The organism is Cyclobacterium roseum, assembly GCF_010119225.1.
In the GTDB taxonomy this organism is placed as follows: domain Bacteria; phylum Bacteroidota; class Bacteroidia; order Cytophagales; family Cyclobacteriaceae; genus Cyclobacterium; species Cyclobacterium roseum.
Genome location: NZ_WNKF01000010.1, coordinates 1 through 57,671, shown reverse-complemented (window position 1 = coordinate 57,671; position 57,671 = coordinate 1). Strand labels below are relative to the sequence as shown.

Below are 57,671 nucleotides of genomic sequence, written 5' to 3'. Positions count from 1 at the left end.
TTAAGAAAATCAAAGACAAAATTCCGCAGTTGGGAGAGGGTTGTTGGACGGCTGAAAATGCCACCTTGATTGGTGATGTGATTCTGGGCCGGGATTGCACGGTTTGGTTTAACGCCGTAGTGCGGGGAGATGTGCATTCGATACGTGTGGGAGACCGAACCAATATTCAGGACGGAGCGGTCATTCATTGTACCTACCAACAATGTCCCGTGCTGATTGGATCGGATGTTTCTATCGCTCACAAGGCCATCGTTCATGGATGTACCATTGAGGATCGTGTATTAGTGGGAATGGGGGCAATCATCATGGACAGGGCCTGGGTGCAGGAGGGAGCTGTGATCGCTGCCGGAGCAGTGGTATTGGAAGGTACTGTAGTGGAGAAAAACAGCATCTATGCCGGCATTCCTGCCAGGAAAATCAAAGAAACCGGGGCGGAAATGCAGGCCACCATACGCAGAATAGCTTCCAACTATCCCAAATACGCGTCTTGGTACGAAGAATAGGATCAGATTTTCTCTTCGGAACGAAAGCGCATGCTTTCCGGATAAGGATAGGCATGGATGAGTTCTCCTTTAGTGAGCTTCGTTTGTATTTCTTTCCAGTATTCAGGATCAAATAGCTGTGGGTTGGATGCGATAAAAAAGTCTCTGACATCGCTTCTACCTATCATAAACCGCTTGAAATCCTCCGGAAACACGTCATTTTCTCCTATATCATACCAGGGTGTGGAGGAATAAATCTGTTCATAGGTTTCCGGTTTGGGCTTGGCTCTAAAATTCATCTGTACCAGAAATTCAATTTCATCGTAGTCGTAGAAAATAACCCGGTTTTGGCGGGTGACCCCAAAGTTTTTGGTCATCATGTCACCAGGGAATATGTTCGCCTGAGCCATTTGAAGGATGGCTTTGGCATAATCGTTTACCACCACCCGGGCAAGTTCCAGACTGCAGTTTTCTAGAAATATATTCAGCGGAGTAAGGCGCCTTTCGATATATAAATGCCTGATAATTAACGTGTCTCCTTCGATTTTCAATAGGGAGTTAACCGTTTTCTTTAATTCCCGCATTAGATCCGGGTGGATGCGATGAAGCGGAAGTTTGAAATTTTCGAACTCATGCGTATCGGCCATCCGACCGACCCGATCATGTAATCCTACCAATTTGTATTTTTCCCGGACCTGTTGGCGGGTCATGTTTTTTGGCGGGTCAAAATGATCCTTGATCAGTTTGAACACAATATTGTAAGAGGGAAGGGTGAAGACGGTCATTACCATTCCTTTTATTCCCTGAGCGAGCACGAAATCGTCCTTGCTGTGCCGTAAATGGTTGGTAAAATCCCGATAAAAGGAAGTTTTGCCATGTTTGTTGAAGCCGATGGCATTGTACAGTTCGTAGGGACGTTTGTGCTGAATGACCGAATTAAGAAAGGCGACGGTTTGAGAGGGCGTTTGAATGGGTGCCATAAAATAGGAGCGGGTATAGCTAAAAATGCCACTCATAATATTGGGATCAAAGATAAGGGTATCGGCAAACACCCCTTTTTCATTATGAACAAAGGGGATGATGAAAGGCATCCACTTTTTTCCCAGAAAGGTTCTCCCGATCAGGTAGGCGGCCTTGTTTCGGTAAAAAATATCCCGCAACACTTGAGTTATGGTTTCAGAAGTGGCTGGGTACCGGCTAAAAATGACTTGTCGTACCTCCTTCTCCAAAAACGTAATATCCCCTTCTAAATCATAATAGGGGGCACCAAAATCAAAATCATTCAGTATTTTCCTGAAAATAGTTTGAATGTTATCACTGGCAGGATAGCTAAAAAACAGGCTTGTGTCTATCTTAGCTGGCAACTCATCAAAGGGAGCCTCCACAAACATCAATGCTTCCTGTATGCTGTTTCCCGGATAGGTTTTCCTGAATACAGAATTGAAAAAAGTAGCTGCCAGTTCTTTATCTGTTCTGGCTTTTATTTTCTCCAGGTATACGGATTTAAGAACTTTCCAGGAATCCGCATGGGCTATTTTTTCTCCAAGTTGATCCCGGCATTGAGGCACGATGTTTTTCAGGTGATCTTTATAGAGTCGAAGTCTTTTTTTATGATTTTCCTGAAGGGCTTTCCAGTCCCTATGGACGAAATTGGCCGGTATTTCCCGGGTGACCTGGTTAAAGTTGAAAATGTATTGGTCGTACCCATTTAAAATGGTCAGGGCCGTTTGGTAAAGGTCGTCTTTTGTCATGCGATATATTAGGAAGAAAATACGGAATTTCAGGTTGGATAATAGGGTATTATTTTTACCTGTCAAAATTTATTGCCTTTGGAATTGTAGATTTATTCATTAAATTTCGATGAGTTTGTTCATTTTATATGAATAAAACCCAATAGGTTTAATAGGTTTGATAAGTGAAAAAGGCCTGAATGGTATTCAGGCCTTTTTTCAGCTACCAAGTAAGGAAATACATGTATGGAATTGAGACACCTGGTTCGCGTTCTGGAGGATCTATTGAAAGAACCATTACCCGGCCGAATGGGGCAGCAGGCCATGGCACCCGTACCCTTGGAGGAAGAACGGTTTGATAGCCGAAGGATGGAAAGGGCCAGAAAAGGGGCCGTATTAATGTTGATTTGTCCGTTTGAAAACGGAATACGGATACCCTTTATCAAGAGGGCTGTTTACGAAGGCGTGCACAGTGGTCAAATAGCGTTTCCTGGTGGGAAAATGGATCCGGGCGATAAAAATCTGGAAGAAACGGCCCTTCGGGAAACGGAGGAAGAGATAGGGGTTGCCCGTGAAAAAATACAGCTTCTGGGAGTCTTGTCCGATTTGTACATTCCTCCCAGTAATTTTTCTGTCAGGCCGTTTGTGGGATTTACGCCTCATCCGCCAATCTTCAGCCCCGACCCCAGGGAGGTAGCGCGATTAATTTCCTGTGATTTTGACTGGCTACTGGATGAGAATAATAAAAAGGAGAAAGATTTTCCCCTTCCATCCGGTCAAACGATCCAGGCTCCCTATTTTGATATAGACCAGGAGGTCATTTGGGGAGCCACAGCCATGATATTAAGTGAATTTTTAACGATTTGGAAAAATAAATAAAATGGGGGATAGTGCGCTGATTCAAGACGATGCCGTGGTTTTTGGGCTATTGATGGCCGTATTGGGGCTGGTTTTTTACACCTCGGCAAGTGATCATCCCATTTTCAAAGTCATTTATCGATTTGTGCCAGTGGTATTGCTATGCTACTTTATTCCGGCCCTATTCAACACATTCGGCTTAGTCTCTGGTGCTGATTCCGGTTTGTATTATGTCGCCTCCAGGTATTTACTGCCCACCTCCCTGGTGTTACTGACCCTGAGTATTGACTTGAAGAGCATTTTGAAATTGGGGCCAAAAGCGTTGATCATGTTTTTGACGGGAACTTTTGGAATTATTTTAGGTGGGCCGGTTGCCTTGGTGCTGGTATCATCTTTATTTCCAGAGGTTTTGGGAGGCTTGGGTGCCGACGAGACCTGGAGAGGCTTAGCCACGATTGCTGGTAGTTGGATTGGAGGCAGTGCCAATCAAACCGCCATGCTGGAAGTGTTTGGTGCCAGCCCGACATTATTCAGCCAAATGATAGCGGTAGATGTCATTGTTGCGAATTTATGGATGGCTTTTCTACTTTACTGGGCAGCGAAACCGGCCCTACCTGACAGGTTATTGAAAGCGGACACGACTGCCATCACTCAATTAAAAGAAAAGGTTGAAAATTATCAAAATAGCATCCTCCGAATTCCACGGCTTTCAGACACCATGGCTATTCTTGGATTGGGGTTTGCGGTGACCGGTATTTCTCATTTTCTCGGAGGAAATATGGCGGCTTTTATTTCTGAAAATTATCCTTCGCTTAAACAGTACTCGTTGGATTCGCCCTTTTTCTGGTTGGTAATCCTGGCAACTACCGGAGGTTTGCTACTGTCTTTTACCCGATGGAGAAAGCTCGAAGGGGTAGGGGCATCAAGGATGGGTAGTGTCTTGTTGTACGTTTTGGTAGCCACCATAGGCTTACAAATGGACCTACGTGCCGTGTTGGATAATCCACTTTTCTTTCTTATTGGGCTTATTTGGATGGCTTTCCACATCTTTTTCATGCTACTGGTGGCATTTCTGATACGGGCTCCCTTTTTCTATGTGGCCATAGGCTCACAAGCGAATGTGGGAGGAGCTGCCTCTGCCCCGATTGTAGCCTCTGCATTTCACCCTGCCCTTGCTCCGGTGGGTGTATTGCTCGCCGTGTTGGGTTATGCATTGGGTACCTATGGGGCCTACATTTGCGGGCTGCTACTGCAGTTAGCTTTTGGGAACTAATTTATTGATAGCCGATGAAGAAAAGAAGAACATTTATCTTTGCCTGTACTGGATCGGATTGCAAGTCAAACGGAGGCAAAGCCTTTGCGGAAGCTATAAAAGAGACCATTAACGAGAAACCTTTTCGCGGAAAATTTAAATTGGTGAAGACAAAATGCATGGACTGTTGCAAATCCGGTCCCGTAGTAGTTATAAAAAATGAACTCATTAAAAAAGGCGATCTGGAACAATTGGTAAAAGAATTGGCGCAGGAATAGTAACTCGGTTTGCCCTATTTGTTTTCCTGTATAGGAGTGAAACTACGTTATGCCTATATTATTAGGATAAATTTGTGATGAAATTGATTTTTGTTAGTAACTTGAGGGATTGATAGTGAGAAGCAAAACCCGTGGCGTATCAGACTGATTTTCCTGCGGTTAAGAATAAATTACCCAGTTTTTAAAATGGAAAAAGGATTTGAGCAAAATCTATTTCAACGCTCTAAAAATGGAAGCGAACTATTTTTGGTTTTTAATGGAAATCAACTTCTTTTATCGGAAGGTGACTGGTCTCCCTATAAGAAGAACGGGACCGATTGGAAGGCCTATCTCGCGGGTTTTGATGGTCTGATCCCGGAAATTCAATCGTATTTCGAAAGTGAGCAGGAAAAGGGGTTGATGTTTGAGTATCTTTTTGATGGGGAAGAAAATAAGCCGCAATTAAAATTAAAAATTACAGGAAAACAGGCAGATGGTATAGGGAAAATCTGCCTGCTGACCGGGTTCAGGGAAGAAGGTACTGCAGGATCAAAGAACGGTATTGAAAGAGAGGCCTCGAACCCCTCGCAAAATGCAGAGCACTTGCTCCATCGCAAGGTAGAATTTGAGCGGATGATCAATTGGGTTTCCACGCGGTTTTTAAATGCTACCGATGATGAATGGGATCAGGTTTTCCTCAAGGCCCTGTCAATGATCGCCAACGCACAGGGTGCCGATCGGGCTAATTTTTTTCTGGTTTATCAGGAAATAGAAGTACTGGAATGTGTCTTTGAATGGGAAAAAGACACGGTCCATCCTTCAATAAAAATAGAGAAATCGCTCTCTTTTTCCGGGCAGGCCAGTTTTATGAAAAAACTGAAGGATTCCAGGTTTCGTGCCATCAATGATTTACAGGAGTTTCCAGACCTACATCCTTTTGAGGCAATGATGGCCGAAAGGTTTGGTATACGGGCCTTTATACTCGTCCCCATTTTTGCAGAAAATAAGTTATTGGGCCTCTATACCTTGAGCAGTTCTTCCCGGCAAAAGCATTGGGTACAAAACCACCGGGATGAATACATTCTCAAGCAATTGGGAGATGTGTTCGGGGCGGCATTCATTAACCGATCTACCAAATCCAGGCTTTTTAGAAACGAAAAACTACTTAGCTCTACGGAGATACTCGCCAAATCCGGTTCCTGGCGTTTCAACAATTCCGATCGAAAAATTTATTTTTCAAAAGGGATCAATCGGATCTTTGAAATGGACCCGGATACCGATGGCACCAGCATCCGAAATTTCTTGAACCTGATACGACTGAAAGATAAAGAAAGGGTGAAATCGATGGTTCAGAAGGCCATTAACCAGAGGAAGTCTGTTTCGGGCGAATTTATTTTCACCACGATCAATGGTAAGGAAAAATACATTGCTTACGGAGTTCAGGTAAATCAGTTAACATCTCAGGGGAACCTGGAGGTGTTCGGCTATTGCAATGACATCACCGAGAAGAAGACGGTAGAGCGAAAGCTGCTTTTTGAATCGCAAATCCTCGCTCAGGTCAACGAACCCATCTACGTTACCGATCTGAACCTGAAAGTGATTTATATGAATCAGGCAGCAATATTTGAAGGGGAACCTCAACCCAATGGACAAGGTAAAATAAGTGACTTTTTTAAGATTACCAATCCGCCATCCAAATCTTTTCAGAGCCTGGTTCGAAAAGCGGAGGACCTGGGAATCTGGGTGGAAGAATTACAGATCCTGGATAATTCCGGTCAGGTTCAGCCCTACGAGGTTTCGGTCAAGCCCATCAAGAATATAGAAATAGAAAAGATCGGTTATTCGTTTCTGATTCGGAATATCACCTCCAAAATTCAACGGGAGGAAATGGCGAAAAAGGCGAAGTTAATCGTTGAAAATAGTCCTGCCATTTTATTTGAGGTGGCGCCCAACCAGGGCTTTAAGCTTTCATTTATCACCGAAAACATCAATCAATTTGGTTATCAGGCCGAGCAGTTGATCGAACAAGCTGCCAGTTTGTTGGATTTCATCCATCCGGAAGATTTGGGTGTTTTTGAGAAAGAATTAAACCACCCGGAAAAAACCCAATATAACCGGGAATACCGGTTGCTTTCAGGGGATGGGACTTACCGCTGGGTGGAAGATAAAATACGACCGGTCTTCGACCAGCAGGGGAACGTCCTGCTTTATGAAGGGCTGCTACACGATGTCACCGAACGGAAAAACGACCGCCTGGAAATCGAAAAAATAAAAAACAGGTACCGGGTCCTGGCATCAAATATCCCTCATACCAATGTTTTTCTTATAGATAGACACCTGAAATACCTGGTGGCAGAAGGGTCAAATTTTAAATATTGGGGGCTGGACAAGACCTATTTCGAAGGTAAATCCATTCAGGAAGTCCATACCACCACCCTGGATGAAGTAGAGCCTTTGTTTAAAGATGCCTTGGAGAAAAAGAATACCGTCAGCAAAGTGATCCCCTACATGAGTCGGTTTTATGAGTTGACTGCCAAGCCCATTTATTATGGAGGACAATTGGAATATTACCTGGCAATCGTTCGTGATATTTCAGAGGAATACAAGGCGAAAAAAGAACTGAAAAAAAGCGAAATTAAATACCGAAATCTGGTGGAAGAGTCCACCGAGATTATTTTTTCGATCACGGCCCAGATGGAGCTGAGCTACGTTTCTCCCAATATCAAGCAATTTCTGGGCTACGAGACCTATGAATTTACGAGTGGGGATTTTACGGATTTTCTACATCCTGAAGACGCACAGGTTTTTTTGGACGGGGAAGCCAGTCCCATCAGTTATTTTCAGGAAAACCCGGAATTTGAATTCAGACTTCGGCATAAGAAAGGACACTTCAGGGTTTTTAGTTCCAGCGGAAAGGTGATCAAAGATGAAAAAGGAGAGGTCCGCTATTACACCGGAATTGCCAGGGACATTACCAAACTCAAAGAAACCCAAAAAGAACTTCGCAAAGCCAAGGATAAGGCAGAATCCGCACTCAATGCAAAGAGTCAATTTCTGTCTGTTATGAGTCATGAGATCCGAACCCCCATGAATGCGGTAATTGGGCTTTCGCACCTGCTCTTGGAGGATAACCCCAGGGAGGATCAGTTGGAGAATCTCCGAACCCTGCAATTTTCGGCTGAAAACCTTCTGGGCCTAATTAACGACATCCTGGATTTCAATAAAATTGATTCCGGAAAACTCATCCTGGAGAAAGTACCCTTTGAGCCAAAAAACCTGATAAACAGAATCATTCATTCCTATTCGTATCAAATTCGGGATAAATCGCTGGAGATTATTTATGAGCCTGATTTTGAACTTCCTAAATTGCTGATAGGCGATCCGGTCCGTATTGCCCAAATACTCAACAATCTGGTGAGTAATGCGATTAAATTCACAGACAGGGGTTACATAAAAATTACACTGGAACAGGTGAAACAAAAAGAGAACTGGGTGACGGTCCGTTTTGCTGTAAAAGACACGGGAATAGGGATCGCCAGAAGTAAGATTAATTCCATTTTTGATGCCTTTACCCAAGCCAGCTCCGATACCACCAGAAAATATGGAGGTACCGGACTGGGGCTTGCCATTGTGAAGAAGCTTACCAAACTTTTTGGGACCGACATTCACCTGGAATCCAAATTGGGGGAGGGATCTACCTTTTGGTTTGAAGTAGATTTTGAGATTCAGGATGAAGTGCAGGAATTGAAGGCAACGCACACCATTCATGAAAATGGGAAATTGGGAGAAAAGAAAATTTTGGTGGCAGAGGACAATCAAGTCAATCAGGTGCTTCTGAAAAAATACCTTTCCAAATGGGGAGTGGGAGAAATCAGCTTTGCCGCAAATGGAAAAATTGCCCTGGATTATTTTTTCAAAGATGATTTTGACCTGGTGCTTCTGGATTTGCAAATGCCCGAAATGGATGGGTTTGAAGTAGCTAAGATTATTCGTAAACTCGACCTGCTATCCAAGAGAAATGTCCCCATAATAGCCTTAACGGCTTCTTCCCTGATCGAAGTAAAAGACCAGCTGGAGGCATCGGGAATGGACGACTACATATCGAAACCGTTTACTCCGGAAAACCTCTATGGTAAAATCATCAAATACCTTTGATCCAGGCAGGATGAAATAGGTGAGTGGTATGGTTTTTCCCCGGTTTAAGTTCTACCTTTGCATCTTTAAACGGCATTATGAGAGGAATTTTATTTGTTTTGCTGCTCTTTCTAGGCCTGACTGGAAGTCTGCAGGCTCAGGAGAACCTATCCGAGCGGTCGACCCTTTATTTTCTTTTGGGAAGCTCCGGATCCAACATTCGGGAGTTTAATGACATGTTGGCCGAGAAGGGGATTTCCCCCCTTAGGGGAGGTTATAGAACATTTGGTCTGGGGTACCAGTATCGCCTGACAGATTTCATCTTGGGTTTTGAGCTTTTTCAGAATAACGGCACCAATTCTTATTTCCGGGATTACACCCTGGATCATCGTACCACCCGTTTTTATCTGAATATTGGGTATTCACTCACCGAGGAGGGCCGCTTTCACTTGATCCACTACATGTCTCTTGGAGCAGGGTACCTTAATTTTCAAATGCTCACCGATGACCGAAAGGTGACGGATTTGGGAAGTTTTCTGGATCAGCCGGCCCAGGGGTTTCTTATTCGTCAGCATGACATTCAGAGAGGCAGCTCCAATTTGGGTGGGTTTCTGACGGAAATTGGCTTTCAGTTTGGGTACGATATACCCCTACCCCTTTTCGAAGAGAATTTGGGGATTTTAGGAAAATTCGGGTATTCCTTCAGTCCTTTCGAAGGAGCCTGGAAATTGAACGACATTACCTTCGATAACCTGCAAAGTGGGGCCTTTTTTCGATTGGGAGCGGCACTCTCCATGCCAGATCAAAACTTGTTTTTTCCCGACGCAGGAATTGGAGTACATTTCTTTTATGGAAAAACCTTCCGGAACCCCGAGCGGTTAAATGCTTACTTGCAGGAAAATGGATGGAATCCATTGGGAAGCACTCCTTCTAACCTGGGGATGAAAATTCTGGGAGAAAACAGAAGGTGGATTTACGGAGTAGATGTAGTAAACGTCGCCAATAGCGGGCAAGCAAGTGAAGATTACCAACAGACGCTAAATAGTGTGCGGGTGTATGGAAATTATGGCTATCAGCTGTACAAGCGCCGCAATCTGGAAATGGGTGTCATCGGTGGAATTGGCTACGGTAATATCCGCTACACGCTTGAAAGTAAGAATAAACCCGATTTCCCCTTGTTGTTTGAAGAACCTGATTTTGACGGGTACCTGCGAAACAGTGGGATCATGAGTAAATCAGAACTTTTGATATCCTATTCCATGCCGCTTTCAAAAAACACCTTTCGGTTTGTTTATTCTCTTCATGCGGGATACGAAGTTCCGTTGAGTCGGTATCGTCTTGGTGAACTCTCCATGGCAAGGTATCTTTCCGGTCCCTATTTCCAGATAGGCCTGGGTCTTCGCCCCTAAGCAGGGTGGATCTCCATTTTTCTAATTCTCATTTTACCTTTCCAAAGCAAAGTTTTTTAAAAAAAGGGATTTTTTTTGCTGAATTCCTGTTACTTTTGGCATTGCTTATCGAGAAAGACGGAGGGTAGGGCCCTATGATGTCTTAGCAACCTGATGTGACAAGGTGCTAATTCCCGTTCCGGAAATGCCGGATAAAGATGAGCCGAAAAAGTTAGATAAACCTTTCTAGTTTTACGCCGGTTCATGCTCGTATAAGTTTTTTATAAATTACGACAACATGCCAAACAGAACCGAATTATTACTGCAGCAGTTACAGAAAAAAATCTTGATTTTGGACGGAGCCATGGGTACCATGATTCAGCGGTATGCCCTGCAGGAGGAGGATTTTAGAAATGAGGCCTTGTATGGTGTTAAAAAATCACTTAGAGGAAATAATGACCTGCTTTCCCTTACCCGGCCTGAAATAATCAAGGATATCCATAAAGCGTATTTTGATGCCGGTGCGGATATTGTTGAAACCAATACCTTCAGCAGTACCTCCATCGCCCAGGAAGATTATGGATTGGCCGACCTGGCTTACCAGCTCAATTTTGAATCGGCAAAACTGGCCAGGGAAGTGGCCGATGCCTGTACGGCATCCAATCCGAAAAAGCCCCGATTTGTCGCCGGAGCTATCGGTCCTACCAATCGAACTGCTTCCCTTTCACCCGATGTGAACGACCCCGGATTCCGGGCCATTAACTTTGATCAGCTAGTAGAGGCTTACAGTGAGCAGGTAGAAGGACTGCTCGATGGGGAGGTAGACATACTACTTGTAGAAACGGTTTTCGATACGCTTAACGCCAAGGCGGCACTGTATGCTATACAGGAGGTTTTTGAGAAGCGGAGCATTCCGTTGGATCCGCATGAGGGGGGGATTCCCATCATGGTTTCCGGAACCATTACGGATGCCTCTGGCAGGACCCTCTCGGGACAGACGACGGAGGCCTTCTTGATTTCGCTTTCTCATGTTCCCTTGTTGAGCATCGGTCTTAATTGTGCCTTGGGAGCAAAAGAACTCCGGCCGTACCTGAAAGTATTGGCAGAAAATGCCCCTTTTTACGTCAGTGTCTATCCCAATGCGGGTTTACCTAATGAATTTGGTAAATACGATCAGGGACCCGGAGAGATGAACGAACAGCTCGAAGCTTTTCTTGAGGAAGGTTGGGTCAACGTCGTGGGTGGATGTTGCGGTACCACTCCCGAACACATAGCAGCCATTTCCAACACAGCATCCAAATTTTCGCCGCGGCAATTAAAGGCATCTATTCCAGAAAAATAATTTCATGAGCGAAACGAACAACAAACCCACATTGAAACTTTCCGGATTGGAACCCTTGGTTTTTGGTCCGGCGATCAATTTTGTAAATATCGGGGAAAGAACCAATGTAACCGGTTCCAAAAAATTTGCCAGGCTGATCCTGAATGGCAATTATGACGAAGCACTGGAAGTAGCCCTGGACCAGGTGCGGGGAGGTGCTCAGATTCTGGACGTGTGCATGGATGAAGCCATGCTCGATGGCGAAGCCGCCATGGTAAAATTCCTGAATTTGATTGCTTCCGAACCCGAGATCTGCCGGATCCCGGTGATGGTAGATAGCTCCAAGTGGAAAATTATTCTTGCTGGCCTTAAATGCATACAGGGCAAAGGCATCGTCAATTCCATCAGTTTGAAAAATGGCGAGGAGGAATTCATCCAGCAGGCCAAAACCATCAAAAAATTTGGGGCCGCTGTCGTCGTCATGGCCTTCGACGAAAAGGGGCAGGCCGATAGCTATGAACGAAGGATACAAATTTGTCAGCGGAGTTACGACATTCTTACCCGGGAGGTAAGGTTTAATCCGCAGGATATTATTTTCGACCCCAATATTTTTCCCGTAGCCACAGGAATGGATGAGCATAGGACCAATGCGATCGATTTTTTCAGAGCAACCCGATGGATCAAGGATCACCTTCCGGGTGCAAAAGTCAGTGGAGGCGTAAGTAATGTGTCCTTTTCCTTTCGAGGAAATAACCCGGTCAGAGAGGCCATGCATGCGGTGTTTTTATACCATGCCATCAAAAACGGCATGGATATGGGAATCGTCAATCCAAGCATGTTGGAGATTTATGATGACATCCCGAAGGACCTATTGCAACACGTGGAGGATGTGATCTGGAACCGGCGGGAGGATGCCACCGAGCGTCTCCTGGATTTTGCAGAAACGGTAAAATCCCAGGGTAAGAAAAGTAAGACCGATGAAGCCTGGAGAAGTCAACCCGTAGAAAAGCGCATACAACATGCCCTGGTGAAAGGTATTCTGGACCATATTGTGGAAGATACCGAAGAAGCCCGGCTGTCTCTAAACGACCCTCTAAAAGTAATCGAAGGCCCCCTGATGGATGGAATGAATGTGGTTGGCGACCTTTTTGGAGAAGGGAAGATGTTTTTACCGCAGGTGGTGAAAAGCGCCCGGGTGATGAAAAAGGCGGTAGCCTACCTGGAGCCCTTCATGCCGCTCCCGGAAGAAAATGAAGCTGACGATGCAAAATCTGATAACATTAACCGGATCCTACTGGCCACGGTGAAAGGCGACGTTCACGATATAGGAAAGAATATTGTGGGAGTGGTTTTGGCCTGTAATAGTTACAAAATCATCGATTTGGGGGTCATGGTGGAAACGGAAAAGATCATTGACGAAGCGGTGGCCCAGCAAGTGGATATCATTGGTTTGAGTGGATTGATCACGCCATCGCTTGACGAAATGGTGAATGTGGCCTCAGAGATGGAAAGAAGAGGGCTTAAAATTCCCTTATTGATAGGTGGTGCCACCACTTCCCGAATTCATACGGCCGTTAAAATTGACCCGGTATACAGTGGTACCGTGGTGCATGTAGCAGATGCTTCGAAATCCGTACCGGTAGCAGGAGAGGCGATCAGCAAAGATACCAAGGAAAAATACCGACTCGAAATGAAGGCATTGTACAGCAAGTTGCGCGATGAACATGAGGCCAAGCAGCAGGTAAAGCAGTTGGTGACCTATAAGGAAGCCAAAACGAATCCGGTTCAATTGGACTGGTCTGCTTATCAGCCGCTTATCCCCAAAAAGCTGGGCGTACAAGTACTGGAACATCTGGACCTGGGCATTATTCGAAAATACATTGATTGGACCCCCTTTTTTAGTACCTGGATGTTGGCAGGTAAATTTCCTAAAATATTAAAGGATCCGGTAGTCGGTAAGGAGGCGTTGAAACTTTATAATGATGCCAACAACATGCTGGATCGGATTGTGAATGAAAGGTGGTTGAAAGCCAAAGCCGTCCTGGGGCTGTTTCCCGTTCACCGCTCGGGAGATGACTTATTGGTTGATCCGGAGTTTACTTCCAGCAAGCAGTTTGTGTTCCATTTTCTACGACAACAGGGACGAAAGGGCAAAGGGGTTCCCAACCGTAGCCTGGCGGACTACATCCATCCAAAGAAAAAGGATTATTTCGGGGGATTTGCCGTCACGGCTGGCCTTGGAATTGAAGCTAAAATTAAAGCCTTTCAGGAAGAAGGGGACGATTACAACGATATCATGCTGAAGGCCATGGCAGATAGACTTGCCGAAGCAGCAGCAGAGTACCTGCACGAACAGGTAAGGAAAGTGTATTGGGGCTACGATCCGGATGAATTGCTGGACAATGAGGGGCTGATAAGGGAATCCTATACGGGAATACGTCCGGCTCCCGGGTACCCTGCCTGTCCGGAACACTCGGAGAAACGCACCTTATTTGATTTGTTGGAGGTGGAAAAAAATATTGGAATGACCCTTACCGATAGTTTTGCGATGTATCCTACCTCATCGGTTAGTGGCTATTATTTCGGGCATCCGGAAAGCAAATACTTCGGGCTGGGAAAAATCGGGGAAGACCAGGTGGAAGATTATGCCCGGCGTAAAGGGGTCTCCAAGACCCAGGCAGAAAGGTGGCTTTCGCCGAACTTATCCTATTCCCCTCAGTTGTCCCACGAAGGTTAATGCCTGAGCATATCAAAAAAACGAAATGAAAGTAACAGAGTACATAAAAGCTGCAGAGAAAACATTATTTTCCTTTGAAATTCTGCCCCCATTGAAAGGGCAAAGCCTTAGTAACCTTCTGGAGGGGATCGCTCCTCTGATGGAGTTCCAGCCTCCTTTTATTGATGTCACCTATCACCGTGAAGAATACATTTATAAAAAACATGCCAATGGCTTGCTGGAAAAAGTGAGCACACGGAAGCGTCCGGGAACGGTGGGGATATGCGCCGCCATCATGAACCGGTTTAAGGTTGACGCTGTGCCGCACTTGTTGTGTGGTGGCTTTTCAAAAGAGGAAACCGAAAATGCCCTGATTGACTTGTATTTTATCGGCGTGGAAAATGTACTGGCCCTGCGTGGGGATGCCCCCAAGACGGAAGCGAACTTTGTACCCCACAAGGACGGGCACCGGTACGCCTCCGATTTGGTTGGCCAAATTGTCGGCATGAATCATGGCCGCTACCTAAATGACGAAACAGAAGTTGGCTTTCGAACCGATTTCTGTGTGGGCGTAGCTGGTTATCCCGAAAAGCATTTTGAAGCTCCCAGCCTGAATTTTGACTTGAAAAAACTACAGGCAAAGGTGGATGCCGGAGCCAGCTACATCGTTACCCAAATGTTTTTTGATAATAAAAAATTCTTTGCCTTCGTAGAAAAAGTGCGGGAGATGGGCATAGACATCCCCATCATTCCGGGATTGAAACCCATTACGACCCTTTCACAAATCGTCAACCTTCCCAAAATTTTCTACCTGGACCTACCCGATGACCTGTTGGCAGGACTGGAAAAGTGCAAGACCAATTCGGATGTAAAGGAATTGGGCATCGAATGGGCTATTCAGCAAAGCAAGGAGTTGGTCGCATATGGGGTACCCACCCTCCATTATTACACCATGAGCCGGGCCGATGCTACCTATCGGGTAGCTAAAGAGGTTTTTTAGTGGTTTTCTCACCTGCATTTCCTTTTCTAACCATTACATAATAAATCAATCCAGTGGACTACCGGGCGGCAAAAAACCAGTTCAAAGAAACAGAATCACTTACTTTTAAATATCCAAAAGGGAAGTGCTTTCGATGGGTAAAGGCTGGATCCTGGCAGCCCACAGGCAAGGGCGTATTTTTGATCCATGAGACCTACCAATTGCAAGCTTTGGTGGGGTCGTTTTCAGAGGTGGCGTTGGACCTGGTGGAATTTTCTCCGGATACGGTGATGTTTCATAGCCCCCCGAAAGGCTTTTTGGGGACTGAGATGATTTCCGAAGGATTGATTACATTTGCATTGATCAAATCACCTTATTGGCACCGGCTCCTGTTTGAATTGCGGGAAATCGTGTACATGGAGTGGATTCCGGAGTTGGTAACCCCTGACCTGATCGGCTCCGACCAGGCATTTCCGCTTGCGGAAAAGGGAGCCAGATCCATTGAACTTCATGCCGACGGAAAGGTGAAAATACATAACGCATGAATCTAGAAAAATCGTTAGATAAAATACCCATTTTTCGCCAGGTGGGGGCAGTAGCTGACCAATTGGAAATGGAAATCTACCTGGTAGGCGGTTATGTCCGGGATTTGCTATTGGACCGGCCGAGTAAGGACATTGATTTTGTGTGTATAGGAGATGGCATTCGCCTGGCCAGAGCGGTAGCCGAGTCATTGGAAGAGAAAACTTCCGTCAGTGTTTTCAAAAATTTCGGTACTGCCATGATAAAGGTAGGGGATTGGGAGGTGGAATTTGTCGGAGCGCGAAAGGAATCCTACCAAACCGATTCCAGAAAGCCCAAGGTGGAGGCCGGCACCTTGCAGGAGGACCAGGAACGTAGAGACTTTACGATCAATACCCTGGGAATTGCGGTCAATAGGCGAAATTTTGGGGAATTGGTGGATCCTTTTGACGGTGTCAGGGATCTGAAGCGAAAAATCATTCGCACGCCATCCGACCCGGACATCACCTTTTCTGACGACCCCCTTCGGATGATGCGGGCCATTCGGTTTGCATCCCAGCTAAAGTTTGACATTGCCCCGGATACCTTTGACGGCATCATTACGAATGCTAGCCGGCTTTCCATTATTTCTGGTGAGCGGATCATAGATGAGTTGAACAAGATCATCATGACCGACAAGCCCTCCTATGGGTTTAAGTTGCTATTTGTTAGCGGATTGCTGGCAGAATTTTTTCCGGAGATGGTGGCCTTACAGGGAGTGGATTCGGTCGGGGATAAATCACACAAGGACAATTTTTACCATACCTTGCAGGTGCTGGACAATGTGGCAGCCCGAACGGATTCCCTTTGGCTGCGTTGGGCGGCGATTATGCACGATATTGCCAAGCCCGCCACCAAGCGGTTTAATCAAAAAGTAGGCTGGACTTTCCACGGGCACGAGGACAAGGGAGCCCGTATGACTCCTGGGATTTTTCGAAGATTGAAACTTCCGATGGACGAAAGAATGAAATACGTTCAAAAGTTGGTAAAATTGCACCTGCGACCGATTGCGCTGGTAAACGACAAGGTAACGGACGCAGCGCTTCGTAGGTTACTGTTTGAAGCCGGAGACGATATTGAAGACCTGATGCAGCTATGTCGGGCAGATGTAACGTCAAAAAATGACCACAAAGTCAAACGTTTTTTGGCGAATTTCGATAAAGTAGACAAGAAATTACAAGAGGTAGAAGCCAAAGATCAATTAAGAAATTTTCAACCTCCTGTATCCGGAGATGAAATCATGGCTATATTTGATCTCAAACCTTCCCGGGTGGTAGGGGATCTGAAAGAGGAAATCAAAGAAGCTATCCTGGAGGGACAAATTCAAAACAATAAATCTGAAGCTTTGGAGTTAATGTACCGATTAGCCGCAAAAAAAGGAATTGAGAAAAAAACAAACTATTGATGATGAATATGAAATATGCTGTATTGATTATGTTGCTGTGTTTCAGTACACTTGGGGTATTGAGGGCGCAGGAAGATGCCAGACCCGACTCCACCATCGCTGCCGCTTCCGGCAGCAAGCAGGCTCAAAATGAGGTAGATAACCGGATTTACTCCCTGGCCATGAGGTATAACGACGTATCCGTGGCCAAAATAAAGCTTTATGAGCTCATGGAGCGAAATCCCCGGAATCTTTCCTATGCCGAAACTCTGGCTTCCCTGTATTTTGAGATGGAACAGTATGGTTCAGCGGCGCTGGTTTCGTTGGATATTCTGGAAAGAAACGATGAAAGCCTTACCGGTCTTAGAGTAGCCGCTTTTTCCCTGGAGCAACTTGGTGCCTTGGAACGCGCCTTGCCGCATTTTGAATCCTTACATTTACTTTCGGGAGATCTTTTTAGCTTGTACAAAACCGGATACCTACAATACACCCTGAAAAAATACGATGAAGCCCTGAATTCAGTTAACATGCTGATTAAGGATAAAAAGGCAGCCGAGCAAAATTTAAACTTTCCTATGGGTGATAACAACACGCAGGAAGTCAGCATGGTGGCAGCGGCTCAGAACCTGAAGGGATTGATATATAAAGACCAGGGAAGTGCTGAGGAAGCCAGAGCAGCTTTCGAAGAAGCGCTTGCGCTCAGTCCTGAATTTCAATTGGCAAAGGAAAATCTGGGAGAGTTGTAATTTTTCCAATAATTCTCAGTACGCAGCGGCCTGTCCCATAATTGTAGGGGCAGGCCATTGTTTTTTTAGGTCCTTACTTTTGGGTTTTATTCTCCTCTTCGTTTTCATTAAAAAGCGCTTTCATGTCCTTTTTTTAAGTGATGAAACAGTAGGCCGGCTACAATCATCCACATGCCTGGACCGATGTTTTCCAAATGACGCATAAGATCCATATGGGGATCTTTAACAAAAATGATCAAATGCAGGGCAAAATAGACACCGGCACAGCTCAGAAAAACGTATTTCATCAGGTTCAGTAGATTTTTCATGGTTTCTTTTTGTTCAAGCTTTATTTTCATCCGATTAGTCGATGAGGCAAAGGTATCCGCATTTTATGGCCAGTGAATTGACCTATGTTAAGGAATTACTTACCTTGAGGAGAAACTAATGGGTAAAAAATATTCTCGCAGGTATGTCATTACCACAACCGTCTCTTTCTGCTGAGGAATACAAGCAGCACCTCCAAACTGCCAGGGAGTTATTACATGCCTATTTACCGATGAGTGAGGAGCAATGGGAAGTATTTAAGCAGGGATTTAAAATCAGAAAATACAAAAAGGACGATTTCATTTTAAATGAGGGCGATACCGAAAAGTACCTCTCGATCGTACTTATTGGCAGCACCCGACATTATTTGATGGTTAAAGGGGAAGAAAGGTCCTTTGATTTTTCTTTTCAACATGAGTTCAGCTGTTCTTATTCCAGTTTTATTCAACAAGAACCATCGCAGTTTTGCATACAAGCCATGGAGGAAAGTGTGTTAGCTTCTTTACCTTACCGGTTTTTAGAGCATTTGTACGAGCAATATCCCGAAAGCAATTATTTTGGTAGGACAGCAGTAGAGCAATATTACCTTTGGAGGGAAAAAAGGGAAATTTCCCTGATGGTAGATTCTGCCCGGGAAAGGTATGTTAGACTGCTTGAAAAATACCCCATCTACCTGGAACAAGTGCCTTTGAAATACTTGGCATCTTATCTGAACATCCAACCGGAATCCCTTAGCAGGATTAGGAAAAAACTCCTGGAAGAGTCCTGAACGCTCAATCAATTCACAATAATATGAATACCCACACTAAAGATTTCAAAGACTGGTATGCCGATCAGGGAGAGGCCTTATTAGACCTATTAAAGCACCGGTTTGAAGAGCATCCGATCCGGCACCAGGGACATTCCTGGACACCAATTCAAAAAAGGCTGGAAGAACAGCCGGAAAAGCTCTGGTCGCTACAGCAGATGGAGGACACAGGAGGTGAACCGGATATGGTAGGCCTGGATTCAGAAACCGGCAGTATTCTCTTTTTTGATTGTTCCCCCGAAAGCCCCAAAGGGCGGCGAAGTGTTTGCTACGATAGGGAAGGGTTGGAGTCCAGAAAGTCCTATCCCCCGGAAAAAAATGCGCAGGACATGGCTCGCTCCATGGGGGTTTCCCTGCTGACGGAAGCCCAATACCAGTACCTCCAACAGTTTGGCCCGCTGGACACCAAAACCTCCAGCTGGTTAGATACCCCCCAATCCGTTCGGCTTCTGGGCGGAGCCTTGTTTGGTGACTACCGCTACGGTCGGGTGTTTATCTATCATAACGGGGCACAGTCCTACTATTCCGCACGAGGCTTTCGGGCAGCATTATTGGTTTGAATCAGGTTTCAGACTATTCACTGACGGGATAGGGCTCCAACAAATGTGAGAAAAGCATCGCTTATTAATGGAATCCTACGCTTTTTATTCCGTCCATTCGTGTAAATCGGGAGAAAGGTAGTCGGGATCAAACCGATTCATTCCGATTCCCCGACCAATTCCCAACCGGATCTATTATTTTACAAAACGATAGCAGATAGATCCCGGCATCGCATCCCACTGTGTTCGCTGCGGCTTCTTGGCAGTCTTGGCGTGAAACCGTTTTCCGAATTTTTTTACCCTCCAAAAATGGTCAATCACGATGCCATGTATTCAAGTATCTCATCCCGCTGCGTTCGCTGCGCCTTCGCTGCGGTCTTGGCGTGAAACCCTTAGCTAAAATACTTTTCCTCATATAAACCAACCTCCGGGAATCGATTTTCACTGCCAGGATAGCCAATAGGTATCGTCACCAAATAGCAATAGCGGCAGCCTGGTATCAAAAAACACCCGTTCACGCTTGATTCCTTATCCGAAATCCCTAATTTGACCAATGAAAAAGGGGGAGGGATGTTGGACATCGTACCTATACACGCAAACCCCTTCCAAGACATAGTTTTATACTGATGTTGTGGCACATGCAAAAACAACCAACAGTTAACAAAGCGGGAATTTTGTCGTATATTTAGTAATATTTTAGTGCTTTTGATTATGAACATTGACGCTATAAAAGTGGAACTAATTGACTGGATTGCCAAGCTCAATGACCAGCGGGACATCATTAAGCTAATGAATTTGAAAAAGCGACTCAGTGCCAAGAGTAAATCGAACCAGAAAATATTTGGTTCGGGAAAGCACTTAATTGAGTTCATCGATGATGACTTCAATGCTCCTCTTGATCAATTCGGAGATTATCAAAAATGAAATACCTGATTGATACTCATATACTACTTTGGTATATGGTAGGTGATAATAGAATAACTCAAGACACTCAGACCAAAATTGAGAATATTGACAATACAGTATTTCTAAGTAACGCAAGTTTATGGGAGATTGCCATCAAATTAAACATCGGCAAATTAAAATTAAAAGGCAGCTTGACTGATCTTGAGGAATATCTTAATCAAAAAGGATTTATTATTCTTGAGTTCAATTTTGAAGACCTGGAAACACTTCAAACGTTACCTTTCCATCATCAAGACCCATTTGATCGAATGATAGTATCACAAGCAAAATCCAAATCGCTGGAAATAATAACAAATGACATTCAGGTACTAAAATATTTCGGATAACCCGAAATGAATAATTAAATTGGGAGTCATTTGTCCCACCGCCACTTCTATCATTACCTCCAATCACCCTTCCGAAGCAGATAAATGACGATGCCACACACTCCCGGTTTGCATCCCGCCGCGTTCGCAGCGCTTCGTTGCGGTCTTGGCGTGAAACCCTTAACTAAAATACTTTTCCTTGAAAATAACCAACACCCGGAAATCGATTGTCACTACCAAAATATCCAAAAGGTATCGATACCAAATAGCAATAGCGTCCGCCTGGTATCAAAAAACACCCGTTTACGATTGATTCCTTATCCGAAATCCCTAATTTGACCAATGAAAAAGGGGAAGGGATGTTGGACATCGAACCTATACACGCAAACCCCTTCCAAGACATAGCTTTATACAGATGTAGGAAAATATTAATTAATAATTTAAAATAAGTAAAATTGATAATTATGGAAACCTATTACAAACCAGAAGATTTAAAAAAGTTCGGTAACATTGGAGAGTTTCAAAAGAAGCTGGCTGACAAATTTTTTGACTACTACGGAGAGGTTTTCAAAGAAGGTGCTCTTACGGGCCGTGAAAAGGCGCTGATTGCATTGGGAGTGGCTCATGCTATTCAATGCCCTTATTGTATTGATGCTTACACTTCGGACACCTTGGAAAAGGGCTGCACAGAAGAACAGTTAATGGAGGCTGTGCATGTAGCCGGAGCTATAAGAGGTGGCGCTTCTTTGGTTCATGGTGTGCAAATGATGAACCAGACTAAAAAGATAATGATGTAATATGAAGTCATTAAAAGCTCAGGGACATCTGTTCGCCAGCTCAGATGTGCAAATGGAAGTGCTGAATAAAAGCGATCATGAACCCTTCGACAGCAAGCTGAAGGATGCTGGTCTGTACCCGTTTAAACCAACCGGGATTGACATATTTCAGGTAAATCTAGGTAAAATGTGCAATCAAACCTGCAAGCACTGCCATGTGGATGCCGGACCCGACCGAAAGGAAATCATGACCCGCAAAACCATGCAGCAATGCCTGGATATACTTGCCGTTCATGACATTCCTAAAGTTGACCTTACGGGTGGTGCTCCTGAAATGAATCCGAATTTTCGCTGGTTTGTGGAAGAGGCAGCCGCTTTAGGAAAACACATTATGGATCGTTGCAACCTGACGATTATTACGGCTAATAAGAAATATAACGATTTACCGCAATTCTTCGCTAAACATGGGGTAGAAGTTATTTCTTCATTACCCCATTATACTTCCGTGCGAACGGACAGGCAAAGAGGTGATGGTGTGTTCGACCGATCGGTAAAGGCTATCAGAATGTTAAATGAAATAGGGTATGGCATTGAAGGAACAGGATTAGAGTTGAACCTTGTATATAACCCAACCGGAGCCATTTTGCCCGGCCCGCAGGAAACACTTGAAGCGGACTATAAAAGAGAACTTAAAAGGCGGTTTGGCATTGAGTTCAATAACCTCTATGTAATTACCAACATGCCAATCAGTCGTTTTCTTGACTATTTGTTGGTAAGTAATAATTATGAAAATTATATGCAAAAACTCGTTGAGGCCTTTAACCCAAATGCAGCCGGTAAGGTGATGTGTCGAAATACCCTCTCTATAGGATGGGATGGATATATCTATGACTGTGACTTTAATCAGATGCTTGACATAAAAGTTAAAAGTACAGCACAACACCTATCGGATTTTGACTTTGAAGGGCTTAATAGCCGGGAGATTGAGGTGAATCAGCATTGCTATGGTTGTACTGCAGGCCCGGGGTCCAGTTGTGGCGGACAAACATCCTGATAATTGAATGAGCGTTTGCAAACAATACCTATACGCAATGGGGGCTGAGGGAATAACCGAAAAGTCTCATGTTAGAAATTATACACATGCACCTCCTTTGTTTGCTATCAAAAATGGTCACGTTAGTAAAATTAGTAGTGGAATTAAAACCTCATACCTCTAAATGGGTGAAGACGCAGTAACAGGGTTGCAGGAAAGGGAAATGCCCCCTTCCTTCCTAACCGATTTGGTTATCCTGCCTTAATTCCACTACCTAATCCTATATTCAACTAACAAAGACTGTCAGGGTTCATCTACTCAACGTGTGTTGTTAGTTGAAATTCAATAAAAACCTGACAGGTTTGCGGATATTAGTTTTCCTGTATTTCCAACCCTGCCCGTTTGATTAAGGCATCGGTTTTGGGACCTCTTCCCCGGAATCTTTTGTAAAGTATTTCCGGGTGCTCTTTTCCTCCCATCGCCAGGATATTATCCCGGAAGGAGTGGGCCGTTTCGGGATCGAAAATGCCCTTTTCGAGAAACAGTTCGAAGGCATCCGCATCGAGGACTTCCGCCCATTTGTAGCTGTAATACCCAGCCGCGTATCCGCCTTGAAAAATATGCGAAAAGGAGGCACTCATCAGGGTTCCTTCGACGGGTTCCAGAAGCTCGGCCGGCTTGGTGACCTCCCTTTCAAAGCTTGCAATGTCCCCGATTTGGGAAGGATCGGTCGAATAATAGGCCATATCGAGTAATCCAAGACTGATTTGCCGTACGGTTTGATATCCCTGATGGAAATTGGCCGCTTTTTTTATCCGCTCTATCAGTTGTTGGGAGATGGGTTCCCCTGTTTGATAATGCCTGGCAAACAGATCCAGGCAGTCTTTTTCGTAGCACCAGTTTTCGAATATCTGCGAGGGAAGCTCCACAAAATCCCAATAAACGTTCGTTCCGGATAGGGATTCAAAGTTGCCATCTGCCAACATACCATGTAGGGCGTGGCCAAATTCATGAAAGAGGGTGGTTACCTCATTGAAGGTAAGTAAGGAAGGTTTGGTTTTGGTAGGTTTCGTAAAATTGCAAACGATGGACACATGGGGTCGTTGCTCTTGGTTATCTTTTCGCTTTTGACCGCGGTAGATGGTCATCCAGGCACCGTTTCTTTTGCCTGCCCGAGGGAAAAAATCAGCATAAAACACCGCCAAATGGGCTCCTTTTTCATCTTTCACCTCATAAGCCTTCACATCTTTATGATATACCGGGATGTTGGTGTTTTCCTCAAACGTAATCCCGAATAATTTCTGAGCCGTCTGGAAAACGCCCTGAATGGCACGGTTTAATTCAAAGTAGGGCTTCAGCAACTCGTCATCTACATCAAATTTCTTCATTTTTAGTTTTTCAGCGTAGTAGCCTACATCCCATTTTTGAAGCTTTTCCAAGCCATCCCTTTCCCTGGCAAAGGCCTCCAGTTCGTTTACTTCTGCAACGGCTTTTGGATGGGCTTTTGTAAGTAATTCATCCAAAAACGCCATGACCTTTTTCTCGTCTTTGGCCATTCGTTCTTCCAGGACGAAGGCGGCAAAATTGGAATACTGAAGAAGCTTGGCCCGCTCGTCTTTTAGCTGGACGATCTCCTTGATGATAGGCCGGTTGTCCAGGGCATCCCCTTTAGAAGCCTTGGTATTATACGCAATAAACAGTTCCTTTCTCAGCTCCCGGCTGGCAGCATAGGTCATAAATGGAATGTAGCTGGGATAGGCAAGTGTAAATACCCATTTTCCGGCTTTTCCTTTTTCTTCTGCCGTTTGAGAGGCGGCTTCAACCACTCCTTCCGGTAGTCCTTTCAGGTCTTCTTCCTTGCTGATGACCAATTCGTAGGAATTGGTTTCCTTCAGTACATTCTCTCCAAATTGCAGCCCCAGCCTGGAAAGTTTCTGGTCGATTTCCCGCAATCGCTTTTTGCCATTGGCATCCAATAACGCTCCATTCCGGATAAAGGATTTATAGGTTTTCTCCAGCAGGGTATTTTCTTCCGTGGTTAAATCCAATGCCGCCTTCTGCGAATAGGCCTGTTGGATACGGTCAAAAAGATCCTCGTCCAACAGGACATCGTTGCTGTGGGCAGATAGCAGGGGGGATATTTCTCGGGCCAGTTTTTGAATCTCATCAGTGGTTTCCGCTGCATTCAGGTTAAAGAAAATGGACGCAACCCTCGATAATATTTCCCCTGAATTTTCCAGGTGGACGATGGTGTTAACGAAATTTGGTTTCGAAGCTTCTTTTATCTGGGAGATTTCTTCCTTGGCCTGCTGGATGGCCTCTTTTATGGCAGGAAGGAAATGTTCATCTTTGATCAATTGAAAGGGAGCGGTTTCAAAAGGGGTATTGAATTTTTCCAGTAATGGATTCATATCGTATATTTATATTGAATTGCAAAATTAACAAAATAATGGAGACAAGTAAGGGATTGCCAGAACCTAAAGCCGGAAGTTACAAGCCGTTCTATAAGGGCTATGTCGCCCGGGTGTTGGGAATGGACCTGAGGAAAATTTCGGTAGAACAGGAAAATTTCATTTCAACTGTTTTCAAGGATTTGTCCCCTGCAGCAGCGTCCGCACGTTACCAACCGGGAAAGTGGTCTTTCAATCAGCTTTTGGGCCATATGCTGGACACCGAGAAAATAATGCACTTCCGGGCCTTGTGCATCAGTAGGGGCGAAAAGGCTTCCTTTCCTGGATTCGATCAGGATCTTTATGTGCATTCTGCCGATTTTGATTACCAATCTCCCCAAAAATTACTGGCGGCCTTTCTGCTTCACCGGGAATTATTATGGGAATTTATAGAGCAGATATCACCTGAAAAATGGCACCTGGAAGGACGGGTAGATAATCATCCCATGTCGGTATCTGCGCTTGTTTACATCATTTTTGGACACATGGAGCACCATATAGCACTTCTGAGAAGCCATTACCTTCCCTTGCTTGCACCCGAAGCTCCTTTGTGATTTTTATTACTGTTTCCAAACGGTACAAGAAGTACTTTTGTTATCAAATAAAACAGATAGAATTATGGCCAGTGGAAAAAGTTTCTCAGAAATCATCAATAGTGATCAACCCGTCCTGGTGGATTTTTACGCCACCTGGTGCGGTCCCTGTCAGATGATGCAGCCCATCCTTCAGGAAACAGCAGCCAAAGTAGGGGCGAAAGCAAAAATTATCAAAATCGATGTGGACAAAAATCCGCTAGCTGCCAGTAAATTTCAAGTACGAGGCGTTCCAACGCTGATCTTATTTCAACATGGGAAACCAGTATGGCGGCAGTCCGGAGTAGTTCCCGCCCATCAATTGATCCAGGTTATCGACCGGCAATTGGCAGAAACTGCCTGAGCAGGTTTTTATCTCGTCCTACCTCCTTTTGAAGGACCAGGTGATGGAAAAGGAGGTAGGACTTTCTCCGTTAGGAAGCTGACTGTTTACAACTACGGTGACGTTGGCGGTATCTCCCTTTTGTCTTAATCCGGCAAGGGTCTCCCGGATTTTGTTCCCATCCAGGCAGGTCATGGTGACCGTCTGATTGGCTTTTTTTGTAAATGTTGCTTCAAAATGAGTGACCAGCATGGAGTAGGAACCCTGGCCTTTCGTATGTAACAGGCAGAGGGCACCGCTAGCCAATTCAGCGGCACCTGCCAATGCCGAGAAATAAATGGATCGGAAGGGGTTGGTGGACCTCCAATTAAAGGGAAGTTGGGTCTGACATTGCTCCAGGTCCAGGCGGGAAATACGTATCCCCCAAAAAATCACCGATGGTAATTTCCGCATCATGTACCAAACAAAAGACGGCGCAGAAAGGAGGGATTTTTGGATTTTTTGTTGGCGGGTATTCATAACGAATGGGGCTATGGCAATTTCTTGCCAGTTTGGAGCTCGATCTCAATAGGTTTACAATATAAAAAAACCGCAGCCAAAATGACTACGGTTTTTTCTTTATAAACCCATACTAAAATTTAAAATACCCTTTTTCGGCTAAGCCGTACCTAAAACGGTAATTTTTCCTAAATCGTTGTTAATACATTGCTTCCTATGTTTCCCTGTGCGACGATGACACCGAGCTGATCTAAGGATAAATGGACATTGACATAGCCATCTATTGTTTGCAGATCTTCATAAGTTAGAGCCGTGCCATCGTCTAGCGCACGTAGTGTGGTTTGACTCATGCCGGTCGTTCCGTCCACCGAATTAAAAGAGACGATGATACCCCCACCTGTTGCCGCTGAATTGGCGTGAATATGGGCGGGGTGAATTCCTCCATCAGGTGTATTTTCCAGTTGAATGGTTGCCAGCGTAAATCCATTTTGTCGTTCACTAAAGGTAATGGTTCCACTGATGCCGGGCACGGCTAATTCTCCCAGATCATAGCTACTTGTTGTACCGGTTAATTCGTTTCCACCAATATCTCCCTGCGCCACAATCACTCCTAATTGATTCATGGACAAATGTACATTCACGTACCCATCGATGGTCAACAAGTCTTCATACATTAAAGCGGTACCGTCGTCCAAACTCCGAATGGTTGTTTTACTCATACCTGTGCTACCATCAACCGAATTGAAGGAAACAATAATTCCTCCACCTTCCGCGGCGGAATTGGCATGAATGTGTGCCGGGTGAATCCCTCCATCCGGCGTATTCATTAGTTCTATGGTAGCGAGTGAAAACCCATTCATTCGCTCTTCAAAGGTGATGGTTCCCTCTATCCCGGGAACAGCGAGTTCATTCAATGGATACATTTTCATCACGCCCGTTAGCTCATTTCCTCCGATATCTCCCTGGGCAACGATTACGCCCAATTCGCTCATGGAAAGATGAACATTTACATAGCCATCCATTTCCAGAATTTGCTCATAGGTAAGGGCTTCACCTGAATCTTGTGCGCGGACGGTCGTTTTGCTCATGCCGCTTGAACCATCTACCGGGTTAAAGGAAACCAAAATCCCCCCTCCCTCAGCAGCAGAATTGGCGTGTATATGTGCCGGATGTACCCCATCTTCGGGAGTATTATTTACCATAATGGTGGCCAGGGAAAATCCATTCTTCCGCTCCTCAAAAGTAATCGACCCGTCTATTCCTGGTACAGCCAATTCATTAAGCGGGTACATTTTACTCATTCCGGTCAACTCGTTGCCACCAATATCCCCCTGGGCTACGATGGTGCCAAGTTGATTCGTTGACAAGTGCACGTTAACATAACCGTCTATATCGAGAATTTGATCATAGGTCAATGGTTGTCCATTATCTAGTGCGCGAATGGTGGTCTCACTCATTCCGGTGGTTCCATCCACTGGGGTAAAGGAAACAATGATCCCGCCGCCTTCGGCCGCTGAATTTGCATGGATGTGGGCCGGATGAGAACCGTCTTCAGGGGTGTTGTCCAATTGGATGGTGGCCAGGGTAAAGCCGTTGATCCGCTCCTTGAAAATGATGGACCCCGAAATTCCCGGCACGGCTAACTCATTTAAAGAATATTCCTTAAAATTCTCGGTTAGTTCATTGCTACCAATATCGCCTTGTGCTACGATGGTACCTAAATCATTTGCACTCAGGTGGACGTTTACATAGCCATCCATACTGAGAATATCTTCATAACTGATTGGATTTCCCGCATCATCGGTTCGAATGATGGTTCGACTTGTACCGGTCGTTCCATCTACCGGGTTGAAGGAGATAAGGATTCCACCGCCTTCGGCCGCCGTGTTGGCATGTATATGAGCCGGATGCGAACCTCCGGAAGGAGTTCCGTCCAATTCTATGGTGGCTACGGTGAAGCCACCAACACTTCTTTCAAATAATATACTTCCGTCGATACCGTCTACATCTTTGGTTAGCAGGTTATAGCGTTTGGAATTTCCATCCAGCGCATTGCCTCCGATATCTCCCTGGGCTACCACTGTTTCTAACTTCCCGTAAGCTAAATGGACATTAACATAGCCTTCAAAAGCGATCAGGCGCTCGTAGTTGATATACGTTCCATCGTCGAGTTGATTGACCAGCGTAACGCTGGTTCCAGTCGTGCCGTTTATCGGTTCCAGGGAAATGGCAATATCCCCACCTTCGGCGGCAGAGTTAAAATGAATATGTGCCGGATGAGCACCTCCATCGGGCGTTCCGCTTAGATTTATCGTCACTTTGGTGTATCCGCCTTCTCCTTCTTCAAAAACCACATTTCCGCTAATTCCGGATCCATCTACCGCATTCAAAGGATACCCTCTGCTGCCACTCAATAATTCCAGCGCATCTGCAGGGCTTTGTTCATCTACACAGGATTGCAGGAATAAACTTCCTGTAATGCCCAGCATGAGAATCAAAAATTGATAATACTTTTTCATAACTTGATTAGGGACTAGGTTAAAATTTGTTTTCTTGTTAATCTGTTAACCAATTCAATGGTAATATGTTTTACGTATGTGAATATTTTTGGTTGATTTACAGTATGGCAGCTTTTATTTTTTTTAACTATGGATCGTTTTCTGGCATCTTTTTTGAACATTTGGAGAGGATTCTTTACCAATAGTAGTATGTATAAAAAAATTATTGCCCTTCTTTTTATAGGTCTTATAGCTTACAGTTGTGCCACCGTACCGCTTAGCGGCCGAAGGCAGTTGAGCCTTGTGAGTAATGCCGAAGTATTGCCCCTTTCCTACGATCAATACGATCAGGTGTTGGGTGACAGTAAGGTTTTGACGAATAGTGCCAAAGGAAAGCAGGTCGTAAATGTGGGAAGGAAGATTTCGGCTGCTGTTGAAAAATACCTGGAAGACAATGGGCAGTCTGAGATTACGGAAGGATTTTCCTGGGAGTTTAATTTGCTGGAAAGCGAGCAGGTAAACGCCTGGTGTATGCCTGGCGGAAAAGTGGCTTTTTATACCGGTATCTTGCCCATTTGTCAGGACGAAACGGGCATCGCGGTGGTCATGGGCCACGAAGTAGCGCATGCCATCGCCAATCATGCCCGCGAACGCATGTCACAGGGAATGGTGGCTAATGGGCTATTGGGCGGAGTTCAGGCGGCCATGGGAGAAAATCCCACTCTGACACAAACGATCTTTTTACAGGCCGTTGGTTATGGGGGGCAAGTGGGAATGCTCAAATTTTCCCGGGATCAGGAGTTGGAAGCGGATCAGCTGGGACTGATCTTTATGGCCATCGCTGGGTACAATCCACGGGAGGCACCCGCGTTTTGGGAACGAATGAATGCCCAGTCAGAAGGACCCAGACCACCCGAATTCCTTTCCACTCACCCGGGTCCGGAGCGAAGAATCGATCAATTAAACGATCAAATGGATAAGGCCATGGAGTATTACAATGAAAACCAACCCTAAACCAAAAAGCTTCACACTATTCGATTCCTTTTAAGGTAAGGGTTTGGCTGGCGGCTGTGAGGGTAACGGTTACGCTGGGAACAGCCGCACAAATCTGAAATTCATGTTCGCCGACGGGCAGGGGATCAAATTCCGCTATTTCGTCCAAAAAAGCGACATTGGTTCGATCCATCTTTACCCGATTTCCTTCGATCTCAACCAGCTGGTCCGGAAATCCATGGAAGTAGATCCTGGCCTGGCGATAATTACTTGAGTAATCGCCCTCTAAAGCTCCTATTTTTAGTACGCCGTGGTCATGGTCCATTTGAATGATCCGTTTGGCCCATTCTCCATTCTGGTGGGCATTGCTAATCCCATCGTCTTCGTACAAGATTTGTTCACGTACGCCTTTTCCCTTGAAAACATGCCATTTGATCCTGCCATCCGAGACCGCTGCGGTATGCTGCCCGACGCTTTGCATGGGTAAAATACTTCCGGCAGCCACAAATACAGGAAGGTAGTTCAAGGGGCATTCCCATAAAAGTTCGTTTCCGCCTTTCAACTTTTTACCTGAAAAGAGGTGGTACCAGTCGCCTTCGGGCAGGTATATTTTGGTTATGGTTTTATAGCTTTCTACCGGTGCGATCAATAGCTGCTCACAAAAAAGGTATTGGCTGTCATAGGCACCATTGTAAATAGTATCGTCAAAAGGATACTCCAGGGCCAGGCTTTTGGCTACCGGCAATCCGGTTTCCTGGCTTTTGTAAAATGCGGCATAAATGGCTGGCATCAATTTGTACCGAAGCCGTATGTAATTCCTTGCAATGGATTCCACTTCTTCTCCAAATGACCAGGGTTCGGAAGCATGGCTGTTGACCATGGTGTGTGCCCGAAAAAGCGGACAAAATGCAGCGATACTGATCCACCTGGCAAAGAGCTGCGGGGAGCAATTTCCCACAAACCCTCCGATATCGTAGCCTGCGAAGGGTACGCCGCTGATCCCCATGCTATTTACCAGTCGGATGCCAGCCATCATGTGCTCATCGCTGGACACGTTGTCACCGGTCCAGACGGCCGCATATCGCTGAATTCCCGCAAAACCGGAACGGGTCAACACAAAGGGTCTTGCATTGGAATGGGCCTTGATTTGACCTTCCCGGGTACTTCTGGCCATTTGCATGCCGTACATGTTTCGGGCCTTTCGGTGATTGGCACCGGTACCTTCGAAGTCAAATTGCACGAGATTGGGTACCGTCTGCCCCCAGGTAGCCGGTTCATTCATGTCGGTCCAAAACCCGTCCACTCCCAGATCGGTATAAAATTGCAGCTTTTCTCCCCACCAGGCCCTTGCTTTCGGAAGGGTGAAATCAGGGAAAGTGCACCAACCCGGCCAAACCTGTCCCTGGTAATGATCTCCATTTGGGTAGTTTAAAAATAAGGATTTCGATTCCCCCTCCAGGTAAATCGGATAGGAGTCATCGGCTTTTATGCCAGGATCAAGGATGACCACCACCCGAAAGCCCAATTGCTTTAAGTGGCGAATCAATCCCGCAGGATCAGGAAAGGTTTCTTTATCAAAAGTGAATACCTTATACCTTTCCATGTAATGAATGTCCAGGTAGATCACATCCCCCGGGATAGCTTTTTCCCGAAAGGTTTGCGCCAGGCGCATCACATCCTTATCCGGGTAATAGGAATAGCGGCATTGCTGATAGCCCAGTGCCCATTTGGGGGGAAGCGGCGTCTGACCCGTCAATCCGGTGTAGGCAGAAAGAACCTTCGAAACCGATTCGTCATGGATGAAATAATAATCCAGGTCCCCGTCTTCTGCCGAAAAATAGGAATACCGGTTGTTCCCTGCCCCGAAGTTAAAGGTGGTTTTGTGGGTATTATCAAAAAATATCCCATAAGCCAGTCCATGATGAAGGCCCATGTAGAAGGGAATGGAAAGATACAGGGGATCGGCATCAACGCCGTAGCCAAAGTGATCCGTGTTCCAGTGGGTGTAACTTTGCCCATAGCGATTCAGCCGACCCGTTTTTTCCCCCAATCCAATAAACTTTTCCCATTCCTGTAGCTTCTTATAACTACTGACCTCAGTGCCCAGCCAGTTGATCCCAATATCAGGATCGTCCTCAGATATAATTTGACCGGAACTCGTTTTGAAGATAAGAGATAAATTATCCTTACGAATAAATAAATGGATTTTGGCGGTTTTAAGAATCAGGTGCTGCTTGTCCTCATCAAACCCATAACTGTTTTCTATTGGAGAGGCCGTTACCGAATAGGGATTGCCGTCCAGTTCCTTTTGCTTACCAACCCTTATTCTAAAGGTATTTTCAGCATAAACTTGAATTTCAAAAGTACAATTGTCCGTGGTACCAAGCAGACCGGTGGGGGTTAAATGGAAAGAATCAATCTGTCCGGGAATTTGGGGTAGGGATTTGTTTTTTTTCATTTTTTTTAGCTACTATCCGCTTTCAATGTAAGCAGGATAATTAGCTTTGAAAAACCCTTTCGCTGTTCTGTAGTGGAAAAATCGATTCATTTAATGGAAGAATGAAGCCATTTCCGGTGGCTCCTATATTGTTCCGGTAACCTGAATTTGGTAAATTAGGTACATGAAGATAACCGTTATCATTTTGCTGGCCTTACATGGGTTCATTCATTTTTTAGGTTTCTTAAAAGCCTATGAATGGATGGAATTGAAAGAACTACCCCTGCAAATTTCCAGGGATGCGGGCATGCTGTGGTTGCTTGCCGGCATCGGTATATTAGCTGTCACGGTTGGGTATGCCTGGCAGGTACATTACTGGTGGTACCTCGGATTGGCGATGGCCATTTTCTCGCAGGTGCTGATAATCCTGTATTGGGGAGAGGCAAAGTTTGGAACCGTACCCAATGTGGTCTTATTTTGCCTATCCTTGCTGGCGGGAGCTGATGTGCGTTTTGAAACGCAGGTCAGGCAGGAAGTAAATACATTGTTTAGCCAATCCACAACGACATTCGAAAAGTCAGATTCTCCACCAGCTTCTTCCTACCCGGAGCCCGTCCAGCGATGGCTTGAACGATCAGGAGCATGGGATGCACCGGTACCTGGCAAGGTGAAGGTAAAACAGGATTTCCAACTAAAACTCAATCCTACCCAGAAAGATTGGTATCAAGGTACGGCCCATCAGTACTTTAATCCGATCCAACCCGGTTTTGTTTGGTCTTTAGACCTACAGCTTTACCCTTTGATTCAGGTAAGGGGGAGGGATAAGTTGCTGGGCGGAAAAGGTGAAATGGCGATTAAACTCTGGTCGCTGATTTCCATGGTTAATGAAAAAGATAATCCCAGAATAGATGAAGGTACGCTACAGCGTTTTTTAGGTGAAATAGTTTGGTTTCCTGCTGCTGCCAGGTGCGCCTACCTGAGATGGGAGGGCATTGATAAAAACGAGGCCAGGGCCATTCTGACTTTTCAAGGCCGTTCGGTGTCCGGCGTTTTTACCTTTGATGAGGTCGGCAGATTTGTGAAATTTAGCACCGAACGGTACATGGGTGGGGAGGAATCCGCCACCCGAAAGCCCTGGATCATAGAAGCCAGGGAATACCAAAGATTTGAAGGAGTGGAAGTCCCCTCCCTCTGTGAGGCAACCTGGATATTGGCGGATGGCCCCTGGAAATGGGCGCAAATCCGTATTCTATCCGTTGACACCCATTTCGGGTCTACTCGTTAGGCTTTGTATCTCTTTTGACCAAATAATGGCTGGCTGGTTTTTCATTCAGATCCTTGCGATCTATTAATTTCTGGCAGATTTCCTTCGGAAGGGTGATTTTAATGATTTTAAAATCCTGGTAATTACCCATCGGCGGTCCCGGGACGGGTGATTTTTGGTAGTTCAAATCCTTTGCAAGAAAAGTTGTGGTAGCAACCTCATCCGGACTCACGGCCTCGAACTGCAGGGCCTCAAACTCTTGAAAATGATAGGTGTTGTCTTTGGTATTTCGCTCGGTTTCCAATTCTTCCTGCGCTTGCGCCCGGATGGTAAATAGAAACACCATACAAGTAAGTAGTACAAATGGCTTCATATCATTTTGGCTTATTGTTCACGCAATCAAAGTAGCCAATTCCTTTTTTAATTCCCAATTTAATCAGTAAAATAAAGCAAATAATAGTAATTCGACCGGTTGGAAGGGAGTTGGGCCGGTAAAATGTTCATACAAATGGTTTAGGTTTTTATCGGATATACTTACTAATTCCTTTTCCAGCAAGTACGAATCCAATAGCGAGAAACAAAAAAAGTCCGCATAGGTATAAGCTGTTGATCAATGCGCTTGTCAGGCCTATTGAATTTTTCATTAACTTAGAATTTACCGGAAACGATTGGTTAAAAATAAGGTATTATGGGTAATCCTCAATCAATTTAATCCGGCTTAGTTTTGAATTCATCCAGGGGATATAGTTACTTTATAGAAAATAACTGCTTCCGGATGGCAAAACCCAGTCCTTTTGTCGCTTTCAATAATCTATACCTCTATCTGAAAATGAAATTTTTACTTTTTTTAGCGGTAGCTGTTTTCGTTTTGAACCAGGCTCGGGCGCAGGATTTCCCGCTTCGGGTTTATTCGCAAAAAGATAGCAGTTCGTATGCGGGGCTCCGTCTGACTGGCCAGGTGTGGATGCGTTACAATCAGAACAATCCCGGAACGCTAATCAACGGAGAGCCCTCTTCCTCTTTTTTTGATATTTCGGTGAGGAGGTTGCGATTCCAGGCCTACGCCCGGATCAGGGAAAAAACAAATCTGACCATGACCCTTGGTCAGAATAACATCAATTACCTCACCGCACGATCCGGGGAAATCCGTTTGCTGGACTTCTACATAGATCACCGGCTGCACCGGTACCTGACCGTAGGAGGGGGGCAATCCGGATGGAATGGTACCTCCCGATACGCGGCCCCACTAACCAGTAAGCTGTTGACCCTGGACTTGTCTCCCTTTCTGATTCCGACCGTAAATCAAACGGACAACATTTTGCGTAAGCTGAGCGCCTTTGCGGCGGGTCAGGCCGGTCCATGGGACTATCGGATCGTTTTCAGTAGGCCTTATGCGCCGGTAGCGAATAGCCAGATAGGTTTTGATTCAGGGTTTGCAAATGTCAAGCCGGGTATCCAAACAGCGTTGTATTTAAAATACCAGTTTTTTGATCACGAAAGCATCAGTCCGTTTCATGCCGGAACGCTGGATGGGCAAAAGAAGGTGTTGACCCTTGGGCTGGGTATGGAACGGCAAAATAAGGCCATGTGGCATCTAACTAATGCAGCCGACACACTGACCACTCCCATCACGTTGATGGCTGCAGATCTATTTGGGGAAATCCCCCTTCCTGGTAACAAGGCCTGGACCTTTTACTTGGGGTATTTTTACTATGATTTCGGCCCCAATTATCTGAGAATTATTGGGTTTAACAACGTGGGTAGCGGCTTGAACGCGCAAGGGACCTTCAGTGGTACCGGTAATGCCTGGCCCGCCATTGGTACGGGGCAAACCGGGTATTTTCAAGTGGGCTATACCTGGCCTATATCCAATAGGAACGAACGTATCCAACCCTTTATTTCCGGCCAATATTCCGGCTATAACAAATTACAGGAGCCGGTCACTTTTCTGGAAACTGGGGTCAATCTACTGCTAGATGGACAACGGTCCAAGTTGACCCTTGCTTATCAGAATCGGCCTGTTTTTGATGCAGATAGGACGGGTGATTTGGTGCAGCAAATGAGAAAAAGTTCCCTTGTTCTCCAATATCAGATTCGACTGGAATAGACCTTTATAACGTGAGTTCGACCTATTTTCAGAATAAAACCGTCATTCCGAGGCTCTTAGAGTGGGTATGTGCGAAGGAAGCCGTGGGAATCTTTAGTAGAACGAGACCGTCACTCCATAGTGCCCATAAAACAGAGTCGCAGTGACGATATAGCCGGGTATTGAGTACATTCTTAACTCGACCTCACGTTTACACAGTGTTAAAGAGATTCGTTTTTGTACCTGGCCGGATATTAAATCCCGGCCAGGTATTGTTGTTAAAAGCTACTCCCTAACCCAGTCATTATCATCCCTGTTAATGTCGGCTAGCCGAAGGGATGGATCGATGGACAAACTTTGGATAGCCGAGAGGGGTTCATCGAGGATTATTTCCGTACGGGTATGTGTCCAGGGCCATCGCTGGGTGCGGACCCTTTCGGGAAATCCGGCCTCTTCCACTTTGTTTCCCCGCATAATGGTAAGGGGCAGGTAAATGGTCTCTTTCCTGCCATTTTCATAGGTGATCACGAAATCAATGGGCATGGGCATCAATCCTTTTCTTTCAAGGGTCACTTTGGTTTGGCCATTTTCTTCGCTCACTGAGGAAATGGCGTAATCAATGGATTTGGTAGTGTAAACCCAATATTCCTTAAACCAATCCAATTCCAGCCCACTGGCTTTCTCCATTACCCGGGTAATATCATTGGCATTTGGGTGTTTGAACTTCCATTGATCCCAATAATGCAACATGGCCTCGTCCCGGACTTCTTCTCCGATGATATATCCTAGCTGGGCCAGGAAAAGGGCTCCCTTGGAGTAAGCCGCGACCCCATAGGCCGTGTTCGTATGGTAATGGTCCGCATGGGTGGCCATGGGTTCTTCCAGGCCTGATTTTGCCAGCTTTTCGTAACTGACATAGGCTCCGAGCTGGGGAAATCCGGAAGGTTCCTCAGAAAAGATGGCTGCCATGCAGCGGTTGCTGGCAAAGGTGGTAAATCCTTCGTCCATCCAGGGATATAAGGACTCGTTGGAACCTAACACTCCCTGAAACCAACTGTGAGCCAATTCGTGAACCGTCACCCCCACCAAACTACCCAGGGTACGCTGGCCGGTGATCAGTGTGGACATGGGGTATTCCATCCCTCCGTCTCCGCCCTGAATGACCGAAAATTGCTGATAGGGATATTGCCCGTAATGCTCGCTAAAATAGACCATCGCTTTTCGGGTATATTCCTGCAAGGCCTCCCAGTTTTTCTCCGTCTTCGAATTTTTTTCGTACAAAAAATGCAAGGTTATCCCGTTTTCCATCACCAACTTATCATGGGTAAAATCAGGGTCCGCAGCCCACATAAAATCATGTACCTGTGGGGCATAAAAATGCCAGGTTAGCCTGGATTCGTTGCTTTTTTTGGTACGCTCTCCGGGTGCTTCGTAGCCATGGCCGATTTCATGGGCATTTTGCAAGTAACCGGTTCCACCCAGGACATAGTTTTTATCGATGGTTATTTTTACATCAAAATTTCCCCAGGTCCCATAAAATTCCCTGCCTATATAAGGGTTGGCATGCCAGCCCTGCTCGTCGTAATTGGCCAGTTTTGGATACCATTGGGCCATGCTATACCGGATGCCTTCGGCGTTATCTCTGCCGGAGCGCCTAACCTGTAAGGGCACCTGTGCCTCAAATTCGGATTCAAAAATGACCGTGCTGTTGGGCAATATGGGTTCCTGAAGGCTCACTTCCAGCACCGAACCAACCTCTTCCATAGCGACCGATTGGCCGTTCATCTGCAGGCTGTTTACCCGCATGTAGCCGATTTCTTCGGGACTTAAATGGGCTATCCTATCCCCAACCCTCCGGTCCGGGTCGGATATAGTTCGGGACCTTTCGTCCATCATGCTGTTTGGTTGAAAGGCATTGTAATACAAATGAAAAAATACCCGGTATAAGGTGTCCGGTGAATGGTTGGAATAGGCTATGGTTTGGGTTCCCTGGTACCGATTCGTGGAAACATCCATATCCACTTCCATCTGGTAATGGATGGATTGTTGCCATCGGGATGATTGGGCCTGGCTATCATAGCCACTAAATGCCAGTAAAAGCCCCCAAATAAAAAAAAAGGTATGTTTTTTCATGTGTATCTAAATTTTTGCTCTAAAATAAATCAAATTCGGGGGCTGGCCAAACCGTTTATCCTTGTTGCCTGTTATGAGTAAACATTGAACCGGGGAAAGGAAATACAAACATGACTAAAAGAAAGGCTTTTTGGAGACTGGTAGGTGCCATCGCACTTACGTTATTTTTTGTTTATAGCTGGGAGGGACTTCGGTTTAATTATGATTTTGAAAACTTTTTTCAGCAAGGGGATGCGGATCTGGAATTTTATCAGAACTACCGGTCCACGTTCGAAAATGATAACGATTACCTTCTTCTGGCCCTGGGCAGGCAACCGGATATATACGATAGCATTTTCCTTGAAAAAGCCCTGCAACTGGAAAATAAAATCAGGGAATTTGACGGGGTAGAGGAGGTGAACTCGCTGCTTCGTATGGAAGCGCCGCGGATTGGTCCTTTTGGAGTGAGCTTCAGTCCATTGATGGATTGGTCTTCCTCCGAGGCCCTGATTCAGACATCCGAGAAACTTTCCGAGGACGGTCAGTGGCAGGGAAGCCTGATTAGCGAAGACCAGGATTACCTTTTGTTGGTGATTCAAAACCAACAACTTATCGGGAAGGAAGCCGGTGATTCTTTGTTCAGGTCGATTGAAAATGCAGTGCATAACGCAGGACTTCCTGAATCTAAAATGGCTGGAAAAATAAGGGCTCAGGGAGAATTTGTCAGCTTGCTTCAGGAGGAGTTTACGCTTTTTCTTGGGTTGGCGGGGATTTGGGTGTTGCTATTGTTATGGCTATTGTACCGCAGTTGGTGGGCGGTGCTGCTTCCCTTCCTAATCATCGTCCTGGGAGTCTTCTGGGCCGGTTCTTTCCTGCTGGCTACCGGAGGGCAGCTAGATGTCATGCTGGTCATGCAACCTCCGATCCTGATGGTCATTGGGCTAAGTGGTCTGGTCCATTTCTTAAATCATTATCAACAATCCCTGAGAGACTCCCTGCCGAAAGAGAAGGCGGTAGCCGCGATGTGCCAGGAGCTGACCCTTCCGGTGTTTTTGACAGCCTTGACGACTTCCCTGGGATTTCTTTCTCTTTATTTTACCGATATAGGAAGTTTGCGTTGGTTTGGGGTGTACACGGGATTGGGAGTTCTTTTTATGTTTCTGGCACTGGTCACCCTGCTACCCTGGGCTTTGCTGGTCTTTCCTGCCCTGCCATCGGCTGAAAATCAGGATTGGGCCCGGCGCTGGGATCGGGTATTGGGCTCGGTTTACAAGAAGGTGATCAACCGGGGAACCCGTATTTCCTTGATTTTTGTACTGGTCAGCCTGGGTGCCGGGTATTTGATGTCTCAGGTGAAGACCAATGGCTACATCGTCGATAGCTTACCGGAAGATCACCCGCTAAAGGAGGATTTTCGGTTTTTTGATCAAACCTTTGACGGGTCGAAGCCACTGGAAGTTTATCTGGAAGTGGGGGATTCGGAACAAGATTTATTTGACTACGCCGTCCTGAAGGAAATCAAAAAACTGGAGGATTTTATAGGGGATAATTACGGCACGGATGCTATTTTGTCACCCCTCTCCCTGGTGAAGGGAATCAATAAGGCACAGAACAGAGGAAATCCCAAAGCCTACACCCTCCCGTCTGAGGGCAGCTATGAACGCATGGCTCCGATGTTGGAGCGGTGGATAGATGAAAACGAATGGAAATTGTGGACGGAAAACGTAAAATCCGGCAGAATTTCCGCCCGCGCTAAGGATGTCGGAAGCTATATCGGATACCAACAGCACGCAAGGCTCAAGGCCTTTGTAGCCGATGAAGTGAACGAAGATTTGTTACAGGTACGGCTTACCGGCACTTCCTTTCTGATTGATAAAAGTCACGAACAGGTCACTCAGAAAGTTTTTTCCGGATTGGGATTCGCTTTTTTGCTGGTGGCTCTGGTGATTGGCTTGCTATATAGGTCCTGGAGAGTGGCACTTATTGCATTGCTTCCAAATATTATTCCCCTGGTATGGGTGGGTGGGGTCATGTTTTTACTGGGGGTTGATTTTAAATTATCCACTTCCATTGTATTTGCGATTGCTTTTGGAATTGCCGTGGACGACAGCATTCACTTCCTTAGCAGCCTGCGCATGCAACTGGCGAAGGGATTTCCGTTTGAGAAAGCACTCCGAATTACGTTTTTTACCACCGGAAAAGCCATCATACTAACCACCGTTATCCTTTCTTCCGGTTTTATGGTATTGGCATTCAGTGATTTGGAGATTCCCTGGTTTACGGGAGTCTTGGTGGGCTTATCCCTGTTTTTCGCTTTAGTGGCAGATCTATTTTGGCTACCGGTGCTGTTGACGTACCTCCAAAAATGGATTCAAAAGAAGACAAGGCCGGCTATTCAGGAAAAGCAAAAACGGCCGAAATAGGGTAGTGGTCGGAATAATCTACTTCCCGGTGGGTTCGAAATTGTTGGATTTCTAAGGGGGCATCGAAAAAAATATTGTCTATGCGAAGGAAGAAAAGCACCTTATTATACGTAAAACCGAATCCTCTTCCCATTTCCTCGAACGCATTTTTCAGCATCTCTTTAAAACTAAAATAGGTATAGCTATATGGAAGATCGTTAAAATCTCCGGCCAATATGACCGGATAGGGGCTATTTCCTATATGATCTTTAAGAATGCGTGCCTGAGTGGCCCTCATTTGTATTCCTTCTTTTAATTTCTTTATGGTGCTGCGGTACTGGCTTTTGATTCCTTCCAGATTATTCAGGTCAGCAGCCCGGATATTCATGGACTCCAGGTGGGTGTTGTACACGCGAATGGTATCCTGCCGGATTTTAATATCCGCAAACATGGCCCCATTGTTTTTCTTGTTGTCAAAAACCTTACCGCTATTGATGATGGGGAATTTGCTAAAAATGGCGATACCGTAGGCTCGTTTTTTTGGATTACCGTCTACCGGCAAAAAAGCATGTTCGTAAGCTCCGTCCTTACTCAATATTTTAAGAGCATTCTTGGAGGGAGTGGTGAAATCCTGATAGAATTCCTGAAAACACTTGATATCCGAAGGATTATCCCGAGCCCATTGTACGGAGTTTATAATCAGTTCTTCCCGATTAGGACCCCAATTGTTGTTGAATAACATTACGTTGTAACTTAGAATGGAAAAGCCTTCTGTGGTCGTGTCGGGAGTATTCCATTGGAAACTGACCGAAAGAAATTTCCATCCAATTACCAGCGCGAGAACAGGAAAAATGATTAATCTTAATCTGCCAAATAGGAGTAGCACAATTAAGAAGAGGTTTAGTAAAATAAAAACGGGTATCAGCAGGGAAAACAACCCCGTATAACCCCAGCTTTCGGGAGATACGTGAACACTGAAAAAAAGGAGCACAGAAACGAAAAAGAAAGTAACGATTATGAAACGCATAGGATAGCTGAAATTTCAACACAAATTGGTGAAAAAAACATACAAGAAACAACAAATTTGTTTTTTTTGCCGCCCAATCCCAAAATGGACTTCGAGTAAGGCTTCCATTCTGCGACCGGATAATGGTCTGATTCCCCAAATGTACTACCTTTTCTAAGGGGATATTCGAATATCGCTTCCATTTTGCTGCATTATTCTGGTAAATGAATATGGCAGGGCAGAAAAAAATACATAAATTAGAATAAAATTAAACAAGCATACCCATGCGTACGATGATAAAGAATTTTTATTACCTATTTGGCTCATTTCTGCTATTTTTCGTTTGGTCCTGTTCGGGACCTTCAACGAATGACTCCGGTTCGGAAGCGGCGGCGACCATGGAATCCGCTTCGGAAGAAGAGCGAGCCAGTCCACTAAAAACCACCTCCGGAGAAATCGGGAATAAGTCCATAACGGTGCAATACGGTTCACCTGGCATCAAGGGCCGGGAAATCTGGGGTGACCTGGTGCCCTACGAAGAAGTATGGCGGACTGGAGCCAATGAGGCTACCTATATCACGCTGGAAGAGAAGGTACTGATAGAAGGGGAGCCATTGGCTCCAGGAAAATATTCTCTTTTTACCATTCCCAGAGCCAATGATTCATGGACAGTCATCTTTAACGCTGAATGGGACCTGGAGCACGGGCATTTCCAATATGACGAGGAACAAGACGTGTTACGGGTTGAGGTAACTCCTACCTGGGTTGACGAAAGCCAGGAATGGCTTTCCATTGAGGTTGTTGCGGATGGTTTGGAAGTAAAATGGGAAAAACTGGTATTGCCCATCACGATTGAATGAAATACATCGGGTTCTTTATTTCGTTAATGATCACCTTGCTGATCGCGGTAGGGCTATCGATAAACCTGGCCGGTTTGCCTCCCCTTGCCAGTATATTTGATCCTTTTCGGGGATTTTGGCAAAATATGACGAGTGAAGACCGAAATCCGATAGAGGAACTGGATTTGGAAGGCTTAATGGCCCCTGTGCAAGTGAAATACGATACGAATCTGGTCCCCCATATTTTTGCAGAAAATGAGGCTGATTTGTTTCGGGTTCAAGGGTATGTGACCGCTGCCCACAGGCTGTGGCAAATGGAATTTCAGGTACGTGCTGCCGAAGGCAGGCTATCAGAGGTAGTCGGGGAAATTGCGTTGAATCACGACCGGGAAATGCGTCGAAAAGGGCTGGGCTTTGGTGCTGAAAACAAATTATCCTTCCTGGAAAAAACGGATCCGGAGACTTTGGCCCTCATGAAGGCTTACGCCGAAGGGGTCAATGCATACATACGAAATTTGTCCCCCGGGGACCTTCCCATCGAATACAAATTGCTGGACTATCAGCCCGAACCCTGGAGCCCGTTTAAGACCCTTATCTTTTTAATGAACATGGCGGAGACCTTGTCCGGCGACCGGGATCTGGCCTTTACCAATGTTAGAAATCTTTTTGGCGATACCTGGATGCAGCAGTTGTTTCCGGAGTACCCGGAAGGAACCCTTCCGGTGGTGTCAAAGGAAAACTGGGGCTTTCAACCGGAACCAGTTCCTGTTCCCGAACAGAATTATCCCGATTCTGGTTTGGTTTCCAGTGTATTACCGGACAAAGAACCCGGGTACGGGTCGAATAATTGGGCGGTGTCCGGTAGTAAAACGGAAAGTGGAAATGCGATGCTTGCCAATGACCCCCATTTGGCCTTGAACCTGCCCTCCCTTTGGTATGCGGTTCAGTTGAGCACGCCAGATTATTCCGTAAAAGGAGCGAGCCTTCCCGGTGCCATGGGAGTCATCATTGGATTTAACGAACGAATAGCCTGGGGAATGACCAATGCCGACAGGGATGTAAAAGATTGGTATAAAATTACGTTTAAAGACGAATCCCGGAAAGAATACCTGTACAACGGGCAGTGGATCCAGAGCACCATCCGGTTGGAAAGCATCAAAATAAAAGGTCAGCAAGATTATGTCGATACGGTGGTGTATACGCATTACGGGCCGGTGGTCTATGACAGAAACTTTCTAATGGAGGGGGGACCCACCGATTTTGCATTGAAGTGGACCGCGCATGAGGGCTCCAATGAGCAGCGGACCTTCCTAAGGCTGAATCAAGCAAGAGATCACGATGAATTTTTAGAAGCCATTGCCAGTTATGCTGCTCCCGCACAGAATTTTGCCTTTGCCGATATCGAGGGGAATATCGCCCTATCGGTTCAGGGAAAATTTCCCGTAAAATGGACCGGACAGGGAAAGTACCTGATGGATGGCAGTGATCCTGATTTTGAGTGGCAGGGCTGGATTCCGCAGGAGCATCAGGTTCGGGAATTCAATCCGGATCGGGGTTTCGTCATGTCGGCCAATCAGCATCCTGCTTCCGAAAACTACCCTTATTACGTCTTTGCAAACGAATTCGAATATTTCCGAAACCGGAGAATTCATGCGCGTTTATCGGAATTGCAGGCCATTTCGACAGCAGATATGATGGATCTTCAATTGGATAACTTTAACCTACATGCTTCGGAAATAGTCCCCTATATGCTGGAAAATCTGGATAGCAGTTACCAAACCCCGGTAAACCAAAAATGGATAACTCCCTTACAGTCCTGGGATTTTGATGCGGGGGCGGATATTTCGGCACCGGCCATTTTTACTTCCTGGTGGCGTAATTTGCAATCGGCCTTGTTCAGATCCTGGAATCCGGACCAACAGCCCCTTGTCTACCCCAATAAATACGTGCTTTCCCGCTTGCTGCGGCAGGAACCCTCAGGCCCCTGGTTTGATGACCCCTCAACGACGCAGCAAGAACAGGCTGGATATTGGATCGGTAGGGGATTTGAAAGGATGGTGAAAGAGATGGAGGTATTGGAAGTCCCTGTGGATTCCCTGACCTGGGCCGATTACAAGAGTACTACCCTTGCACACATCATCCCCAATCTGGAGGCATTTGGAAGAAAAAACATACCAATAGGGGGCGGTAAAAACATCGTAAACGCCACCAGCGACGACTGGGGGCCAGGTTGGCGAATGGTGGTGGAAATGGGGCCGGAAATTCAGGCCTTCGGAATTTACCCGGGGGGGCAGTCAGGAAATCCGGGGAGCCGTTTTTACGACAATATGATCGACAAGTGGGCTTCAGGTGATTATGTGAAAATGGACCTGAAGGGTGCGCAGGAGGAGGAAGAATTGCTTTTCAAAACACTTTTTAAACCGGAATAAGATGCGTCTACTCGTTCAATTGCTACTGAATGCACTGATCGCCTATGCCTTGGGCGGGCTGGTTCCCTATTGGGTCATCATGATCCTGATTGGGGCACTTGCCGTAGGCTGGAAAGGTCCGGCCTTAAATGCCTTTATAGCAGGCGCATTTGGGGTTGGCTTGGTTTGGCTACTGGTTCCGTTGATCACTTGGTCAGCCACCGATTCGGATTTTCCGGAACGGATTGCCGGGATCATGGAGATGGAAAATGGCGCGGTTCTGGTGGGAATTACGGCCGTGATGGGTTTTTTGATCGGCGGCTCAAGTGCCCTGACCGGCAATTTACTCTGGAAATTATTCCAGCGAAATCAATTTTATTAAACCCTTTAAGGTAGCAATCCTTGGTGCCGGAATACCGCATCCGGTTTTTTTTATCAAGGCATTTTCATTAAATTAGACGCTGTTAGAAGCGTTTTTAACGAACCTTACCGAAATACCTTTTTATACCAAGCAACCCACAGCCAGACATGTCCAAAACGATTATTGTTTCCAATAGACTGCCCATTAGTTTGCAACACAAAAATGGCAAGTTTGAATTTAAACCCAGTGCAGGTGGATTGGCCACTGGCTTGGGTTCCATCTATAAGGAAGGCGAGAATATATGGGTAGGCTGGCCCGGCAATGATGTAGCCGATGAAGACCAGCGAAATGAAATTGTCGATGAGCTAAAAAAGCTGAAAATGGCTCCTGTTTTTTTGACCAAAAAGGACGTAGAGCTTTATTACGAAGGGTTTAGCAACGAGACCATTTGGCCTGCCTTCCACTATTTCACCCAATACATCAATTACGAAGATTCTTACTGGGAAGCCTATGTACAGGTAAATCAGAAGTTCTGTGATGCGATATTGGCCAAGGCAAACCCGGATGATACCATCTGGGTCCACGATTATCAATTACTGCTCTTGCCAATGATGCTTCGGAATCACCTTCCCAATGCCACCATTGCTTTTTTTCAACACATACCCTTCCCGTCCTACGAGATCATCCGCATGTTGCCATGGAGAAAGGAAATGCTCGAAGGGATGGTGGGTTCCGATTTGATCGGTTTCCATACGTATGACGACATGCGCCACTTCCTCAGTGCGGTAGGGCGCATTCTGGGGCTTTCGAATGAAAGTGGGTTTATCCAGGCAGATAACCGCTTGATCAATGTGGATTCGTTTCCCATGGGCATTGACTACGAGAAATTTGCCAAGGCCGCTGTAAGTAAAAAGACGCTTAACCACGTTAAGAAATTTAAGGAAATGCTGGGGGATCAGAAATTATTGATCACCATTGACCGATTGGATTATTCCAAAGGAATTCCCCAACGTATCAAGGCTTTTACCCAATTATTGGAAGACCATCCCGAATACCATGGCAAGGTTTCCATGATCATGGTGGTGGTGCCTTCCCGGGATAAAGTAAGATCATACCAGGTACTAAAGGAGGAAATAGATACCCTGGTAGGGAGTATCAACAGTAAGTTCTCCACCCTAAATTGGGTGCCGGTGCATTATTTTTACAGGAGTTTCCCATTCAATGAGTTAAGTGCCTTCTATACCATGTCCGATATTGCGCTTGTCACCCCGCTCAGGGATGGGATGAATTTGGTGTGCAAGGAATTTGTCGCCAGTAAAACGCATAAAAAGGGCGTATTAATCCTTTCTGAAATGGCTGGTGCCAGTAAAGAGTTGGTAGATGCCATACTTGTTAACCCAAACAATCAGGAAGGGGTGGTAAAAGCCATCGTAGAAGCCCTGTCCATGGACGAAGAAGAGCAAGAGTTACGGATAGGTTCCATGCAATCCAGCCTGAAAAAATACGATATTTTTCAGTGGGTAAAGGTATTCATGGATCGGCTGACGCATGTCAAGGAAAAGCAAACCGAGTTGGAATCCAAATCCCTGGATTCTAAAATAATGCGGCAATTAGTTGATTCATTTAAAGCGGCAAAACGGCCCATCGTTTTTTTGGATTATGACGGGACCTTAGTAGGATTCAAAAGTCGTCCGCAGGATGCTTTTCCCGACGAGGAGCTGAAGTCCCTGGTCGCCACGCTCTCCAAGGTATGTCAGGTGGTCATTATCAGTGGACGGGATAAGGAAACCTTGGGCAAATGGTTTAAAGGACAACACGTGGATATGATCGCCGAACATGGCGTTTGGCTCAAAAAGAAGGACCAGCCGGAGGAATGGTCCCTGTATGCAGATGTAGACGATAGCTGGAAAGAGGATATCCGGCAGGTAATGGAATATTATGTACTGAGAACTCCGGGGGCCTTCATCGAAGAAAAACACCATTCCCTGGTTTGGCATTACCGGAAGGTGGAGAGTGGCCTGGGCGACCTGCGGATGAGGGAGTTATTCAGTCACCTTAAATACATGGCCCGGGGCCACAATTTGCAAGTGCTGGAAGGAAATATGGTTTTGGAAATCAAAAGGCCCGACATCAATAAAGGTCGTGCTGCCTTGTCCATGATGAGAGGCGAAGAGTACGATTTTGTGATGGCCCTGGGAGATGATTGGACAGATGAAGACACCTTTAAAGCCATGCCCAAAAGTGCCTATACCATACGGGTAGGATATGCTTACACGCAGGCAAATTACAATATCAAGAACCCTAAAGAGGTCCGGGTATTGCTGAATAAGTTGATTGATTAACTGGCTATCTCCAATGGTATCCCCAAATCGGGATACCATTGGTATTTACACCCGCATGTAATCTCCTTGCCAGTCCTTGATGGCCCTTTTAATTTCCCCGGGGCTTAGGTTTTCTTGAATAGCCCGGTCTATCAGTGGGAGGAGTTCCTTACTTCCGGCAAAGCGCAGGGCTATGAGTTGCTTCATATTCAGTTTCTTTTCCAGGTGCAAAAATGGTTTGCCGGAAAGCTGGAAATACCGCAACCTCATTTCCAGCCGGATGATGCGGTTTTGATTTTTCAATGCATATATTCGGGACATGACGGGCAGCAAAAAAAGGACCACCGCTCCTAAAGCCAGGTAAAGGCTGTGCAGCCAATCCCCACCCGCTGCAAATGCTTCTGCCAGGTTCCAAAAAGACCAGGAGAGTAAAATCAGCGTAAGCGGAGCCACGACATAATGATGTAAGGGGAAATACCGGCTATGGTTGGCGTAGTTTTGCATGGGAGATAAAAGTTTGTCTGTTTGATTGAACGCAAAAATAGGAATTCTAGAATCAGTTCGATTTTATTTTTATAGTATTCATTTGGAAAATGAAAATTTGTCAAACACGGCAATCAAGTGTCGAAGCAGCCATTTGTTCCAAATCTGTCATAATACCCAGATTTTACCGGTTATTAAAATAAATGATTTTCTCATTCAATTGTTTAAAATTTAGCTCTCCGCCCGTTTCCTTTAAATGAGTCATGATGGCCAGGGCCTTGTTTAGCTGGCTTTGTGGATTTTTCACTTTGCCGGTGAGGTAGACTAAACTTCGTTGTTTTCCTTTCGTGAGTGCATAAAAATGCATGCTAAATAGTTCATCCTGCTCCAAAAGGAGTTGCAGGGGTTCGGGCATGGAGTGACCAAACTCTGAAAGGTCAGACTCCAGACTAACCTGCACCTGTGATTCGGGATTCAGGCGAAGGGTCGTTTTTATCTTTTTGTTGATCAAGACAAACCAATAATCCTGGCATTTCATCAAGGCTGCCGAAAAGGTATGGCTATCATTTAGCGTGCAAATGATTCGTTTATTTCCTTCCCGCATGAGCTCACGGACCACTTCCTCCGGAACGGGCAGGTGATATTGCCACAAGTCCGAATGAAAATTTTTCAGCTCGGTTTGGAAGGCATGTTTCATGGGGAAGGGAGAGCTTGAGTTGGCGGCAGTTGAAGAATCCAGGTTCCCAGCTTTTCCATCATCGGTTCGTGCATGGTTTCCTCGATTTCGCCGTATTCGGACACGGCTCCGGTTGGAGCAGCTTGAAACAAATGGTTCAGATTCTCGAAACGATGTATCTCAAATAATGCCATGTCCATCGCCTCCAGGGCTAGGAAATGAAGAACTAATGGAAGTTTTTGGATACCCAAATCGAGTTCTCCTCTCCAGGAGCCACTAATTTCCTGGTTTTGGGCAAATAGTCCTGACGCCATAAAGGTAAAGACCCCTACACAGCCCCAGTACAACAGCAGAGAGGTGCCGGATGAAACAGCACCCGTTCTTTCCCGGGAGAAGAAGGGAAATTTATTCCATAGCGGCAGGCATTTCATTTTTGGGGATCAGGTTTAGCATGTTTTGACCATTGTCCTTATAAATGGCCTCATTAAGCGAGTAAAAATAGGCCCCTTTTTTGGAGGTGGATTTATCCTTTTCGTTTTTCTTTTTCAGGATATTGCTGGACAGTAATTTCCGGGTAAAATTTCGTTTGTCAATCTTGGTGTCGAAGAGTCCTTCGTACAAGGCCTGCAGCTGAGGCAGGGTAAACTTCTCCGGAAGCAATTCAAACAAGATGGGGTGAAGCGATGCCTTATAACGGAGGCGATTAAGTGCCATCTGCACCATTTCCTCATGGTCAAAAATCAGTTGGGGTAATTCTTTCATCAAAAACCAGCGGGCATGGAAATCATCGTTTATTTGCTTTTCGTATTTTTCGATATCGATCAGGGCCATGTAAACGACTCCCACCACGCGCTCTACCGGGTCTCGATCCGGTCGGCTAAACGCATGCATTTGATCCAAATAAACGTTTTCCAATCCGGTTAGCTGTTTTAGGATTCGCGTGGCCGCTTCATCAAGGGATTCTGTGGGTTGGAGAAACCCACCCATCAGGCTCCACTTTTCTTTTTCTGGCGCAAACCCACGCTGTACCAGTAATAATTTGTAGTCTTGACCATCAAATCCGAAAATAATGCAATCCACGGCTACCAAAACCCTGGTCTGACTGGAATATTTAATCATAATAGCTTTTAATCTAAGTCTACCGTTAGTCGTTTTTGTTTTGCCAATAATTACTTCCTAAAATAGCATATGGGCTATTCTGCGGGATTACCAAGACCTAATTACCTACCCGGAAATCATTCGTTGGTAATATCCGGTTTTAAGTTTACTTATTTTTTTTTCAAACGTCACTATTACGATTAAAAAAAATAATGGAATTCCGGATAGGCAGTCCAAAAAAAGGAAACAGGGATTAAGGCTGAAAAACCTTCAGGTTTGGGTACTGGGAATCATATTTTTTTTACAAAAGGATTTTTCTGATTTAAAACACAAAAAATTAGTTATAAAAAAAGATCCCCTATAATTTTTTTCTTGATAATAAAATCCATATAATTTGGAATAATTCAGATGAAATCACCCTGTTAAGATTAAAGATTCCCTTTGCTTAAAGGGAGGTTTCTTGTTAAGTAAAATATAATTTCGTTAAGGTTAATTAAAAGCTGTAAAAACAAAGCGATGTTTTGTTTTTCATGTATTAAAAAAACCGTTCATCAATAAATCAAGTGCCTATGGAAAACTGATTCGTGACAAGCGAAGAAAAACGATTAAGAAAAATCTAACAATTAACAACAATCCATTATGAAAAAACAAGTACTTAATTGTCGCCTGGTGAAATCGATTTCATGCCTGGCGGCAATCCTGTTTTACCTGGTATCCGGCAGCCTGATGGCGCAGGAACAGCAATTAGACAGGAATCTAGAGAATGTGGCAGTGAATGTGCCAGACAGAGCCTCCATCAGCAGCGTGGAGAAAACCCAAAATGAATTTGATATCACCGTATCCGGGACCGTGACGGACCAAAATGGGCAACCCATACCCGGTGCTACCGTATCCGTTCCGGGTACCTCCGTAGGTACGGCGACGGATCTGGATGGAAAATATTCCGTGACCGTACCGGAAGGAGTCTCCCTGGTATTCTCTTTTATTGGCTTTGAAAGTAAGACCGTAGAAGTCGGAAACCAGCAAACCATTGATGTCACCTTGGTAGAAAGTGCGCAAGCATTGGATGAAGTGGTGGTCGTTGGATATGGTACGCAGGAGAAAGTAAACCTAACAGGAGCTGTTGGGGTAGCTACTAGTGAGCGACTCGAAAGCAGGCCGATTGCGAATGTGGCAGAAGGGCTGCAAGGGGTAATTCCCAACCTGAACATTACCCCCCAAAACGGAGATCCCTCGCAGAGTCCGTCTTTCAATATTCGAGGATTTCAATCCATCAATGGGGGTTCTCCTTTGATTTTGGTGGATAACGTTCCCATGGACCTAAACAGGATCAATCCCAATGATATTGAGAGTGTATCCGTACTAAAAGATGCTTCCGCCGCTGCCGTTTACGGTGCCCGGGCTGCATTTGGAGTTGTTTTGGTCACTACTAAAAGCGGAAAAGCCGGTAAAGTAAGAGTATCCTTAAATAGCCAGTTTTCATTAGCCAAACCGATCTTCAATATGGATCCGGTCACGGATCCGCATGATTTTGTAAATGCCAGAAACACTGCGAATATTCGAACTAACGGCGTGCCTAGTTTTGATGATGACATGGTGGAAGGCACTCGCAGATGGTCTGAAAACCCAATCCCCGAAAACGAATGGGGCGTGGTAGATGGAAACCTTCGTTTTTACGGTTTTAACAATTACCAGAACAATATCATGACGGACTTTGCTCCCACGCAACAGCATGATTTATCCATTTCAGGGGGTTCAGAAAATTCGAATTATTTCGTTTCCTTTGGTCACTTGAATAAGGATGGGTACCTGGATTCAGAGCGCAATGAAAATTTCAAGCGATACAACATCCTGATGAAAGGGGAATTTAAAATAACAGATTGGTTGACCCTTGATGAGAAAATCGTGATCAACTCTCAGCAGACTGACAAACCTTATTTCTACAACTGGGATGTGAATATCAACTCACTGGCGAGGGTAAATCCAATTATGCCCATTCAATTTCCTGATTTGCCTCACTACATAGAGCCAGGTGACCGAGAGCAGTACGAACAATACATTGGGATGTATTTTGGCGGAACTAATTTCTGGCCCTATCTGGAAGATGGAGGAAGAAATACCTGGACAAATAACGATATTTGGTTGACGCAGGGAGCAACGCTCACGCCAGCGGAAGGCCTTACGATTAAGTCTAATTTCTCGTATAATTTCTTTCACAGAACACAGCAGGAAGTAGCCAGCAAAATTGATATTGTCGACAACAACCTCCTGGCCGATCAAATGATTAGTAATGGTTTCAGCGGTAACGATTTCATCGATGAAAGAAATACTTATAACCAGTATTATGTTTTCAATGCCTATGCGGATTACCAAGTTCCACTTCCGGAAATACACAATCTGAAAACCATGATTGGTTTTAATCAGGAGTGGGGTCAGAATAAATTCGTCCGATCACAAGCCAATACCTTGCTTACTCCCCTAATTACGGATTTAAATGCCACCATTGGGATGCAGCAAACAGCAGGAAGCAGTAGTCATGTTTCGTTGAGGGGAGCCTTTTACCGGGTAAACTATATTTTTGACGAACGATTCCTACTGGAAGCCAATGGGCGGTACGACGGTACTTCTCGTTTTCCTCAGGACAGTCGTTTTGGTTTCTTCCCTTCTTTCTCTGCAGGATGGAGACTTTCGAATGAAAACTGGATGGCGGGAACCAGCAGCTGGATGGACGAATTGAAAATAAGAGCTTCCTACGGAACCTTAGGTAATCAATTATTAGGTAATAATTTTTACCCCTATATTCCTACCATGGGAACCGGTCAATCTCCTTATATGATGAGTGCCGGTCAGCGAACACCTTATGTGTCTCCTGCCGGATTGGTAAGTCCGACCTTGACCTGGGAAACGGTTGTATCTCAGAATGTTGGTCTTGACTTCACCTTATTTGGCGGTAAAATTGATGCCTCTTTTGATGTATTTTCGAGGGAAACCAAAGATATGCTGATGAGGCAACAATACCCATCCATATTGGGAACTGGTGCGCCACAATCCAATGCGGCTGACCTTAAGACTACTGGCTGGGAACTGGCATTAACCTGGAGGGACCAGGTCAGAGACGACTTGAATTATGACATTACCCTGGCCTTGTCAGATTGGACGGCTGAGATTACCAGGTTTATCAATCCCGAGGGAGTGATTAATCAGTATTATGAAGGCCAACAATTGGGAGAAATCTGGGGCTATGAAACCGTTGGTATATTCCAGACGGAAGAAGCGGTAGATAACCATGCCGATCAGTCCCGCTTGGGAGCCAACTGGAGACCAGGAGACATCCAATATGCGGACCTGAATAACGATGGTGTGATTTCACCAGGTAACAACACGCTTTCCGAGCCGGGAGACAGAAGGGTGATAGGAAATAATACACCAAGATATAGTTTCGGTGTCAACAATAACCTGCAATGGAGAAATTTCAACTTGAATTTGTTCTTCCAGGGAGTAGGGAGAAGGGACCACTGGCCAACCTCAGGCAACTGGACCTGGTTTTTCCCTTTCAACGCCGGGCACGTGGAGAAATATTTTATCACCGATTCCTGGTCTGAAGATAACAGGGATGCTTATTTTGCCCATCCTCATATCTCTACCAATGATAAAAAGAATATCCAGCCTCAAACACGGTTTTTGCAGAATGCAGCCTATGTACGTCTGAAAAATGTCAACTTGAGTTATAATCTGCCCCTTAGTTGGATGGAAACGATCGGTTTTCAAAATGCCAATATTTACTTTGCGGGCATGAATCTTTGGGAATATTCTCCTATACGTAAGCCCTTGGATCCTGAGTCCATTTATTCAGGAGCTATTGAGTACCCGATGCAACGTGTGTACACGCTAGGTGCGAGAATAACCTTCTAATAAAAAACCGAAAATACTATGAAAAGCAATAAATATATTTGGATCATGACTTGCCTTTTGGCAGTGATGTTTTCCGCCTGCAACGATGAATTCCTGGAACGCTATCCACTGGATGAAGTGAGTAACGAGACATTCTGGAATACAGAAAATGACCTGGCTACCTACAACAATACACTGTACCACATGGCATTAAACGATAACGATGTGCCCATTATGATGGCCCATGATGATGGGTTTGACAGTCATAGGTATAGTTATTATTTCCAGGATGAATTTACAGATAACCTGGCTCCCAGGCACGAGCGGCACTTGTTTTACCAGCAGGTAAGAGCCGGGAGACAAATTGTACCCAATGGTGCCCAACCCTTTGGCTATAGGGGATGGCATTTTGTCAGAGCCATCAATATTGGACTGGAAAACTACCCCAAAGCAGCCATCCCTGATGCAACTCGTAATAAGTATGTAGGGGAAGCCAGACTGTTCAGAGGCTGGTTCTATGCTGATAAAGTTCAGAAATTTGGGGATGTTCCCTGGGTGGAAAAAGAACTCAATATCGATGACGAAGCCCTCTTTGCCGCAAGAACGCCAAGAGAAGAGGCGATGGATAATGTCCTGGCTGATCTGGAATTTGCCGCTACCCACATTCCTGATGACTGGGGAGATGGCAACGAGCCGGGCCGATTGAACCGTTGGGCCGCTTTGGCCATCATGTCCCGGGTTTGTCTGTTTGAAGGTACCTGGAGAAAATACCACGGTGGATCCAATGCCGAAATGTGGTTGACAAAAGCGGCGGAAGCGGCCAAGGAAATCATGGACAACGGCCCCTATTCGGTGTACAATACCGGGGATCCGGAAAACGATTTCAATGCCTTTCATCGACAGTTGGATGTAAGTGGCAATCCGGAGGTGATGGTGTGGAGAAGGTACCAATTGGGAATCTATACCAATCACGTCCAAAGCTATTTCAGCTATACAGGTGGAGCCACCAAAAGTTTTGTCGAAGATTTCCTGGCAACCGATGGCTTACCGATTTCTATGTCTCCGCTGTATCAGGGCGATGAGACCATTGAAGATGTCTTTGCTAACCGGGATCCTCGCTTACGACAGACGATCCTTCATCCGGATGATTCCGAAAAGTACAAATACCATAATAATGATGGAAGGGATTACCCCAGAATTGTAGGGATGCCCGGAGGCCTTACTACCACAACGGGTTATCACATTGTCAAACATTACAATGCAGATGATATGATCGGCAAGGCTTACAATACAGCGGAAACGCCCGGAATCATTCTTCGATACGGGGAAGTGTTGCTGAATTATGCAGAGGCCAAGGCCGAGCTGGGTGAAATCACCCAGGCCGACCTGGATATGAGTATCAATCTGCTTAGAGACCGGGTAGCCATGCCTCACCTGGATGTAAATCCACCGATGGATCCCCGATATGCCAATGATGGTATTTCCCCCTTACTAGTAGAGATCAGAAGGGAAAGAAGGGTTGAGTTGTTTTTGGAAGGTTTCCGATACAACGACCTGAAGCGTTGGAAGCAGGGTAAAAAACTGGAAAGCCCTGATTTGGGTATCCGGTGGACTGCAGACGCTGAAGCCAGGTACGCCGGTGCAGCCATACAGACCAGTGTAGATCCCGATAACGGAAATACCTATATCGATGTGTATAAAGGCACCGACTGGGAAAATCCGGTATTCGATGAAGGCAAGCATTACTTTTGGCCCCTTCCACTGGATGACCTGGCTCAAAATCCGCAACTGGAGCAAAATCCTGGTTACGAATAAAATATTGGTTTAGTTAGGTGACTTTCAGAATTGGAGTCATTAGAAAGACCAAGTTCTAAATATTGGTAAAAGGTCAGTTTTAATCTGGCTGTTAAATTTGATAAGACCTGTCAACAATTTTTCCCGGATCGTTTTTTCGGAGGAATTGTTGGCAGGTTTTTTCTTTATATTACATGGAAGGATTGAAAGGAATAGTAGAAAAATGTAAATTACCTTTTGTAAACAGCAGAATGAACGGCTAAATTCTTGTTTCGATACCTAAAATCGCCATTTCGACTAAACCTTTCCTACCTTACTGAATTCCATGTTGAATGATTGAAAATCCATAAAATAACTATGAAAAACCCAAAATTACTTCTGTGTATATTTCTGTTTGCAGGTATCCTTGCAGGACCTTCAAAGGGAACAGCGGTAGCCTCAACGATTGCTGTTGACCCGTTTTTAGATCAAGATCCCCCCAAGCTGGAAAATCCCATCACGGTAAACTACATCAAGCGCAACCTGCGCAAAAGAAGCCCGAAACTGGCCCTTACACCCGCCTGGGAACGAAACCTGAAGCGAGAAATTAAACAGGATCCGATGGTGGCCAATTACTACGAAGCAGTGAAAGCCAATGCCGAAGCAGTACTTAGTGAGCCGGTATTAACCCGAAAGGTAGTGGGGCGCCGGCTATTGGGAACTTCCCGTGACATGCTGCACCGAATGAACGTATTGGGGATTACTTATCGAATTGACGGCGATCAAAAGTACCTGGACAAGATAAATGAAGAGCTGCTGGCCGTTTCCAATTTTTCTGACTGGAATCCCTCGCATTTTCTGGATGTGGCAGAAATGGCAACTGCCGTGGCCCTGGCCATTGATTGGGTAGGGAAGGACCTGCCAAAATCAACCGTAGCTTTGGCCAAAACCGCTTTGATTGAAAAAGGCATTCAGCCCAGTTGGGAAGGCAACCACGGCTGGATCGATGGAACCAATAACTGGAACCAGGTTTGTAACGGAGGCATGATTGCAGCATCCATCATGATAGCTGACCAGGATCCGGAATTGGCCGCCAAAACCATTTCCCGTTCCCTGGATGGCATGCCCCATGCCCTGGAAGAGTATGGTCCGGATGGGGTGTACCCGGAAGGGTCTACCTATTGGGGCTATGGAACCGCCTTTTCGGTCCTGACATCCGCCATGCTGGAATCAGCCTTTGGAACCGATTTTGGCATAGCCGAATACCCGGCCTTCAAAGCCAGTGCCGATTTCAGGAAACTAAGCATTGCCCCTTCCGGCTGGTATTACAATTATGCGGACTGCGGAGATAAACATGGAACAAGCGGGGACATTATTTTGGCCTGGTTTGGGACCAAAACAGGGAATCCACTATATATCGAAAATGAAAAGTTCCTCCAGCCAACAGCGGATATGGGCAAGTTGCACCGTATAGCCGGTGCGGGCCTGATCTGGCTGGCACAATTTGAATCCACATCAGAAGAAGGTCTTCCTACTGCCTGGAAAGGAGATGGATCCAATCCAATAACCATTTTTCGGGATGATTCAGACGCTGCCGATGCGTATTATTTTGGCGGTAAAGGAGGCAAGGCCACCATCAGTCATGGCAATATGGATGCCGGTTCCTTTATTTGGGAATTGAACGGGGTCAGATGGGTAATCGATCCGGGAAACCAGCCTTACCACGAACTGGAAACAACGGGATTCAACCTTTGGGGAAGTTGTCAGGATTGTGAACGCTGGACTTTGCTGACTAAAAACAATTACGGTCATAGCACCTTGACGGTAAACAATGAATTGCATGTCAACGATGGTTTTGCCAGCCTGGAAAATTTCTCGAAGGGAGCTCAACCCGAAGCCCTGTTTGACCTGACATCGGTTTTTGGGGGTAATCTAGATAAGGCGCACCGGAAGTTTGTACGTCTGGATGATCATTCCTTACTAATAGAGGATCAGCTGGTCACCAATGAAAACACCGAGATGATCACCTGGCAGCTCATGACGCAGGCGGATGTGGAAATCGTTCCGGGCGGAGCGATCCTGAGGCAGGATGGAAAGCAGGTGAAATTGGAAAATTTATCCCATCCGGATCTAGCGGTTTCGGTCGTTTCTCTTGATCCCGCTCCGCTGAAATTGGACAGGCAAATTGATGGATTGAAGCGTATTGAAATCCGAATTCCTGCCTGGGCGCTGGAAAAAGAAACCACCCTGAAAGTGAAGTTAGAGGCTTTGTAGGGATGAGTCGATTTAAGACTTAGACACCGAGAAAAAAAATAGTGAACCATATAAGTGATATAAGGGCATTGAAGAATTTAGCTTAAACCCTGCTGTTCGACATTTGCAATGTCGAACCACAGATAAACAGGATTTGCAATCCTGCTTACGTATCCGTCCGGGGATTACAAATCCCCCGATCTGTGCCACGGAATTACAAATTCCGCGGAGCCGTGCTGTTCGATATTTGCAATGTCGAACCACAGATAAACAGGATTTGCAATCCTGCTTACGTATCCGTCCGGGGATTACAAATCCCCCGATCTGTGCCACGGAATTACAAATTCCGCGGAGCCGTGCTGTTCG

44 protein-coding genes and 1 riboswitch (1 of these 45 running past the window's edge) are annotated in these 57,671 nt (G+C 45.5%); of the genes, 31 read left to right on the top strand and 13 right to left on the bottom strand.

All coding sequences use genetic code 11. The features are described from left to right. Positions 1-503: the 3' portion of a gamma carbonic anhydrase family protein gene (locus GJQ68_RS14640; protein WP_162418003.1), read on the top strand. The gene continues 10 nt to the left of window position 1, outside the view; the window shows 503 of its 513 coding nt (coding positions 11-513); the start codon falls outside the window, past its left edge; the stop codon is at positions 501-503. 2 nt (positions 504-505) lie between these two features. Here the strand turns inward: GJQ68_RS14640 and aceK are convergent, their stop codons facing one another. Next, positions 506-2,233 (bottom strand): bifunctional isocitrate dehydrogenase kinase/phosphatase, encoded by a 1,728-nt coding sequence (aceK, locus tag GJQ68_RS14635; RefSeq protein WP_162418002.1) that lies wholly within the window; start codon positions 2,231-2,233, stop codon positions 506-508. A gap of 225 nt (positions 2,234-2,458) precedes the next feature. Here aceK and GJQ68_RS14630 point away from each other — a divergent pair, with 225 nt between their 5' ends. The 11 genes from GJQ68_RS14630 (at position 2,459) to GJQ68_RS14580 (ending at position 17,808) form a co-directional block, all read left to right on the top strand. Continuing rightward, complete coding sequence (locus GJQ68_RS14630; protein WP_162418001.1) at positions 2,459-3,091, top strand: NUDIX hydrolase; 633 nt, start codon at positions 2,459-2,461, stop codon at positions 3,089-3,091. Between the two features lies 1 nt (position 3,092). Beyond that, entirely contained in the window at positions 3,093-4,343 is a 1,251-nt protein-coding gene (locus GJQ68_RS14625; protein WP_162418000.1) for a DUF819 family protein, read from the top strand. A gap of 14 nt (positions 4,344-4,357) precedes the next feature. Beyond that, on the top strand, positions 4,358-4,600 hold the full coding sequence (locus GJQ68_RS14620) for a (2Fe-2S) ferredoxin domain-containing protein (RefSeq protein WP_162417999.1): 243 nt from the start codon (positions 4,358-4,360) through the stop codon (positions 4,598-4,600). Positions 4,601-4,786: 186 nt separating this feature from the next. After that, positions 4,787-8,734, top strand: a complete 3,948-nt coding sequence (locus GJQ68_RS14615) for a PAS domain S-box protein (protein WP_162417998.1) — start codon at positions 4,787-4,789, stop codon at positions 8,732-8,734. A gap of 77 nt (positions 8,735-8,811) precedes the next feature. Next, complete coding sequence (locus tag GJQ68_RS14610) at positions 8,812-10,122, top strand: hypothetical protein (RefSeq protein ID WP_162417997.1); 1,311 nt, start codon at positions 8,812-8,814, stop codon at positions 10,120-10,122. A 102-nt stretch (positions 10,123-10,224) separates the two neighbouring features. Beyond that, positions 10,225-10,326: riboswitch (SAM riboswitch) on the top strand. 73 nt (positions 10,327-10,399) lie between these two features. Continuing rightward, positions 10,400-11,443, top strand: a complete 1,044-nt coding sequence (locus tag GJQ68_RS14605; RefSeq protein ID WP_162417996.1) for a homocysteine S-methyltransferase family protein — start codon at positions 10,400-10,402, stop codon at positions 11,441-11,443. Positions 11,444-11,447: 4 nt separating this feature from the next. Then, the gene (gene metH / locus GJQ68_RS14600; RefSeq protein ID WP_162417995.1) at positions 11,448-14,159 is read left to right on the top strand and encodes a methionine synthase; all 2,712 of its coding nucleotides are present in this window, start codon (positions 11,448-11,450) and stop codon (positions 14,157-14,159) included. 25 nt (positions 14,160-14,184) lie between these two features. After that, a complete protein-coding gene (gene metF, locus GJQ68_RS14595) occupies positions 14,185-15,138 on the top strand; it encodes a methylenetetrahydrofolate reductase [NAD(P)H] (RefSeq protein WP_162417994.1) in 954 nt (317 codons plus the stop codon). 53 nt (positions 15,139-15,191) lie between these two features. Beyond that, positions 15,192-15,662, top strand: a complete 471-nt coding sequence (locus GJQ68_RS14590; RefSeq protein ID WP_162417993.1) for a hypothetical protein — start codon at positions 15,192-15,194, stop codon at positions 15,660-15,662. Continuing rightward, a complete protein-coding gene (locus GJQ68_RS14585; protein WP_162417992.1) occupies positions 15,659-17,083 on the top strand; it encodes a CCA tRNA nucleotidyltransferase in 1,425 nt (474 codons plus the stop codon). The genes GJQ68_RS14590 and GJQ68_RS14585 overlap by 4 nt, the downstream gene beginning before the upstream one ends. Then, a complete protein-coding gene (locus GJQ68_RS14580; protein ID WP_162417991.1) occupies positions 17,083-17,808 on the top strand; it encodes a tetratricopeptide repeat protein in 726 nt (241 codons plus the stop codon). The genes GJQ68_RS14585 and GJQ68_RS14580 overlap by 1 nt, the downstream gene beginning before the upstream one ends. Before the next feature lie 107 nt (positions 17,809-17,915). Here the strand turns inward: GJQ68_RS14580 and GJQ68_RS14575 are convergent, their stop codons facing one another. After that, positions 17,916-18,116 (bottom strand): hypothetical protein, encoded by a 201-nt coding sequence (locus GJQ68_RS14575; protein WP_162417990.1) that lies wholly within the window; start codon positions 18,114-18,116, stop codon positions 17,916-17,918. 143 nt (positions 18,117-18,259) lie between these two features. On the opposite strand from GJQ68_RS14575, the gene GJQ68_RS14570 reads away from it, so the two are divergent. From GJQ68_RS14570 to arsS, 6 genes are all read left to right on the top strand, one after another. Beyond that, a complete protein-coding gene (locus GJQ68_RS14570; RefSeq protein WP_162417989.1) occupies positions 18,260-18,883 on the top strand; it encodes a Crp/Fnr family transcriptional regulator in 624 nt (207 codons plus the stop codon). Between the two features lie 23 nt (positions 18,884-18,906). After that, on the top strand, positions 18,907-19,482 hold the full coding sequence (locus tag GJQ68_RS14565) for a DUF4256 domain-containing protein (RefSeq protein ID WP_162417988.1): 576 nt from the start codon (positions 18,907-18,909) through the stop codon (positions 19,480-19,482). A 690-nt stretch (positions 19,483-20,172) separates the two neighbouring features. After that, entirely contained in the window at positions 20,173-20,385 is a 213-nt protein-coding gene (locus tag GJQ68_RS14560; protein ID WP_162417987.1) for a hypothetical protein, read from the top strand. Next, complete coding sequence (locus GJQ68_RS14555) at positions 20,382-20,753, top strand: type II toxin-antitoxin system VapC family toxin (protein WP_162417986.1); 372 nt, start codon at positions 20,382-20,384, stop codon at positions 20,751-20,753. The genes GJQ68_RS14560 and GJQ68_RS14555 overlap by 4 nt, the downstream gene beginning before the upstream one ends. Before the next feature lie 443 nt (positions 20,754-21,196). Further along, on the top strand, positions 21,197-21,529 hold the full coding sequence (locus tag GJQ68_RS14550; RefSeq protein ID WP_162340106.1) for an arsenosugar biosynthesis-associated peroxidase-like protein: 333 nt from the start codon (positions 21,197-21,199) through the stop codon (positions 21,527-21,529). A gap of 1 nt (position 21,530) precedes the next feature. Then, entirely contained in the window at positions 21,531-22,562 is a 1,032-nt protein-coding gene (gene arsS / locus GJQ68_RS14545) for an arsenosugar biosynthesis radical SAM (seleno)protein ArsS (protein WP_162417985.1), read from the top strand. Positions 22,563-22,912: 350 nt separating this feature from the next. Here arsS and GJQ68_RS14540 read toward each other — a convergent pair whose 3' ends face one another. Next, positions 22,913-24,952 (bottom strand): M3 family metallopeptidase, encoded by a 2,040-nt coding sequence (locus tag GJQ68_RS14540; RefSeq protein WP_162417984.1) that lies wholly within the window; start codon positions 24,950-24,952, stop codon positions 22,913-22,915. 38 nt (positions 24,953-24,990) lie between these two features. On the opposite strand from GJQ68_RS14540, the gene GJQ68_RS14535 reads away from it, so the two are divergent. After that, positions 24,991-25,545: a DinB family protein gene (locus tag GJQ68_RS14535; RefSeq protein ID WP_162417983.1), complete on the top strand. Its 555-nt coding sequence runs from the start codon at positions 24,991-24,993 to the stop codon at positions 25,543-25,545. Between the two features lie 64 nt (positions 25,546-25,609). Then, positions 25,610-25,927, top strand: coding sequence for a thioredoxin (gene trxA / locus GJQ68_RS14530; protein WP_162340110.1), 318 nt, complete (start codon positions 25,610-25,612; stop codon positions 25,925-25,927). 18 nt (positions 25,928-25,945) lie between these two features. Here the strand turns inward: trxA and GJQ68_RS14525 are convergent, their stop codons facing one another. Both GJQ68_RS14525 and GJQ68_RS23355 read right to left on the bottom strand, forming a co-directional pair. Then, positions 25,946-26,425 (bottom strand): DUF4442 domain-containing protein, encoded by a 480-nt coding sequence (locus GJQ68_RS14525; protein WP_162417982.1) that lies wholly within the window; start codon positions 26,423-26,425, stop codon positions 25,946-25,948. Between the two features lie 167 nt (positions 26,426-26,592). After that, positions 26,593-28,923, bottom strand: coding sequence for a CHRD domain-containing protein (locus GJQ68_RS23355; protein WP_162417981.1), 2,331 nt, complete (start codon positions 28,921-28,923; stop codon positions 26,593-26,595). Between the two features lie 189 nt (positions 28,924-29,112). Between GJQ68_RS23355 and GJQ68_RS14515 the strand changes: the two genes are divergently transcribed. Next, positions 29,113-29,916, top strand: coding sequence for a M48 family metallopeptidase (locus tag GJQ68_RS14515; protein WP_162417980.1), 804 nt, complete (start codon positions 29,113-29,115; stop codon positions 29,914-29,916). Positions 29,917-29,932: 16 nt separating this feature from the next. Here the strand turns inward: GJQ68_RS14515 and GJQ68_RS14510 are convergent, their stop codons facing one another. Next, positions 29,933-32,353 (bottom strand): glycoside hydrolase family 31 protein, encoded by a 2,421-nt coding sequence (locus tag GJQ68_RS14510; protein WP_162417979.1) that lies wholly within the window; start codon positions 32,351-32,353, stop codon positions 29,933-29,935. Positions 32,354-32,516: 163 nt separating this feature from the next. On the opposite strand from GJQ68_RS14510, the gene GJQ68_RS14505 reads away from it, so the two are divergent. Then, a complete protein-coding gene (locus tag GJQ68_RS14505; RefSeq protein WP_162417978.1) occupies positions 32,517-33,617 on the top strand; it encodes a DUF6544 family protein in 1,101 nt (366 codons plus the stop codon). Here GJQ68_RS14505 and GJQ68_RS14500 read toward each other — a convergent pair. Further along, positions 33,607-33,969 (bottom strand): hypothetical protein, encoded by a 363-nt coding sequence (locus tag GJQ68_RS14500; protein ID WP_162417977.1) that lies wholly within the window; start codon positions 33,967-33,969, stop codon positions 33,607-33,609. The two genes, GJQ68_RS14505 and GJQ68_RS14500, sit on opposite strands and share 11 nt — an antisense overlap. 456 nt (positions 33,970-34,425) lie before the next feature. On the opposite strand from GJQ68_RS14500, the gene GJQ68_RS14495 reads away from it, so the two are divergent. Further along, on the top strand, positions 34,426-35,703 hold the full coding sequence (locus tag GJQ68_RS14495) for a hypothetical protein (RefSeq protein ID WP_162417976.1): 1,278 nt from the start codon (positions 34,426-34,428) through the stop codon (positions 35,701-35,703). A 264-nt stretch (positions 35,704-35,967) separates the two neighbouring features. Here the strand turns inward: GJQ68_RS14495 and GJQ68_RS14490 are convergent, their stop codons facing one another. Beyond that, positions 35,968-37,815: a M1 family metallopeptidase gene (locus tag GJQ68_RS14490; protein ID WP_162417975.1), complete on the bottom strand. Its 1,848-nt coding sequence runs from the start codon at positions 37,813-37,815 to the stop codon at positions 35,968-35,970. A gap of 110 nt (positions 37,816-37,925) precedes the next feature. On the opposite strand from GJQ68_RS14490, the gene GJQ68_RS14485 reads away from it, so the two are divergent. Continuing rightward, positions 37,926-40,217 (top strand): efflux RND transporter permease subunit, encoded by a 2,292-nt coding sequence (locus GJQ68_RS14485; protein WP_162417974.1) that lies wholly within the window; start codon positions 37,926-37,928, stop codon positions 40,215-40,217. Here GJQ68_RS14485 and GJQ68_RS14480 read toward each other — a convergent pair. Beyond that, positions 40,186-41,223, bottom strand: a complete 1,038-nt coding sequence (locus tag GJQ68_RS14480) for an endonuclease/exonuclease/phosphatase family protein (protein ID WP_162417973.1) — start codon at positions 41,221-41,223, stop codon at positions 40,186-40,188. The two genes, GJQ68_RS14485 and GJQ68_RS14480, sit on opposite strands and share 32 nt — an antisense overlap. A 263-nt stretch (positions 41,224-41,486) precedes the next feature. On the opposite strand from GJQ68_RS14480, the gene GJQ68_RS14475 reads away from it, so the two are divergent. The 4 genes from GJQ68_RS14475 (at position 41,487) to GJQ68_RS14460 (ending at position 47,152) form a co-directional block, all read left to right on the top strand. Next, entirely contained in the window at positions 41,487-42,062 is a 576-nt protein-coding gene (locus tag GJQ68_RS14475; protein ID WP_162417972.1) for a DUF2911 domain-containing protein, read from the top strand. After that, positions 42,059-44,470: a penicillin acylase family protein gene (locus GJQ68_RS14470; RefSeq protein WP_162417971.1), complete on the top strand. Its 2,412-nt coding sequence runs from the start codon at positions 42,059-42,061 to the stop codon at positions 44,468-44,470. Before GJQ68_RS14475 ends, GJQ68_RS14470 begins: the two co-directional genes overlap by 4 nt. A 1-nt stretch (position 44,471) precedes the next feature. Next, positions 44,472-44,831 (top strand): hypothetical protein, encoded by a 360-nt coding sequence (locus GJQ68_RS14465; RefSeq protein ID WP_162417970.1) that lies wholly within the window; start codon positions 44,472-44,474, stop codon positions 44,829-44,831. A gap of 146 nt (positions 44,832-44,977) precedes the next feature. Beyond that, positions 44,978-47,152, top strand: a complete 2,175-nt coding sequence (locus GJQ68_RS14460; RefSeq protein ID WP_162417969.1) for a bifunctional alpha,alpha-trehalose-phosphate synthase (UDP-forming)/trehalose-phosphatase — start codon at positions 44,978-44,980, stop codon at positions 47,150-47,152. Between the two features lie 45 nt (positions 47,153-47,197). Here GJQ68_RS14460 and GJQ68_RS14455 read toward each other — a convergent pair whose 3' ends face one another. The 4 genes from GJQ68_RS14455 to GJQ68_RS14440 all read right to left on the bottom strand — a co-directional run bounded on the left by GJQ68_RS14455 (position 47,198) and on the right by GJQ68_RS14440 (position 49,409). Next, complete coding sequence (locus GJQ68_RS14455) at positions 47,198-47,635, bottom strand: DUF6526 family protein (RefSeq protein ID WP_162417968.1); 438 nt, start codon at positions 47,633-47,635, stop codon at positions 47,198-47,200. Between the two features lie 163 nt (positions 47,636-47,798). After that, positions 47,799-48,311: a DUF1905 domain-containing protein gene (locus GJQ68_RS14450; RefSeq protein ID WP_162417967.1), complete on the bottom strand. Its 513-nt coding sequence runs from the start codon at positions 48,309-48,311 to the stop codon at positions 47,799-47,801. Beyond that, positions 48,308-48,721, bottom strand: coding sequence for a hypothetical protein (locus tag GJQ68_RS14445; protein WP_162417966.1), 414 nt, complete (start codon positions 48,719-48,721; stop codon positions 48,308-48,310). The genes GJQ68_RS14450 and GJQ68_RS14445 overlap by 4 nt, the downstream gene beginning before the upstream one ends. Continuing rightward, positions 48,696-49,409 (bottom strand): NUDIX hydrolase, encoded by a 714-nt coding sequence (locus tag GJQ68_RS14440; RefSeq protein ID WP_162417965.1) that lies wholly within the window; start codon positions 49,407-49,409, stop codon positions 48,696-48,698. The genes GJQ68_RS14445 and GJQ68_RS14440 overlap by 26 nt, the downstream gene beginning before the upstream one ends. Positions 49,410-50,027: 618 nt before the next feature. Here GJQ68_RS14440 and GJQ68_RS14435 point away from each other — a divergent pair. From GJQ68_RS14435 to GJQ68_RS14425, 3 genes are all read left to right on the top strand, one after another. Further along, on the top strand, positions 50,028-53,300 hold the full coding sequence (locus GJQ68_RS14435) for a SusC/RagA family TonB-linked outer membrane protein (RefSeq protein ID WP_162340129.1): 3,273 nt from the start codon (positions 50,028-50,030) through the stop codon (positions 53,298-53,300). An 18-nt stretch (positions 53,301-53,318) separates the two neighbouring features. Continuing rightward, on the top strand, positions 53,319-55,094 hold the full coding sequence (locus GJQ68_RS14430) for a RagB/SusD family nutrient uptake outer membrane protein (RefSeq protein ID WP_162340130.1): 1,776 nt from the start codon (positions 53,319-53,321) through the stop codon (positions 55,092-55,094). A 336-nt stretch (positions 55,095-55,430) separates the two neighbouring features. Further along, positions 55,431-57,326 (top strand): heparinase II/III domain-containing protein, encoded by a 1,896-nt coding sequence (locus GJQ68_RS14425; protein ID WP_162417964.1) that lies wholly within the window; start codon positions 55,431-55,433, stop codon positions 57,324-57,326. Positions 57,327-57,671: the final 345 nt, after the last annotated feature.

What these genes read in the sequence shown, in the direction of transcription:
- aceK (WP_162418002.1), bottom strand. Translation starts at nt 2,233, where the DNA reads ATGACAAAAGACGACCTTTACCAAACGGCCCTGACCATTTTAAATGGG.
- GJQ68_RS14630 (WP_162418001.1), top strand. Translation starts at nt 2,459, where the DNA reads ATGGAATTGAGACACCTGGTTCGCGTTCTGGAGGATCTATTGAAAGAA.
- GJQ68_RS14625 (WP_162418000.1), top strand. Translation starts at nt 3,093, where the DNA reads ATGGGGGATAGTGCGCTGATTCAAGACGATGCCGTGGTTTTTGGGCTA.
- GJQ68_RS14620 (WP_162417999.1), top strand. Translation starts at nt 4,358, where the DNA reads ATGAAGAAAAGAAGAACATTTATCTTTGCCTGTACTGGATCGGATTGC.
- GJQ68_RS14615 (WP_162417998.1), top strand. Translation starts at nt 4,787, where the DNA reads ATGGAAAAAGGATTTGAGCAAAATCTATTTCAACGCTCTAAAAATGGA.
- GJQ68_RS14610 (WP_162417997.1), top strand. Translation starts at nt 8,812, where the DNA reads ATGAGAGGAATTTTATTTGTTTTGCTGCTCTTTCTAGGCCTGACTGGA.
- GJQ68_RS14605 (WP_162417996.1), top strand. Translation starts at nt 10,400, where the DNA reads ATGCCAAACAGAACCGAATTATTACTGCAGCAGTTACAGAAAAAAATC.
- metH (WP_162417995.1), top strand. Translation starts at nt 11,448, where the DNA reads ATGAGCGAAACGAACAACAAACCCACATTGAAACTTTCCGGATTGGAA.
- metF (WP_162417994.1), top strand. Translation starts at nt 14,185, where the DNA reads ATGAAAGTAACAGAGTACATAAAAGCTGCAGAGAAAACATTATTTTCC.
- GJQ68_RS14585 (WP_162417992.1), top strand. Translation starts at nt 15,659, where the DNA reads ATGAATCTAGAAAAATCGTTAGATAAAATACCCATTTTTCGCCAGGTG.
- GJQ68_RS14580 (WP_162417991.1), top strand. Translation starts at nt 17,083, where the DNA reads ATGATGAATATGAAATATGCTGTATTGATTATGTTGCTGTGTTTCAGT.
- GJQ68_RS14575 (WP_162417990.1), bottom strand. Translation starts at nt 18,116, where the DNA reads ATGAAAAATCTACTGAACCTGATGAAATACGTTTTTCTGAGCTGTGCC.
- GJQ68_RS14570 (WP_162417989.1), top strand. Translation starts at nt 18,260, where the DNA reads ATGTCATTACCACAACCGTCTCTTTCTGCTGAGGAATACAAGCAGCAC.
- GJQ68_RS14565 (WP_162417988.1), top strand. Translation starts at nt 18,907, where the DNA reads ATGAATACCCACACTAAAGATTTCAAAGACTGGTATGCCGATCAGGGA.
- GJQ68_RS14560 (WP_162417987.1), top strand. Translation starts at nt 20,173, where the DNA reads ATGAACATTGACGCTATAAAAGTGGAACTAATTGACTGGATTGCCAAG.
- GJQ68_RS14555 (WP_162417986.1), top strand. Translation starts at nt 20,382, where the DNA reads ATGAAATACCTGATTGATACTCATATACTACTTTGGTATATGGTAGGT.
- GJQ68_RS14550 (WP_162340106.1), top strand. Translation starts at nt 21,197, where the DNA reads ATGGAAACCTATTACAAACCAGAAGATTTAAAAAAGTTCGGTAACATT.
- arsS (WP_162417985.1), top strand. Translation starts at nt 21,531, where the DNA reads ATGAAGTCATTAAAAGCTCAGGGACATCTGTTCGCCAGCTCAGATGTG.
- GJQ68_RS14540 (WP_162417984.1), bottom strand. Translation starts at nt 24,952, where the DNA reads ATGAATCCATTACTGGAAAAATTCAATACCCCTTTTGAAACCGCTCCC.
- GJQ68_RS14535 (WP_162417983.1), top strand. Translation starts at nt 24,991, where the DNA reads ATGGAGACAAGTAAGGGATTGCCAGAACCTAAAGCCGGAAGTTACAAG.
- trxA (WP_162340110.1), top strand. Translation starts at nt 25,610, where the DNA reads ATGGCCAGTGGAAAAAGTTTCTCAGAAATCATCAATAGTGATCAACCC.
- GJQ68_RS14525 (WP_162417982.1), bottom strand. Translation starts at nt 26,425, where the DNA reads ATGAATACCCGCCAACAAAAAATCCAAAAATCCCTCCTTTCTGCGCCG.
- GJQ68_RS23355 (WP_162417981.1), bottom strand. Translation starts at nt 28,923, where the DNA reads ATGAAAAAGTATTATCAATTTTTGATTCTCATGCTGGGCATTACAGGA.
- GJQ68_RS14515 (WP_162417980.1), top strand. Translation starts at nt 29,113, where the DNA reads ATGTATAAAAAAATTATTGCCCTTCTTTTTATAGGTCTTATAGCTTAC.
- GJQ68_RS14510 (WP_162417979.1), bottom strand. Translation starts at nt 32,353, where the DNA reads ATGAAAAAAAACAAATCCCTACCCCAAATTCCCGGACAGATTGATTCT.
- GJQ68_RS14505 (WP_162417978.1), top strand. Translation starts at nt 32,517, where the DNA reads ATGAAGATAACCGTTATCATTTTGCTGGCCTTACATGGGTTCATTCAT.
- GJQ68_RS14500 (WP_162417977.1), bottom strand. Translation starts at nt 33,969, where the DNA reads ATGAAGCCATTTGTACTACTTACTTGTATGGTGTTTCTATTTACCATC.
- GJQ68_RS14495 (WP_162417976.1), top strand. Translation starts at nt 34,426, where the DNA reads ATGAAATTTTTACTTTTTTTAGCGGTAGCTGTTTTCGTTTTGAACCAG.
- GJQ68_RS14490 (WP_162417975.1), bottom strand. Translation starts at nt 37,815, where the DNA reads ATGAAAAAACATACCTTTTTTTTTATTTGGGGGCTTTTACTGGCATTT.
- GJQ68_RS14485 (WP_162417974.1), top strand. Translation starts at nt 37,926, where the DNA reads ATGACTAAAAGAAAGGCTTTTTGGAGACTGGTAGGTGCCATCGCACTT.
- GJQ68_RS14480 (WP_162417973.1), bottom strand. Translation starts at nt 41,223, where the DNA reads ATGCGTTTCATAATCGTTACTTTCTTTTTCGTTTCTGTGCTCCTTTTT.
- GJQ68_RS14475 (WP_162417972.1), top strand. Translation starts at nt 41,487, where the DNA reads ATGCGTACGATGATAAAGAATTTTTATTACCTATTTGGCTCATTTCTG.
- GJQ68_RS14470 (WP_162417971.1), top strand. Translation starts at nt 42,059, where the DNA reads ATGAAATACATCGGGTTCTTTATTTCGTTAATGATCACCTTGCTGATC.
- GJQ68_RS14465 (WP_162417970.1), top strand. Translation starts at nt 44,472, where the DNA reads ATGCGTCTACTCGTTCAATTGCTACTGAATGCACTGATCGCCTATGCC.
- GJQ68_RS14460 (WP_162417969.1), top strand. Translation starts at nt 44,978, where the DNA reads ATGTCCAAAACGATTATTGTTTCCAATAGACTGCCCATTAGTTTGCAA.
- GJQ68_RS14455 (WP_162417968.1), bottom strand. Translation starts at nt 47,635, where the DNA reads ATGCAAAACTACGCCAACCATAGCCGGTATTTCCCCTTACATCATTAT.
- GJQ68_RS14450 (WP_162417967.1), bottom strand. Translation starts at nt 48,311, where the DNA reads ATGAAACATGCCTTCCAAACCGAGCTGAAAAATTTTCATTCGGACTTG.
- GJQ68_RS14445 (WP_162417966.1), bottom strand. Translation starts at nt 48,721, where the DNA reads ATGAAATGCCTGCCGCTATGGAATAAATTTCCCTTCTTCTCCCGGGAA.
- GJQ68_RS14440 (WP_162417965.1), bottom strand. Translation starts at nt 49,409, where the DNA reads ATGATTAAATATTCCAGTCAGACCAGGGTTTTGGTAGCCGTGGATTGC.
- GJQ68_RS14435 (WP_162340129.1), top strand. Translation starts at nt 50,028, where the DNA reads ATGAAAAAACAAGTACTTAATTGTCGCCTGGTGAAATCGATTTCATGC.
- GJQ68_RS14430 (WP_162340130.1), top strand. Translation starts at nt 53,319, where the DNA reads ATGAAAAGCAATAAATATATTTGGATCATGACTTGCCTTTTGGCAGTG.
- GJQ68_RS14425 (WP_162417964.1), top strand. Translation starts at nt 55,431, where the DNA reads ATGAAAAACCCAAAATTACTTCTGTGTATATTTCTGTTTGCAGGTATC.